The 55699-nt window shown below is 63.2% G+C and carries 54 protein-coding genes and 1 riboswitch (2 of these 55 running past the window's edge); of the genes, 21 read left to right on the forward strand and 33 right to left on the reverse strand.

All coding sequences use genetic code 11. The annotated features are described in order from the left end of the window. The 9 genes from wrbA to QMY55_RS17255 form a co-directional block, all read right to left on the reverse strand. Nucleotides 1–303 carry the 5' portion of an NAD(P)H:quinone oxidoreductase gene (gene wrbA, locus QMY55_RS17215; RefSeq protein ID WP_283485372.1) on the reverse strand. It extends 297 nt beyond the left edge of the window, so only the first 303 of its 600 coding nucleotides appear in the window; it begins with the start codon at nt 301–303; its stop codon lies off the left edge, out of view. Between the two features lie 68 nt (nt 304–371). Beyond that, on the reverse strand, nt 372–1076 hold the full coding sequence (locus tag QMY55_RS17220; protein WP_283485373.1) for a YoaK family protein: 705 nt from the start codon (nt 1074–1076) through the stop codon (nt 372–374). 22 nt (nt 1077–1098) lie between these two features. Further along, entirely contained in the window at nt 1099–1692 is a 594-nt protein-coding gene (locus QMY55_RS17225; RefSeq protein ID WP_283485374.1) for a TMEM175 family protein, read from the reverse strand. A gap of 14 nt (nt 1693–1706) precedes the next feature. Further along, a complete protein-coding gene (locus QMY55_RS17230) occupies nt 1707–2420 on the reverse strand; it encodes a YoaK family protein (RefSeq protein ID WP_283485375.1) in 714 nt (237 codons plus the stop codon). Continuing rightward, complete coding sequence (locus tag QMY55_RS17235; protein ID WP_407650533.1) at nt 2417–2866, reverse strand: DoxX family protein; 450 nt, start codon at nt 2864–2866, stop codon at nt 2417–2419. The genes QMY55_RS17230 and QMY55_RS17235 overlap by 4 nt, the downstream gene beginning before the upstream one ends. 152 nt (nt 2867–3018) lie before the next feature. Continuing rightward, nucleotides 3019–4917 (reverse strand): amidohydrolase, encoded by a 1899-nt coding sequence (locus tag QMY55_RS17240; protein WP_283488999.1) that lies wholly within the window; start codon nt 4915–4917, stop codon nt 3019–3021. Nucleotides 4918–5059: 142 nt separating this feature from the next. Continuing rightward, nucleotides 5060–5329 carry a XapX domain-containing protein gene (locus QMY55_RS17245; protein ID WP_283485376.1) on the reverse strand — a complete coding sequence of 90 codons (270 nt, stop codon included), beginning with the start codon at nt 5327–5329 and terminating at the stop codon, nt 5060–5062. A gap of 215 nt (nt 5330–5544) precedes the next feature. Beyond that, nucleotides 5545–6240 carry a hydrolase gene (locus QMY55_RS17250; protein WP_283485377.1) on the reverse strand — a complete coding sequence of 232 codons (696 nt, stop codon included), beginning with the start codon at nt 6238–6240 and terminating at the stop codon, nt 5545–5547. Between the two features lie 48 nt (nt 6241–6288). Further along, the gene (locus tag QMY55_RS17255; protein ID WP_283485378.1) at nt 6289–6999 is read right to left on the reverse strand and encodes a pirin family protein; all 711 of its coding nucleotides are present in this window, start codon (nt 6997–6999) and stop codon (nt 6289–6291) included. A gap of 168 nt (nt 7000–7167) precedes the next feature. Between QMY55_RS17255 and QMY55_RS17260 the strand changes: the two genes are divergently transcribed. Further along, nucleotides 7168–8103: a LysR family transcriptional regulator gene (locus QMY55_RS17260; RefSeq protein ID WP_283485379.1), complete on the forward strand. Its 936-nt coding sequence runs from the start codon at nt 7168–7170 to the stop codon at nt 8101–8103. A 1-nt stretch (nt 8104) separates the two neighbouring features. Here the strand turns inward: QMY55_RS17260 and QMY55_RS17265 are convergent, their stop codons facing one another. The 5 genes from QMY55_RS17265 to QMY55_RS17285 all read right to left on the reverse strand — a co-directional run bounded on the left by QMY55_RS17265 (nt 8105) and on the right by QMY55_RS17285 (nt 13400). Then, on the reverse strand, nt 8105–8746 hold the full coding sequence (locus tag QMY55_RS17265) for a Vgb family protein (protein WP_283485380.1): 642 nt from the start codon (nt 8744–8746) through the stop codon (nt 8105–8107). Nucleotides 8747–8778: 32 nt separating this feature from the next. Next, a complete protein-coding gene (locus QMY55_RS17270) occupies nt 8779–9999 on the reverse strand; it encodes a helix-turn-helix domain-containing protein (RefSeq protein WP_283485381.1) in 1221 nt (406 codons plus the stop codon). 61 nt (nt 10000–10060) lie between these two features. Then, entirely contained in the window at nt 10061–11077 is a 1017-nt protein-coding gene (locus QMY55_RS17275) for an SDR family oxidoreductase (RefSeq protein ID WP_283485382.1), read from the reverse strand. Next, nucleotides 11074–12003 (reverse strand): bile acid:sodium symporter family protein, encoded by a 930-nt coding sequence (locus QMY55_RS17280; protein WP_283485383.1) that lies wholly within the window; start codon nt 12001–12003, stop codon nt 11074–11076. Before QMY55_RS17280 ends, QMY55_RS17275 begins: the two co-directional genes overlap by 4 nt. Before the next feature lie 11 nt (nt 12004–12014). Continuing rightward, nucleotides 12015–13400, reverse strand: coding sequence for a flavin-containing monooxygenase (locus tag QMY55_RS17285; protein ID WP_283485384.1), 1386 nt, complete (start codon nt 13398–13400; stop codon nt 12015–12017). A gap of 138 nt (nt 13401–13538) precedes the next feature. On the opposite strand from QMY55_RS17285, the gene QMY55_RS17290 reads away from it, so the two are divergent. The 3 genes from QMY55_RS17290 (at nt 13539) to QMY55_RS17300 (ending at nt 15288) form a co-directional block, all read left to right on the forward strand. Beyond that, a complete protein-coding gene (locus QMY55_RS17290; protein ID WP_283485385.1) occupies nt 13539–14297 on the forward strand; it encodes an IclR family transcriptional regulator in 759 nt (252 codons plus the stop codon). Between the two features lie 59 nt (nt 14298–14356). Beyond that, complete coding sequence (locus QMY55_RS17295) at nt 14357–14881, forward strand: GNAT family N-acetyltransferase (RefSeq protein ID WP_283485386.1); 525 nt, start codon at nt 14357–14359, stop codon at nt 14879–14881. A 155-nt stretch (nt 14882–15036) separates the two neighbouring features. After that, the gene (locus QMY55_RS17300; RefSeq protein ID WP_283489000.1) at nt 15037–15288 is read left to right on the forward strand and encodes a VF530 family protein; all 252 of its coding nucleotides are present in this window, start codon (nt 15037–15039) and stop codon (nt 15286–15288) included. 14 nt (nt 15289–15302) lie between these two features. On the opposite strand, the gene QMY55_RS17305 is transcribed toward QMY55_RS17300, so the two are convergent. Together QMY55_RS17305 and QMY55_RS17310 are read right to left on the reverse strand one after the other, a co-directional pair. Then, a complete protein-coding gene (locus QMY55_RS17305) occupies nt 15303–16190 on the reverse strand; it encodes an EamA family transporter (protein ID WP_413966083.1) in 888 nt (295 codons plus the stop codon). 84 nt (nt 16191–16274) lie between these two features. Further along, nucleotides 16275–16832 (reverse strand): hypothetical protein, encoded by a 558-nt coding sequence (locus tag QMY55_RS17310; RefSeq protein WP_283485388.1) that lies wholly within the window; start codon nt 16830–16832, stop codon nt 16275–16277. A gap of 85 nt (nt 16833–16917) precedes the next feature. On the opposite strand from QMY55_RS17310, the gene QMY55_RS17315 reads away from it, so the two are divergent. Then, nucleotides 16918–17271: a helix-turn-helix domain-containing protein gene (locus QMY55_RS17315; RefSeq protein WP_283485389.1), complete on the forward strand. Its 354-nt coding sequence runs from the start codon at nt 16918–16920 to the stop codon at nt 17269–17271. Nucleotides 17272–17331: 60 nt separating this feature from the next. Here QMY55_RS17315 and pmbA read toward each other — a convergent pair whose 3' ends face one another. Beyond that, nucleotides 17332–18753, reverse strand: coding sequence for a metalloprotease PmbA (pmbA, locus tag QMY55_RS17320; RefSeq protein WP_283485390.1), 1422 nt, complete (start codon nt 18751–18753; stop codon nt 17332–17334). Between the two features lie 65 nt (nt 18754–18818). On the opposite strand from pmbA, the gene yjgA reads away from it, so the two are divergent. The 3 genes from yjgA (at nt 18819) to QMY55_RS17335 (ending at nt 21686) form a co-directional block, all read left to right on the forward strand. Next, nucleotides 18819–19511 (forward strand): ribosome biogenesis factor YjgA, encoded by a 693-nt coding sequence (gene yjgA / locus QMY55_RS17325; protein ID WP_283485391.1) that lies wholly within the window; start codon nt 18819–18821, stop codon nt 19509–19511. After that, nucleotides 19504–20115, forward strand: coding sequence for a molybdopterin adenylyltransferase (gene mog, locus QMY55_RS17330; protein WP_283485392.1), 612 nt, complete (start codon nt 19504–19506; stop codon nt 20113–20115). The genes yjgA and mog overlap by 8 nt, the downstream gene beginning before the upstream one ends. Nucleotides 20116–20477: 362 nt before the next feature. Next, nucleotides 20478–21686, forward strand: a complete 1209-nt coding sequence (locus tag QMY55_RS17335) for an ABC transporter substrate-binding protein (protein WP_283485393.1) — start codon at nt 20478–20480, stop codon at nt 21684–21686. Nucleotides 21687–22677: 991 nt separating this feature from the next. Here the strand turns inward: QMY55_RS17335 and QMY55_RS17340 are convergent. From QMY55_RS17340 to QMY55_RS17360, 5 genes are all read right to left on the reverse strand, one after another. Then, nucleotides 22678–23640 carry an IS481 family transposase gene (locus QMY55_RS17340; protein ID WP_283485394.1) on the reverse strand — a complete coding sequence of 321 codons (963 nt, stop codon included), beginning with the start codon at nt 23638–23640 and terminating at the stop codon, nt 22678–22680. A gap of 479 nt (nt 23641–24119) precedes the next feature. Next, the gene (gene thiC, locus QMY55_RS17345) at nt 24120–26063 is read right to left on the reverse strand and encodes a phosphomethylpyrimidine synthase ThiC (protein ID WP_283485395.1); all 1944 of its coding nucleotides are present in this window, start codon (nt 26061–26063) and stop codon (nt 24120–24122) included. Nucleotides 26064–26325: 262 nt separating this feature from the next. Continuing rightward, nucleotides 26326–26447, reverse strand: a riboswitch (TPP riboswitch). Between the two features lie 81 nt (nt 26448–26528). Then, nucleotides 26529–27188 carry a nitroreductase gene (locus QMY55_RS17350; RefSeq protein WP_283485396.1) on the reverse strand — a complete coding sequence of 220 codons (660 nt, stop codon included), beginning with the start codon at nt 27186–27188 and terminating at the stop codon, nt 26529–26531. Between the two features lie 264 nt (nt 27189–27452). Beyond that, complete coding sequence (gene cysE, locus QMY55_RS17355) at nt 27453–28289, reverse strand: serine O-acetyltransferase (RefSeq protein ID WP_283485397.1); 837 nt, start codon at nt 28287–28289, stop codon at nt 27453–27455. Between the two features lie 37 nt (nt 28290–28326). Beyond that, entirely contained in the window at nt 28327–29127 is an 801-nt protein-coding gene (locus QMY55_RS17360) for an RNA methyltransferase (RefSeq protein WP_283485398.1), read from the reverse strand. A gap of 250 nt (nt 29128–29377) precedes the next feature. On the opposite strand from QMY55_RS17360, the gene QMY55_RS17365 reads away from it, so the two are divergent. Both QMY55_RS17365 and QMY55_RS17370 read left to right on the forward strand, forming a co-directional pair. Further along, nucleotides 29378–30298 (forward strand): inositol monophosphatase family protein, encoded by a 921-nt coding sequence (locus QMY55_RS17365; RefSeq protein ID WP_283485399.1) that lies wholly within the window; start codon nt 29378–29380, stop codon nt 30296–30298. 274 nt (nt 30299–30572) lie between these two features. Beyond that, nucleotides 30573–31643, forward strand: coding sequence for a sterol desaturase family protein (locus QMY55_RS17370; protein ID WP_328517832.1), 1071 nt, complete (start codon nt 30573–30575; stop codon nt 31641–31643). A gap of 27 nt (nt 31644–31670) precedes the next feature. Here QMY55_RS17370 and QMY55_RS17375 read toward each other — a convergent pair whose 3' ends face one another. The 4 genes from QMY55_RS17375 to QMY55_RS17390 all read right to left on the reverse strand — a co-directional run bounded on the left by QMY55_RS17375 (nt 31671) and on the right by QMY55_RS17390 (nt 36290). Beyond that, nucleotides 31671–32582 (reverse strand): LysR family transcriptional regulator, encoded by a 912-nt coding sequence (locus tag QMY55_RS17375; protein ID WP_283485401.1) that lies wholly within the window; start codon nt 32580–32582, stop codon nt 31671–31673. Nucleotides 32583–32620: 38 nt separating this feature from the next. Then, complete coding sequence (locus QMY55_RS17380) at nt 32621–33394, reverse strand: SDR family oxidoreductase (protein ID WP_283485402.1); 774 nt, start codon at nt 33392–33394, stop codon at nt 32621–32623. 120 nt (nt 33395–33514) lie between these two features. Then, nucleotides 33515–34741, reverse strand: coding sequence for an SAM-dependent methyltransferase (locus QMY55_RS17385; protein WP_283485403.1), 1227 nt, complete (start codon nt 34739–34741; stop codon nt 33515–33517). 28 nt (nt 34742–34769) lie between these two features. Further along, nucleotides 34770–36290, reverse strand: coding sequence for a nitronate monooxygenase (locus tag QMY55_RS17390; RefSeq protein WP_283485404.1), 1521 nt, complete (start codon nt 36288–36290; stop codon nt 34770–34772). Between the two features lie 107 nt (nt 36291–36397). Between QMY55_RS17390 and QMY55_RS17395 the strand changes: the two genes are divergently transcribed. Then, complete coding sequence (locus tag QMY55_RS17395; RefSeq protein ID WP_283485405.1) at nt 36398–36556, forward strand: LysR family transcriptional regulator; 159 nt, start codon at nt 36398–36400, stop codon at nt 36554–36556. Between the two features lie 86 nt (nt 36557–36642). Here QMY55_RS17395 and QMY55_RS17400 read toward each other — a convergent pair whose 3' ends face one another. Then, nucleotides 36643–38088, reverse strand: coding sequence for an IS1182 family transposase (locus QMY55_RS17400; protein WP_283485406.1), 1446 nt, complete (start codon nt 38086–38088; stop codon nt 36643–36645). Between the two features lie 41 nt (nt 38089–38129). Between QMY55_RS17400 and QMY55_RS17405 the strand changes: the two genes are divergently transcribed. Both QMY55_RS17405 and mutS read left to right on the forward strand, forming a co-directional pair. Beyond that, nucleotides 38130–39038: a LysR substrate-binding domain-containing protein gene (locus tag QMY55_RS17405; RefSeq protein WP_283485407.1), complete on the forward strand. Its 909-nt coding sequence runs from the start codon at nt 38130–38132 to the stop codon at nt 39036–39038. A gap of 266 nt (nt 39039–39304) precedes the next feature. Then, nucleotides 39305–41899, forward strand: a complete 2595-nt coding sequence (gene mutS / locus QMY55_RS17410; protein ID WP_283485408.1) for a DNA mismatch repair protein MutS — start codon at nt 39305–39307, stop codon at nt 41897–41899. A gap of 51 nt (nt 41900–41950) precedes the next feature. On the opposite strand, the gene QMY55_RS17415 is transcribed toward mutS, so the two are convergent. Then, nucleotides 41951–43876, reverse strand: a complete 1926-nt coding sequence (locus tag QMY55_RS17415) for a methyl-accepting chemotaxis protein (RefSeq protein ID WP_283485409.1) — start codon at nt 43874–43876, stop codon at nt 41951–41953. 56 nt (nt 43877–43932) lie between these two features. Beyond that, the gene (locus QMY55_RS17420) at nt 43933–44109 is read right to left on the reverse strand and encodes a hypothetical protein (protein WP_283485410.1); all 177 of its coding nucleotides are present in this window, start codon (nt 44107–44109) and stop codon (nt 43933–43935) included. Between the two features lie 39 nt (nt 44110–44148). On the opposite strand from QMY55_RS17420, the gene QMY55_RS17425 reads away from it, so the two are divergent. Then, nucleotides 44149–45132: a proteasome-type protease gene (locus QMY55_RS17425; protein ID WP_283485411.1), complete on the forward strand. Its 984-nt coding sequence runs from the start codon at nt 44149–44151 to the stop codon at nt 45130–45132. A gap of 68 nt (nt 45133–45200) precedes the next feature. Then, a complete protein-coding gene (locus QMY55_RS17430; protein ID WP_283485412.1) occupies nt 45201–46076 on the forward strand; it encodes an alpha/beta fold hydrolase in 876 nt (291 codons plus the stop codon). Nucleotides 46077–46209: 133 nt separating this feature from the next. Here the strand turns inward: QMY55_RS17430 and QMY55_RS17435 are convergent, their stop codons facing one another. Further along, nucleotides 46210–47034 carry an undecaprenyl-diphosphate phosphatase gene (locus QMY55_RS17435; RefSeq protein WP_283485413.1) on the reverse strand — a complete coding sequence of 275 codons (825 nt, stop codon included), beginning with the start codon at nt 47032–47034 and terminating at the stop codon, nt 46210–46212. A 200-nt stretch (nt 47035–47234) separates the two neighbouring features. On the opposite strand from QMY55_RS17435, the gene QMY55_RS17440 reads away from it, so the two are divergent. The 5 genes from QMY55_RS17440 to QMY55_RS17460 all read left to right on the forward strand — a co-directional run bounded on the left by QMY55_RS17440 (nt 47235) and on the right by QMY55_RS17460 (nt 50375). After that, the gene (locus QMY55_RS17440) at nt 47235–47513 is read left to right on the forward strand and encodes a PsiF family protein (protein WP_283485414.1); all 279 of its coding nucleotides are present in this window, start codon (nt 47235–47237) and stop codon (nt 47511–47513) included. Nucleotides 47514–47696: 183 nt separating this feature from the next. Further along, entirely contained in the window at nt 47697–48107 is a 411-nt protein-coding gene (locus QMY55_RS17445; protein ID WP_283485415.1) for a DUF2306 domain-containing protein, read from the forward strand. A gap of 44 nt (nt 48108–48151) precedes the next feature. Next, on the forward strand, nt 48152–48454 hold the full coding sequence (locus QMY55_RS17450; RefSeq protein WP_283485416.1) for a 2TM domain-containing protein: 303 nt from the start codon (nt 48152–48154) through the stop codon (nt 48452–48454). Between the two features lie 41 nt (nt 48455–48495). Further along, entirely contained in the window at nt 48496–49569 is a 1074-nt protein-coding gene (locus tag QMY55_RS17455) for a sensor histidine kinase (RefSeq protein ID WP_407650708.1), read from the forward strand. Continuing rightward, on the forward strand, nt 49566–50375 hold the full coding sequence (locus tag QMY55_RS17460; protein ID WP_283485417.1) for a LytR/AlgR family response regulator transcription factor: 810 nt from the start codon (nt 49566–49568) through the stop codon (nt 50373–50375). Before QMY55_RS17455 ends, QMY55_RS17460 begins: the two co-directional genes overlap by 4 nt. Here the strand turns inward: QMY55_RS17460 and QMY55_RS17465 are convergent. Further along, nucleotides 50362–51033, reverse strand: a complete 672-nt coding sequence (locus QMY55_RS17465) for an ABC transporter ATP-binding protein (protein ID WP_283485418.1) — start codon at nt 51031–51033, stop codon at nt 50362–50364. The genes QMY55_RS17460 and QMY55_RS17465 overlap by 14 nt on opposite strands. A gap of 116 nt (nt 51034–51149) precedes the next feature. On the opposite strand from QMY55_RS17465, the gene QMY55_RS17470 reads away from it, so the two are divergent. After that, nucleotides 51150–51515: a hypothetical protein gene (locus tag QMY55_RS17470; RefSeq protein WP_283485419.1), complete on the forward strand. Its 366-nt coding sequence runs from the start codon at nt 51150–51152 to the stop codon at nt 51513–51515. On the opposite strand, the gene QMY55_RS17475 is transcribed toward QMY55_RS17470, so the two are convergent. Next, nucleotides 51512–53095 (reverse strand): efflux transporter outer membrane subunit, encoded by a 1584-nt coding sequence (locus QMY55_RS17475; RefSeq protein ID WP_283485420.1) that lies wholly within the window; start codon nt 53093–53095, stop codon nt 51512–51514. The two genes, QMY55_RS17470 and QMY55_RS17475, sit on opposite strands and share 4 nt — an antisense overlap. A 7-nt stretch (nt 53096–53102) precedes the next feature. Beyond that, nucleotides 53103–55699 carry the 3' portion of an efflux RND transporter permease subunit gene (locus QMY55_RS17480; RefSeq protein WP_283485421.1) on the reverse strand. It continues 592 nt past the right edge of the window, so the window shows 2597 of its 3189 coding nt (coding positions 593–3189); the start codon falls outside the window, past its right edge; the stop codon is at nt 53103–53105.

The raw sequence follows: 55699 nt of genomic DNA on the forward strand, positions 1-55699 counted from the left end.
ACCGCTGGCCCATAGGGCACCCGTCTGATCGATGAAGTTCTTCATCTGCGACGACATATTCCCGTAGCGCGTGCCGGTGCCGAAGATGATGGCATCGTATTCGGGCAGTTCCTGCACCGTCGCGATCGGCGCGGGCTGATCCAGCTTGTAGCCCGACTTCCTTGCAATTTCCTCCGGAACCAGCTCGGGAACCCGTTTGACGACAACATCCGCCCCGGCTTCACGAACACCTTCCGCCACGGCATACGCCATGGTTTCAATGTGCCCATACACCGAGTGATAAAGAACCAGTACCTTGGCCATGATGACTTCTCCTAGGGATTGACGCTCAAAACGCAGCGGCGTCACGCTGAAAAACGCATACCCAAAATTCATCTCGTCGTGCGGTCGTTGCGCTCCCTCCAGCTGACAAGCGCCGTCCACGCGGCCACCACGGGCGGCAGCACAAAACACCACATACCCAGGGCCACATAGGCCAGCGCCGCCAGCGCGCAGCCCGCGGCAAAGCTGGCAATGGCGGGCAGCATCTTGCGCAGCCGCCCCGTGGCCGCACCGCGTTCATCACCTTGCAGCCCCTTGAGCAGGTCGGCCAGATCGATCATGACCTGGGTGGTATTGCCCGTCATCAGGGTGGACGGCGGCAATTGCGGCAAGTGCATGCGCTGCATGCCGTTCTGCACGGCCATGGCACATACCATCAGCATGCCGGCCGCAAACGCGGGCAACCGGTCGCTGTCAGCGAACGGGCCAAAGCCCAGCATCAGCGCCGCCGCCAGCGCCAGCAGCAGTACCTGGGCCGCGATCAGGCTGCGCATGGGTGCCTGCTGCCGCGCTGCCAGTGCGTTGCTGGCCAAGCGTGTCAACACCACAGCCACGCAGAACACGGGCAGCGCCAGCAGCTTGGAGACAGCGCCCGCGCTGCCGTGGATCAGAGCCGCACCCAAGGTGACGAAGTTGCCTGTCACATGCGCGGCAAACAGGCCGTTGAGTGCCAGAAAGCCGGCCGTGTCCACATAACCGGCATTGAAGCCCAGAAGATGACTCAAGACAGCGGGAGTGGTACGGGTTTCGGGCATGGAGGCTCCAGGAATAAGGCGCTCAGGGCTGCTTGCCGTCCTGCTGCGCCATGTATTTTTCGATGCGCGAATCGGGCAGAAACCACAGCGCAGCCATGGCCGTGAAAATGGAAAATGCGGCCACGGTGCTGTAGAAGCTCACGACGATGGCCAGGGCATATACGGGCAGGGAAATCTTTCCCTTCAGGTCCTTGCCCAAAGTGCTGGCGAGCACCGAGTGCCCGCCCTCCGAGGCGATGATGACGCGCTCCAATATCCAGTAGGAGAGCGCGCACATGAACAGCACCCCGGCGTAAAGCGCAGTGGGCAGCGCCAACAGTCCCGACTTGCCGGCCCAGGTGGTGGTGATGGGAATCATGGTCAGCCAGAACAGCAGGTTCAGATTGGCCCACATGATGCGGCCGTTGATGCCCCGCACCATCTGGAACAGATGGTGATGGTTGTTCCAGTAGATGCCGACATAGATGAAGCTCAGCACATAGCCGAAGAAGTTGTGCGCCTCCTTCCACAGCCCGCTCCAGGTGAACTCGGCCGGCAGCTGGATCTGGTAGAGCATCAGCGTCAGGCTCACCGAAATGACGCCATCGCTGAAGGATTCGAGCCGGCTCTTGTTCATGGCCATGGCCTGCGTCAGATGAACTGCCGGCGAAAGGACAGGCTGGCCAGATACAGCACGGCCAGCATGAAGGGCAGCACGCTCCAGAAACCGAAGTGCATATAAAGCACCGCCCCCAGGAAAGCACCCAGCACAAAGCCGCCCACCACGCTGCCGCTCTTGAGCAGGGCCTGGCCCTGCTCGCGACCAGGCTGGCGCAAGTAGTTCGACAGATCGATGCCAAGCTGCGTGGTATTGCCCGTCATCATGGTGCTGGGGCTGATGTGCTTGATCAGCGTCTTGCTGGCCGTGTTGCGTATGGCCAGGGCCATCAGGCCCAGGCCGCCGGTCAGCGCCAGCGCGCCGGCATTGGGGTCGCGAAACGGCTGCAGTTGCAGGCCCGCGACCATGAAGCCGCTGAGAAACAAGGCCTCGGCCACGAACAGCCAACCCAGGGTCTTGGAAGATGGGCTGCAACGGTCTATCCACATCTTGGTCATCATGACCGTGGCAATGAACAGCGGGATCGCGCCCAGCTTGATCCACAGGCCGGCACCGCCCTTGACGAAAGCGGCGCCAGCCAGCACCAGGTTGCCGGTCACATGGGCCGTGAAAAAACCCAGCAAGGCGATAAAGCCAATCGTGTCTATGGCGCCACCCACGATGGTCAGCAGCACAGGCGCGCGGCACTGCGCCCAAAGGCCGGGCGTCTGCCCTGCCAGCGGCGCTGCATTGTTGGCAGCCGTCATAAAGCCTCCTTATCCCGCAGGTCCAGCCAGGCCACGAGCAGAAAGCCCCCGACCAGGCCCAGATGCTCAAAGAACGAATTGGCCGCCATAAAGCGCTGCTGCCCCGCAGGCAGCTCCCAAAAGCGCAATGCCAGCAACGTGGCCAGCAAGGTGAATCCCGCCAGTGCCAGCGCGCCCAGCCAGCGCATCCGCCCGCTGAGGATCAGCACCGAAGCGCCCAGCTCCAAGACTATCACCAGCACCGCAAACAAGGGAGCCGGCGCAAGTCCGAAGTGCTGCATCTCTGCGATGGAGCCAGGAAAGTCACCGAGCTTGACCAGCCCACCCTGCAAATAGGCCGCGCACAGGCCCAGGTAGGCGACAAAGCGCATGGCGGCGCTGCCGAAGATGGGGCGCGCCAGGGCGTCCAGGCGCGCCGAAAAACCGGAATTGGAAGCAGTCATCATCTCTCTCCCATAACACTTGCAATCCGAGCTCCTGAGCCTAAAAACTGGCGCAGACCAAGCCAGGGACACCGAGCAAGGGTCTAGGCGGCCCCGCTGCCCCGCAGCGAGGGTGTCGTCCCCCTCCCGCGCAGCAGCTCAGGGGAGCGTCAATGTCAAGCCATCCAGCAGGAGCAGCCCAGCGCGCCGAAGAAGCTCTTGGGGTCGGAGGCCGGCACGTTCGATGCCCAGGCATCGGCATGGCTGTGACCGTGCATGCCGCAGCTCGTGCCGCAGCCGCAAGCCGCTGCCATGCTGCGATAGCGGGTCGGGCTAAGCGAGTTCTTGCCTGCACCGTCCGGCTCGCCCCAGGCCGCATAGCCGCCGAACAATCGCGTGGGCGACCAATCAGGCATGGCGGGCGGCAGCGGGTTGTTGTCATGTTGGGCAAACTCGCCCTCGCCATAGACCACGCGGCCGCCGACCACCGTGAGGTGCGATGTGAGGAACGAAATCTCGTCCTCGGGCACCTTGAAGAAGTCCTTGCTCGGCACGATGAAGTCGGCGAGCTGGCCTACCGAAATCCGGCCCCTCTGACCTTCCTCGTTGCTGAACCAGGCCACGTTTTCCGTCCACATGCGCAGGGCCGTCTCGCGATCCAGCAGATTGCGCTGCGGGTACATCTGCGTGCCGCCCACGGTCTTGCCGGTGATCATCCACGACAGCGACACCCAGGGGTTGTAGGAGGCGACGCGCGTGGCGTCGGTGCCGGCCGAGACCTTGACGCCTTTTTCCAGAATGCGCTTGACGGGCGGCGTGGCCTCGGCCGCACGGGCGCCGTAGCGCTCGATGAAGTACTCGCCCTGGTAAGCCATGCGGTGCTGCACGGCAATGCCGCCGCCCAGCGCCGCGATGCGGTCTATGGACTTGTCGGAGATGGTCTCGGCATGGTCGAAGAACCAGTGGATTCCGCTCAAAGGCGTGTCGCGGTTGACCTTCTCGAACACATCGAGAGCACGCGATATGGTTTCGTCATAGGTCGCATGCAAGCGCCAGGGCCACTTGTTCTGCACCAGCACGCGCACCACTTCTTCAAGTTCACCCTCCATCTGCGGCGGCATGTCCGGGCGCTCCACGCGAAAGTCCTCGAAGTCGGCGGCCGAATACACCAGCATCTCACCCGCGCCGTTGTGGCGGAAGTAATCGTCGCCCTGCTTGTACTTGACCGATCGGGTCCAGTTCAGAAAGTCCTCCTTCTCCTGCTTGGGCTTTTGCGTGAACAGGTTGTAGGCCAGGCGCACGGTGATCTGGTTGGCGTCGGCCAGCTTCTGGATCACCTCGTAGTCTTCGGGATAGTTCTGGAAGCCGCCGCCCGCATCGATCACGCCGGTCACGCCCAGGCGGTTGAGCTCGCGCATGAAATGGCGCGTGGAGTTGATCTGGTAATCCAGCGGCAGCTTGGGGCCCTTGGCCAGGGTCGCATAGAGGATGGTGGCATTGGGCTTGGCCAGCAGCAAACCGGTAGGGTTGCCGCCTGCATCGCGCACGATCTCGCCGCCCGGGGGCGCTTGCGTGTCCTTGGTATAGCCCACGGCGCGCAGCGCGGCGGCGTTGAGCAGCGCGCGGTCGTACAGATGCAGCAGGAACACCGGCGTATCGGGCGCGATGGCGTTGATCTCTTCCAGCGTGGGCAGCCGCTTCTCGACGAACTGGTGCTCGGTAAAGCCCCCCACCACACGCACCCATTGCGGCGCCGGGGTAATGGCTACCTGGCGCTTGAGCATGTCCAGCGCATCGGCCAGCGAGCGCACCCCGTCCCAGCGCAACTCCATGTTGTAGTTCAGGCCGCCGCGCACCACATGGGTGTGGTTGTCGAACAGGCCGGGCAGCACGCTCTTGCGCTTGAGGTCGATGCGTCGGGTCCTGTCGCCCGCCAGCGCCAGGACTTCCTGGTCGTCACCGACGGCGACAAAGCGGCCGGCCTTGACGGCCACGGCACTGGCCACGGGTTTGCTGCGGTCCAGCGTGGTGATCTGGCCGTTGAAAAAAATGGCGTCGGGATGGGGATCGGTCATGGCAGATGTTCCTTGGTGATCGGCTGCGGAGGCGTTGCGCCCCAATAAGCTACCCAGTGCCAGCGTTGTCGCGGCGCCCAGGATGTCTCGGCGGGATGTCATGCGTTTTCTTTCATGGAATGCCGGTACCAGAGCGGCACGGTCATGCCTGCTCTTTTTCTGCCGGTTTGTCGGATTGCCGACCCGGCAACTGACCCAGCACAGAGGCTGTAGCCCGGGTCTCGCTGCAAGCGATGCTGAACGCGCTGCCGCCGAGCAACTGCTTGCCCACGGGAATGACCTGCTCGCCCACCAGAATGCCCAGCAGGCCTACCAGGGCCACCAGCGGCGGTGCCGGCGAGCGCACGCTCAGCAGGCTGTAGATGATGCCGACCAAAAGGCCGGCCCCCAGAGACAGTGCATAGAGCTTCATGGCGTCATCTCCTTGATGGTTTTCACGATCTCAGTTCTCAACGATGCTGCGCATCACCCGCGCCGCATAAAACCGGCGCGCCCCAAGCCAGAGCAGCCGAGCAAGGGCCGCCCCGCCGCGCCGGTGGCGTCCCCCTGCCCACTTTGCTCAGCAAAGTGAGAGCGGGGGGGAAGGCGCGGGGCCGCCTAGGCGCAGCGCCTCAGGGGGGTGTCGTTTTATTTAGCGGGATTGGGGCCGATGCGCTGGCCGTGCTGCACGCGCTCGGGAGCCTTGTGCACCATGGTGTAGGCATAGTCCACGCCCATGCCATAGGCGCCCGAGTGCTCGCGCACGATGTTCATCACCGCGTCGTAAGTGCTCTTGCGTGCCCAGTCGCGCTGCCATTCCAGCAGCACCTGTTGCCAGGTCACGGGCACCACGCCGGCCTGCACCATGCGGTCCATGGCGTAGTTGTGCGCGTCCAGCGAGGTGCCGCCCGAGGCATCGGCCACCATATAGATCTCGTAGTCGGTGTCATGCATGCACGACAGCGCAAAACCCAGATTGCAGACCTCGGTCCACAGGCCCGACACCACGATCTTCTTGCGGCCCTGGGCCGCATGGACGGCCAGCGCATCACGCACGTTCTGATCGTCCCAGGAGTTCATCGAGGAGCGCTCAAGCAGCTTGTTCTCGGGAAACACGCCCAGCAGTTCGGGATAGGTGTGGCCCGAGAAGCCCTCGGTTTCCACCGTGGTGATGGTGGTCGGGATGTCAAAGACCTTGGCCGCCTTGGCCAGGCCCACGACGTTGTTCTTCAACACCTGACGGTCGATGGACTGCACGCCGAAAGCCATCTGGGGCTGCTGGTCGATGAAGATGATCTGGCTGTTCTGGGGAGTCAGGACTTCGGTGTAGTTGCGATGGGACATGGTGAACTCCGTGGTTGGGGTGGGTGAAGGGAAACAGGGAGGGGAAACTCAATGCACCGCGCCGGCATCGACCAGCACGATCTCGGTGTCTTCGCTCGCGGTGATGCGCAAGCTTTTTTCGGCGTGTACGGCCGCGCCGTCGCGCGCATCCAGCGCCACGCCGTTGACTTCGGCACGGCCTGCGGCCAGCACCAGATAGCCATAACGATCGCCTTGGGCAAACTGGTACTCGGTGCTCTCTCCGGCCTTGAGCGTGGCGCCCAGCACGCGGGCATCGGCGCGGATCGGCAGGGCATCCTCGTCGCTGTCGTCGCCGCTGGCCAAGGTCACGAAATGACCTGCACGGTCATGTTTGGGAAAGGGTTTGGTGCCCCAGGCCGGCAACTCGCCATGGCGGCTGGGCAGGAGCCAGATCTGGAAGATGCGCGTGACGCCGGGCTCAAGATTGAATTCGGAGTGACGTATACCCGTGCCCGCGCTCATGACCTGCACGTCGCCGGCCACCGTACGGCCTTGGTTGCCCAGGTTGTCGCGGTGGGTGATGGCGCCTTCGCGCACATAGGTGATGATTTCCATATCCGCATGCTGGTGCGGCGGGAAGCCCGAACCTGGCTCGATGGTGTCGTCGTTCCACACCCGCAGCGCGCCCCAGTGCAGGCGCTCTGGGTCGTGGTATTCGGCAAAGGAGAAATGGTGCCTGGCGTCGAGCCAGCCGTGGTGGGCAGTGCCCAGGCTTTCCAGAGGACGGCGTTCGATCATGGTCTTCTCCTGCGGGCTCGTTGATGACGATGAAGCCAGTCTAGGAACAGCGAATCGCGCTGAGAAGACAAGAAATGGAATTCCATGCTTTCCGTTTTTGGCATGCGCAAGCCATGCATGCACTGGCATATTGCAGGGGTGTTTCAACATCCCTGAGTGGCCAATGCCATGAACAAATTGCCAGACCTGGAAGCGTGGGCGATCTTTGCCAAGGTCGCGGAAACCGGCTCCTTTGCGCGCACCGCGGCCGAGTTTTCTCTGTCCCAGGCCACGGTGTCCAAAGCCATTTCGCGGCTGGAAGCGCGCATGAAGACCACGCTGTTCCACCGCACCTCGCGCCGTCTATCACTGACGGGCAACGGCCATGCGGCACTGGAGCGCGCATCGCGCATCCTCGAGGAAGGCCAGGCCGTGGAAGCCGAGGTGGCCGAGCAATCCATCAGCCTGCGTGGCGTGATACGGCTGTCCGCCCCCATGTCCTTTGGCATTGCGCGGCTGGCGCCGGCGCTGCCCGGCTTTCTGCAGGCCCACCCCGACGTGGAGCTGGACGTGCACTTCAACGACCAGCAGGTGGACCTGGTGGGCGATCGTTTTGATATGGCCCTGCGCCTGGCCAACCTCGAAGACTCGAGCCTGCTGGCGCGCCAGCTATGCAAGGTGCAGATCGTGCTCGTGGGCTCGCCCGCGTATTTCGAGCGCCACGGCAGGCCTCGCCACCCCAGCGATCTGGCCCAGCACAAGGCCTTGCAGTACAGCTACCAGCGCAGCGGCACGCACTGGCGCTTCCGGCATGCTCGACATGGCGAGTTCACCCAGTCCATGGCCGTGCAGATGCAGGCCAACAATGCAGAGGCGCTGACCCCTGCACTGCTGGCCGGACTGGGCGTGGCACTGCAGCCGGCCTTTCTGGTCTGGCAGCAGCTGCAGACAGGCGCGCTGGAAGCGGTGATGGAGGACTGGCTGGTGGATCCCATCGCGCTGCACATACTGACTCCGCCGGGCCGCAACCGCCCCGCTCGCGTACAGGCCCTGATAGAGCACCTGGCCAGCTCCTTCGCCAGCGAGCCCTGGGCCGGTGTGGCGGAGCTGGTGCGGCCGCTCTGAATTACTTTGCCCGTGCCGGGCGGCGCACGGCCCTGAGCTTGCCGCTGGCCCCGCCGCCGCAGAAGAAGCGATCACCGCCATCGGACTCCAACCCAGAGACACCGGTACCTGCCGGCATCTCCAGCCGCTCCAGCACCGCGCCGCTATGCGGGTCTATGCGCCGCAGATCGCTCTGGTCTTCCTCCCAGGTACCGTGCCAGAGTTCTCCGTCCACCCAGGTGACGCCGGTGACGAAACGGTTCGAATCAATCGTGCGCAGCACCGCCCCGGTCTCGGGATCGATCTGGTGAATCTTGCGCTGTTGGTACTGGCCCACCCACAACGAACCCTCGGCCCAGGCCAGGCCCGAGTCGCTGCCGCCTCCGGGCGCCGGTATCGTGGCCAGCACGCGGCTGGTTGCCGGGTCTATCTTCTGGATACGGCTCTCGGCAATCTGGAACAGATGCCTGCCGTCAAAGGCTGTACCGGCATCGCCCTGTACATCGATGCTACGTACGATCTGGCCGCTTTCGGGGTCCAGGGCCTGTACCTGCTCTCCGGTGGCAAACCAGACCCGGCAGCCATCGTAGGACACGCCATGCACATGCGTGATACCGGGAAAGGGCCCGTACTCGCGGATGACTTCTGCGTTAGCTGCTTTCATGTTGAACTCCTGAGTGATGTGGTCAGCCCATGCTAGTCACCTGGCAGCGCAGCAGGGAGTAACAAAGTCGTCGCGAATCCCGTCAGGGGCCGGCTCATCCAGCGGCGCGCGCGCCCGCGCCCCACGGGTTGCGCCAGGCCTTCGGCTGCCAGCGCATCCAGCGCTCTTTGCACGCTGCGCTGACTGGCATCCAGCGCCAAAGCCAAAGCCGAACTGGCCCAAGACTCGCCATCGGACAGCAGAGCCAGCACCGCACCATGCGCGCTCCTCACGGGCCGCTCCAGCACGGCTACGGACCCACGGTGAGGCAGCAGTGCAAAGCCCTGCGAAGTGGCTCGCACCTCGGCCAGCGGACGCAGCAGCCGCCGCAGCCGCCCCAGCTCGACACGCAGACGTGCCCGGTAGGACTCGTCGGCCTGTCGGGCCCTAAACACCTTGGCCGCCAGGGCATCGCGCGACACATCACTCGGCCAGGCTTCGCCCAACACGCGCACCAGCGCAAACAGCACCGGACGGCCCGCCAGCGAGAGCACTACCTCTCCAGCTCTCACCGCGTGGCGACAGGCATCGACCACCAGCATGTCCGACGCAAACAAGGTTTCGACCTCGTCCAGCGCCAGCAAGCGTTCGGCCTGTTCTTTCTGCAGCAGTCGTGCCGCAGGCGCATTCAGGGCGTCCACCGCACGCTCCACCTCGGTCGCCAGTGCCGCGATGCCCGCGCTGTCTGCGGCCTGCGCCGCCAATTCCAGCGCTGCACGCGCGGCCCGGGTATCGAGTCGCCGCATAGCGATGCCGGCCATGGCCAGCTCGTGAATTGCTCTCAAAGCCGGCGGCAGCAGTCCTGGCTGCAGCCCATCGAGCAGGCGTGCGGCTTCGCCCAGGCGCCCCACCAGCAGGCAGTGGCGGATCTCGAGATAGCGTGCATGAGCGGCATTCACCTGATCGCCATGCACTTCGAGCGTGGCGCGCGCCGCGTCCAGCCTGCGGGCCGGCCAGGCCAGATCGCGCAGGGCCAGCGCAATCTCGGCCTCGGCCACCACGCAGCGGGCGCGAGACACGGCCTCCCGGGCACCGAAGGCTTGGGCTGCGCTGCGCACCAGGGCCCTGGCCCGCACCAGATCACCGAGTTGTGCCATGGCAATACCGCGCAGCGCCAATGCAGGAGCATCGCCACGCAAGGCAATCCGGTTCAGCGCGCCAAATGGGTCTCCGGCAGCCAGCGCGCGGGCCGCCGCCGTGATCAGAGAATCCATGCCAATTTCGCCATATCCGTCACTCCCAGCATGACAAGCAGGGAGTTCATCTTAGGCTCGCTCAGCCGGCCGCGCCCCGGGCCAGACCCCGGCCCTGGGCCTGGCGCGCTGCCACGAAGGCGTCGAAGGCCTCGGCGCTGGTCTTGCGCGGCACATAGCCCCAGCGCTTGAGCGCGGCGTTGAGCAGCACGGGCCGGTAGCGCAGAAAGTCCAGCTGCTCGGGCCCGTAGCGGCTCACGCCCAGGCGGGCGCCGATGAACAGCGCGCTGCGCAGCAGGCTGGCGGGCAGATCCAGCGTGGTCTTGCCCAGGCGCGCGGCGATCTCGTGGATGGTCAACGCACCGTCGCCCGCAAGGTTGTAGCAGCCGGGTGCGGCACCGCTGAGCGCGTGCAGCATGGCCCCGGTCACGTCCTGGTCCCAGATGAAGACAAACGGGCTGTCGCTGCCGCGAATGGCCAGCAGGCGTGGCTTTTCGAACAAGGCCGTGATCTGGTTGTCCACGCGCTCGCCCAGGATGGTGCCTATGCGCAGCACGGTCTGCGCCAGCCGCGGATGGGTGCCGCGCCACTCTTCCAGCATTTCCTCCACCAGCCGCTTGTGGTCGGAATAGGCGAAGGCCGGGTTGCCGCGCAGCGCGTGGTGCTCCTCGATCCAGGCGGGGTTGTCGGCGTGGTAGCCATAGGCCGCGCCGCTGGAGGACACGACCACATGGCGCACGCCCTGCGCCACGCAGGCGTTCAGCACGTTGCGCGTGCCGTTGACGTCCACGTCGTACTCCAGTGCCCGGTTGCTGTGCTTGCCGGGCGTGACGATGGAGGCCAGGTGCACCACGGTGTCAATGCGGTGCTCCTGCAGCATCCGGCCCAGGGCCGGGTCGCGCACGTCCATGGATGCATAGTGAACACCCGCCACCCGCCGCTCCTGCGGCACGGTGCGCACGTCCAGCGCCACGGTGGTGGTGGCAACGCGCTGGCCCAGGGCCTGGACCACGCTGCGGCCCAGGAATCCGTCCGCGCCCGTCACCAGCACGCGCCGCGCAGGTTCCAGGAACGAGGTGATGGAAACGATCTGGCTCATGCCGCCTGCCCCTTCAGCGCTGGTGCCCCCTGGGGCGCCCTCCGGCCCCAGGCACTGGCCAGCACCAGGCCCGCGATGATGTCCCAGAAGCCCCAGACCCCGGCCACCACGGCCATGCCGCCCAGGCCGCCAAAAAAGCTGAAGGTCAGCACCAGGCCCAGCCCCGCGTTGCGAATGCCCACCTCCATGGTCACGGCACGGCGCTCGTAGTCCTGCAGGCCGGTGGCGCGGGCACACAGATAGCCGGTCGCGAAGGCCATCGCATCGTGCAGCGCCACGGCCAGCAGCACCAGGCCCACGTAGTCGAGGAAAAAGCGCCAGTTGCCGGCAATGGCGCCGACGATGAAGCCAATGAGCGCCAGAAAGCTCACGATGCGCACGGGTTTGGTCACCTTGCGCGTGGCACTCGGAAATTGGTGCGCGCACCACAGGCCCAGCACGAAGGGCAGGCCGATGATGATGAGGATATGGCCCAGCATCTCCAGCGGATCGAGCGCAATCGTCTTGAGCAGGGCCGACGCCGTGGGGTGCAGCCCGCCCCAGAAGGCGAAGTTCAGCGGCATAAGCACGATGGAGAGCGCGTTGGAAATCGCCGTCATCGACACCGACAGCGCCACATTGCCCTTGGCCCGGTGGGTGAGGATGTTGGAGATATTGCCCGGCGGGCAGCAGGCCACGAGGATCATGCCCAGGGCGATGCTGGGCCCCACGCCCAGCAGCAGCGTGAGCGCGAAGGTCACGGCGGGCAGCACCGCGAACTGCGCGGCTACGCCCACGGCCATGGCCCAGGGCATGCGCGCCACGCGACGAAAGTCCTCCATCCTGGTATCGAGCGCGATGCCGAACATCAGAAAGGCCAGCACTGCGTTGAGCAGCATCAGCGATGCGGGGTTGAAGTTCAGCCGTATTTCGTCCACAGGCAGCATGGCAACTCCCTTCAAGCCAGAGTGGCGGCGGCCTGCCGCACGGCGTTGCGGTAGGTGTCCTTGTGCACGTAGTAAGCCATGCGTTCCAGCTGCAGGTAGCGGTAGCCGCCCGTCAGGTCGGGGGCCGGGCCTGCCATGGCGGCCTGCAGGCGTTGAGCGGCGGGCGTGTTGCCGTCCAGCCCCTTGAAGTAGCGCGCCACCAGCTCGGCCTGCTCGTAGCGGCCCTGCCAGCCGATGCCGCTGGCCTCGATCATGCCCAGCACGGCCAGGCGCTTGTAACGCGGCGCAAAGATGTTCAGATACAGCTGCGGCGCCATGCCCTGCCAGTTCAGGTGGTCGCGGTCTATGAAGGGATAGTGCAGCGTGTAGCCGGTGGCGGCCAGCACCAGGTCGTAGTCCTGCTGGCTACCGTCCTTGAAGTGCACGGCATGGCCGTCGAAGCGCACGATGTCGGCCTTCACATGGATGTCGCCATGGCCCAGGTGGTGCAGGATCAGCGAGTTCACGATGGGGTGGGACTCGTACATCTTGTAGTTCGGCCTGGGAAAGCCGAAGCGCGTGGGGTCGCCCGTGAACCACTGGAGCACGGTGGCGTCCAGCCTCTGCTTGAGCCAGCGCGGCAGCGGCTTCTTGCCGCCCAGCGTATCCGCAGGCCTGCCGAAGACATACTTGGGCACGAAGTAGTAGCCGCGACGCACGGAAATGTCCACGCTTTGCGCGTAGTGCACGGCATCGACCGCGATATCGCAGCCCGAGTTGCCTGCGCCGATGATGAGCACGCGCTTGCCCTTGAACTGCTCGGCGCTCTTGTACTGGCTGGTGTGCAGCAGCTCACCCGCGAACTGCCCCTCGAAGCGCGGCATATTGGGCTCGGCCAGCGTGCCGTTGGCAATCACCACGCCCTTGTAGACGGCGCTCTCCAGCTTGCCCGCCGCATTGCGGATGCCCACGCGCCAGGGCGTGAGCGGATCGCCGGGCTGCACGGGCTCCACACTTTCCACGCGCACGCCGAAGCGGAAATGGCGGCGCAGATCGAAGCGCTCGGCAAAGGCCGCGAAATAGCGGCACAGCTCGCGGTGGCTGGGGTAGTCGGCCACATCGTCGGCCATGGGGAATTCGGTGAACTCGGTTGTGCGCTTGCTCGATATCAGATGGGCCGATTCGTAGACCGTGGAACGCGGATTGGCGATGTTCCAAAGCCCGCCCACATCGGTATAGGCCTCGAAGCCCTGGAAGGCAATGCCCAGTTTCTGCAGATTGCGCGCCCCGGCCAGACCGGACGGCCCGGCACCGATCAGCGCAATCATCTGCTCGGTGGGCAGTTGGGCCAGTTCAGCGGCTCCCCTGGCCTGGGCCGCCGCCGTGGGAGCCGGTGCCGTATGGCTGCTGCTTCTCATGGTGTCTGTCTCCATCATGGTTTTTGTCTTATGTATTCGTCGGCACGCGCAGGAAAACAGGCTTTGCGCATCTTCACTCTATGAGAACCCGGAAAAATCTCGGAAAATTTTCTTGATTCGTCTCGGGTTCTGAGATTTATGCAAGAAGCTCCGCTTTCCCCCGGCCTGCGCCTGTTCGGCCTGCTGGAAATCCTGGCCCGCGAGGCACGGCCGCTGACGCTGGCCGAGGCCGTTGCCGCCAGCGGCTGGCACAAGCCCAGTGTGCACCGGCTGCTGCTGCAGCTCGAAAGCGGCGGCCTGCTGACCCGCGAGCCCGACGGCCGCCGCTACGCGCTGGCCCCGCGCCTGCTGCGCCTGGCCGAAGCCACGCTGGCCGGTAGCGCCCAGCACGGCGTGCGTCATGCCGTGTTGCGCCAGTTGGTGGCCGACATCGGCGAGAGCTGCAATCTCACCATGCTCTCGGGCGTGGAGGTGGTGTATCTGAACCGCATCGAATCCGCTTTTCCGCTGCAGCTCAATCTGCGCCCCGGCACGCGCGTGCCCGTGCATTGCTCGGCCAGCGGCAAGCTCATCCTGGCCCATATGACGCAGCGCCAGCGTGCCGAACTGCTGGGCAGCCTGCCGCTGGCGCGCTACACCGCCACCACGCTGACCAGCAACTCCGCGCTGGAGGACGAGTTCGTGCGCATACGCAAGGTGGGCTATGCCGTAGATGCAGAGGAGTTTGTGGACGGTCTGGTCTGCGCCGCCGTGCCCGTGTTCGGCGGCGATGGGCGCCATGTGCGCTGCGCCGTGGCGCTGCAGGCGCCCGTGGCTCGCATGACGCTGGCCCAGGCCATAGAGAAGGTACCGCGCCTGCACGAAGCCGCCAGGGCCTTGACCAGAACCCTGAGCTGATCGGCCATTGCAACCACGGCATTCAGCTTCAAGACCGGATTTACCGGCATCATCCGCATATGAATATCGGCCCCGAAACCGCGCAGGACACACAGGCCATAGCAGCGCTGATACTCGCCGCCTTTCACAACCATCCCCACCAGGACCCGGCCAAGGGCACGACCGAGCACCGGATCGTGCAAGGCCTGCGCGATGCTGGCGCCCTCAGTCTCTCGCTGGTGGCCCAGGATGGAGAAGATATCGTCGGTCATATCGCGTTCTCTCCTGTCGACCTCGAAACAGCATCCGTCAGCCCCGGGACCTGGCTGGTGATGGCGCCGGTCTCCGTCGCTCCGGCGCGCCAGGGCCAGGGCATTGGCAGCCGGCTGATTCGGCAAGGGCTGGAGCAGCTCAAGGCACTGGACGTGGAAGGCGTGGTGGTGCTCGGCGAGCCCGACTACTACACGCGTTTTGGCTTTCACCACCAGCACCAGTTGAGCGTGCCAGGCCTACCAGCCGGGTACTTCATGGCCCAGCGACTCGATGGCGAAGCGCCCATATACCTGCAGGCTACGGTGAACTTTCATCCGGCCTTTGATGTCTAGGAAAATCGCGCACAGGCCCATTGCAGCAGCTCTTTTTTCAATAGCTGACAGCGCTTGACTGCATTGGCTTAACCGCATATTCAAGCGTGTTTCTCATGAACCCCGACAAAACCCCGCAAGCCGCCTTCGCACGGGCATGGAACGACAATCGGGGCATGAATACCTTGGAGCAACCGCGCAATCCTCTGCACGGCATCACGCTGGAGCGCATCGTCACCGAACTCGTGGACTACTACGGCTGGGATGGTCTGAGCGAGTGCATTCCCCTGCGCTGCTTCAGCGTCAACCCCAGCATCGGCTCCAGCCTCAAGTTCCTGCGCAAGACGCCCTGGGCACGCGAGAAGACCGAGAGTCTGTATCTCTACACCTTGCGCAAGCAGCAGCGCCAGGACCAGCGCGGGCGCTGAAAGCCCCTCCGTCTTCAGCGCCGCATCCAGCGGCCGCCGAACTGGTTGACCACCATGCCCAGCAGCACGCCCAGCGTGCCCAGCCATTGCAGCCCCGAGGGGAATTCGCCCAGCAGCAGCATGGCCGACAGCAGGCCTATCACCGGCACCAGTAGGGACAGCGGCGCCACGGTGCTGGCCGCATAGCGCTGCAGCAAACGCGTCCACAGGCCATAGCCCAGCAGAGTGGACAGCAGGGCCAGATAGGCAATCACGCCCAGCTCGCGCCAGCCTATAAGGCTGAGCTGGGAAACCATGGCTGCGCCACCCTCCAGCCACCAGGACAGCAGCAGCAGCGGAATAATGGGAAACACGCTGGTCCAGACGATAAAGGACGCGGGCTCATAAGAGCCCTGCCGCGCGGCCAGGCGCGTCAGCAGATTGGAGCCGGCCCACATGGCGGCAGCTCCCACGGTCAGCACAAAACCGATCAGGGTCATGCCCGCAGCCCCGTTGCCATGGGCCGCGCCGATCAGCACCAGGCCCGCAATGGCGATCAGCAAGCCTATCCACTGCCAGCGCTGCGGCTTCTCGTGCAGAAACACGGCTGCCAGCAACATGGTGATGAAGGCCTGGGTCTGCAGCACCACGGAAGCCATGCCCGCCGGCATGCCCAGTTTCATGCCTGTGAACAGCAGCCCGAACTGCCCCACGCCCTGCACCAGCCCATAGGCCGCCAGCAGGCCCCAGGACAGATTGCGCGGCGGACGCACGAACAGCAGCAAAGGCAGCGATGCCGCAGCAAAGCGCAGTGCGCACAGCAGCAGAGGCGACAGCGTGGCCAGACCCCACTTCATGACCACGAAATTGAGTCCCCAGACCACGATGACGATGATGGCGCTGAACCAGTCCGCCCGGCTCATGCCGGAAGCAGGCGAGGATGCTGAAGTCATGGCTCCGACCGTTGTTGCAAGTGAGAAATCAAGTCCTGGCCCCGGCAGCCGGACCTATTTGAGCCCATGACGATCACCGGGCCCGGGCAGCAGCATCAGCACCGCCTTGAACGCATAGAGCACGATCAGGGTTCCGCTGAAGTCCCCCCATATGGTCACGAGAAAACGCTCCAGGTCCATGCCCTGCCCCCTGAAGACCATCCAGGCCTGGTATACGGAGCCATTGGCCAGCGCATAGATCAGACCCAGCCAGAGCAAGCGCTTGGGCGTGAGGCTGGCCAGGGAGCGGCTCAGGCCCATATATCGGCGAGCCACGCAATACATGCCATAGGGCGCGAGCGTGGCCACGATGGCACCCGAAAACGAACGCCACCCGTCACCTGGAAAAAAATAGAAAAAGCCGGTCAGCCAGGCGCCTATGAATAGCCCCGCAGCGCCGGCCTCGGCAAACAGCAAGGTGCACAGCAGACGCACGCCCGCGGGCAGATAAATCCAGTTGGCACCCTGGGTGAATATCAGAGAGGCGAACATCCACTCGTTCACAACCAGCATCAATACAAATAGCAAGGCCGTAACCACGGCCATTGCAAATGGCGTGAAAATATTTTTCATTGGTATCGATCGTCGCACGCGCAGTATTATCGGCGCCGGTTATCTCTCTCGCCCGGGAAACGGCGCATCTCCTCTCTTTGCCACAATGAAAAAGTCTTTGTCTGCCGATATCTATCTACGCTTTCTGCAGCTGGCCGAGACTATCCGCGGCCTGCCCACATTGCCCGCCCTGGACCCTCTGGAAGAGCGCCTGCTGGAGCAGATTGCCAATGCCGGAACGCGCCAGGAACGTCTTTGCGTGCGCGACCTCATGGCTCAGCGCGAGCTGAGCTCGCCGGCCACGATTCACACCCGTCTCAAATCCATGCGCCAGAAAGGCTGGATTCTGCTGGCCGATACCGAAGATGCGCGGCGCAAGCAGATCGAGCTCAGCGAGGCGGCGCACGCACATTTTGAAAAGCTCTCGGCCTGCATTGTTCAGGCCGCCGAAGAGCACTGAGGCTTTGTCCAGGTAACAAAAAAGCAGCCCGAGGGCTGCTTTTTCATGGAAGCGCAGGCTTTAGCTGCCCGCCACCTTCATGCGATTGATGAGGATGGAGCCCACGGTCTTGGCACCGTAGTTATAGGCATCGGCCCCGATGGCCTCTATGCCCTTGAACATGTCCTTCATATTGCCGGCGATGGTGATTTCATCGACGGGGAAGGCGATTTCGCCGTTCTCCACCCAGAAGCCGCTGGCGCCGCGCGAATAGTCGCCGGTCACATAGTTCACGCCCTGGCCCATCAGCTCGACCACAAACAGGCCCGTGCCCAGCTTCTTGAGCATGGCATCCAGATCGTCGCCCGTCTTGGTGCGGCGCGAAGTCATGACCAGATTGTGCGAGCCGCCGGCATTGCCCGTGGTCTTCATGCCCAGCTTGCGCGCCGAGTAGCTGGAGAGGAAATAGCCTTCCACGCGACCAGCATCGACCACCTTGCGGGCCTGCACGCGCACGCCCTCTTCGTCAAAGGGCGAGCTGCCCTTGCCGCCCAGGACGAAGGGGTCTTCCTCGACATCGATGTGCTTGGGGAAGATGGGCTTGCCCATGGAGTCGAGCAAAAAGGTGCTCTTGCGATACAGCGCGCTGCCGCTGACGGCCTGCACAAAGCTGCCCAGCAGGCCGGCGGCCAGCGGAGACTCGAACAGCACCGGGCATTCGGTGGTCGGAATCTTGCGGCTGCCCAGACGGCTCAGCGTGCGCTCTGCCGCGTAGCGGCCCACGGCCTCTGGCGAGGCCAGATCGGCCGCGTTGCGCATGGAGCTGTACCAGTAATCGCGCTGCATCTCGCCATTCTTGCCGGGCAGCTTGGCGATGGGCGCCACCGACATGCTGTGGCGCGAGCTCGCATAACCGCCGCGAAAGCCGTTGGTATGGGCCGTGAAGAAATGGCTTTGCTGGGCCGACACGCCCGCACCTTCGCTGTTGCTCACGCGGCGGTGGGTCTTGAAGGCGGCCTCCTCGCAGCGCAGCGCCATCTCTGCAGCGGCTTCGCTGGTGATATCCCAGGGATGGAACAGATCCAGATCACGGTGCGTGCCGGGCAGCGCGATATCGGCGCTGTCGGGCAGGCGGGCAAACGGGTCTTCGGCCGTGAAGCGGGCGATGTCGTAGGCCGCCTGCACGGTCTGCTTGATGGCGGCCTCGGAGAAGTCCGAGGTGCTGGCATTGCCCCGGCGCTGGCCCAGATAGACGGTCACACCCAGCGACTTGTCGCGGTTGCGTTCCACGGTCTCCAGCTGGCCCTTGCGCACGCTGACCGACAGGCCGCAGCCCTCGGAAGCCTCGGCGCCTGCGTCCGTCGCCCCCAGCTTCTTGGCATGCTGCAGAGCCTGGTCCACCAGCCCCTCAAAAAAGGCTTGGCTGAAGCTGAAACCGGCCTGCGGCGCGGATTGGGCCTGTGCACTGGAAGTGCTTGTATTGCTGGAGCGAGGTTTTTTCATAGCGGCGGATATGATAGCCGCCACTGCAGTGCGCTCTGCGCTGCCACCGATATTGCCCCCTTACCATGTCACGCAAACCTACAAAAGGCTATTTTGTTCGCGGTAAGTTCGTTGCCGAAGGCAGCGAGCTGGACCTTGAGCTGAAGGCCGAACTCAAAGGCACTTACGACTCCACCAAGACCGACCTCAAGCGCGAAAGCGATGCGCTGCAGGATCTGGGCAAGGAGCTGATGACGCTGCGCAGCGACCTCTTCAAGCGCCTGCAGCTGTCCGACCAACTGATCGACGCGCTGGCCGAGGCCAAGCGCATCACCAACTTCGAAGGCAAGCGCCGCCAGATGCAATATGTCGGCAAGCTCATGCGCAAGCTGACGCCTGAGCAGGTCGCAGCCGTGAAGCAGGCGCTGGACGAGCAGCGCAATGGCTCGGCCGGCGAAAAAATGTCGCTGCAGGTAGCCGAGCAATGGCGCGACCGCCTGATCGTCGAGGAAGCGGCCCTGTCCATCTGGCTCGAGCATTTCCCCGGCACCGATGTGCAGCAGCTGCGCTCGCTGATCCGCCAGTCGCGCAAGGACATCGAGAAAGCCAAGGAACAAGCCGCCGCAGCGGCGGCTGCCGCCGGCCCCGATACCGAGCCCAAGGAAGTCAGCAAGGGCCGCGCCTACCGCGACCTGTTCCAGCTGGTGCGTGAGCAACTGGCGAGCACCGATAAGGCCGGCAAGGCCGATGCGGCCGCCGAGGATGACGGCGATGAGTGATGCGCCCGTATATCTTCACGATGCCGTGAAGATCGGCATTGTCTCCATCAGCGACCGCGCCAGCAGCGGCGTCTATGAAGACAAGGGCCTGCCCGCGCTGCAGGACTGGCTGAGCCGCGCGCTCAAAAACCCCATCCAGTTCGAGCCACGCCTGATTCCCGACGAGCAGGCCGGCATCAGCGCGGCACTGATCGAGCTGGTCGATGCGGGCTGCAGTCTGGTGCTGACCACCGGCGGCACCGGCCCCGCGCTGCGCGATGTGACGCCCGAGGCCACCCTGGCCGTGGCCCACAAGGAAATGCCGGGCTTTGGCGAGCAGATGCGCCAGATCAGCCTGGCCTTTGTGCCCACGGCCATCCTCTCGCGCCAGGTGGCGGTGATACGCGGCAGCAGCCTGATCATCAATCTGCCGGGCCAGCCCAAGGCGATTGCCGAGACGCTGGAAGGCCTCAAGGACGTGGACGGCCAATCCAAGGTCAACGGCATTTTTGCCGCCGTGCCCTATTGCATCGACCTGATCGGCGGCCCCTATCTCGAGACCCATGACGAGATCTGCAAGGCCTTCCGCCCCAAGACCGCGATTCGCGCGCCCCGCACGGCATAGCCTGAAACGCCAGGTGCAATCCCTGCCAAAACATCTACTAAAGCAGCCTACCGGCTGCTTTTTTTATGGCGCTGGCGCGGCATGGCTGCTGCGGGTATCTCGCTGCAACCGCTATCAGAATAAAAGCACCTTGCGCCTTTCGTTCATTGATTTCAGCAATCAATCCATTCGAAATCAATTAACAGCAAGCGATAGAAGCTATTAAATCAGGCATGTCCCTTGGGATTTCCCGCAAGTGCTTGCCCCGATGCCAGACGCATGGGCCGCCCCTAGCATGTTTGCTGCGATGCAGCGACGGCGGCCACCCGCCGACCGGACACTGCACGCTCTCTCCACATTTCTCATAATTTTCAGGAGACTCCATGCATCGCTTGTCCCAGTCTGCGCCCACTGCTTGCCTGCTGGCTCTCGCCCTGACGGCGGCCTTCGCGGCTCCCGCCATGGCACAGGAAAAAGTCAAGATCGGCTTCATCACCGACATGTCCAGCCTTTATGCCGACGTGGAAGGCAAGAACGGTGCCGTTGCCATACAGATGGCGATTGACGACTTTGGCGGCAAGGTACTGGGCAAGCCCATCGAGCTGCTGACGGCCGACCACCAGAACAAGGCCGATATCGCGGCCAGCAAGGCCCGCGAATGGATAGACACGCAAGGCATCAGCCTGGTGTTCGGCGGCACCAACTCCGCCACGGCCCTGGCCATGGCCAAGGTCGCGCAGGAGAAAAAACGCGTCTTTATCGACAACGGTGCGGGCAGCTCGGCGCTGACCAACGAGCAATGCAGCCCCTATACCGTGCACTACGCCTTCGATACCGTGGCCCTGGCCAAGGGCACGGGCGGTGCCGTGGTGGACACGGGCGGCAAGAGCTGGTTCTTTGTGACGGCCGACTATGCCTTCGGCCACGCCCTGGAAGCCGACACCAGCAAGATCATCGAAGCGCGCGGCGGCAAGGTGCTGGGCTCGGTCAAGACGCCACTCAACGCCAGCGACTTCTCTAGCTTCATGCTGCAGGCCCAGAACAGCAAGGCGCAGATTCTGGGCCTGGCCAATGCCGGCGGAGACACCATCAACTCCATCAAGGCAGCCAAGGAGTTCGGCGTCACCAAGAACATGAAGCTGGCCGGCCTGCTGGTCTTCTTCAGCGACATCCACAGCCTGGGCCTGAAGAACACCGAAGGCATGCAGTTCACCGCCCCCTGGTACTGGGACATGAACGATGGCTCGCGCAAGTTTGCCGACGCCTTCATGGCCAAGACCCAGCGCCGCCCCAGCGAGATCCAGGCCGCCGACTACTCGGCCACCATGAACTACCTCAAGGCCGTGGAAAAAGCCGGCACACTCGATGCCGACAAGGTCATGGTCACCTTGAAGAGCACCAAGATCGACGACTTCTTCGGCCAGGGCTATATCCGCGAAGACGGCCGCTATGTGCACGATATGTACCTGATGCAGGTCAAGTCGCCGGCAGAGTCCAAAGGCACCTGGGACTACTACAAGATCATCAAGAAGCTGCCTGCCGAGCAGATCTGGACGACCAAGGCAGAAAGCAAATGCCAGTACTGGCGTTGAGTCGGATAGCGCCTCTATGAAGTGAAAAGGCTTTGCGTTTTGCAAAGCCTTTTCTTATGGCGGCGGTCGGCCAGAAGCAACCACCCCCGACCATTGCCATGCCCCGATTTATATTGAACCAAGTGAATAATACTATTGGGTTGTTTACTCGTTTTATTTAAACGCCATAAGGGAGAACCGATGCGCTCGTATGTAAAGGCAAAGGATGTGCACCGCCATATGAGAAAGCTCCTTGGCCCATGGTTTACTCAACATGGTTGGCGCAAACGCGCTGGCTACAGTTGCGCGTTCACCCGAGATGATCTCGTCCTTTGGGTTCAACCCAGTCAATGGGGGGACAGTTGGTCAGGTAGCTCACTGACCCTAAATTTGGCGAGAAGCCCTTCGGCTGAACTTGTGTCAGGAGACAGAATTCTTTGGTACCTTAACGATTCCAGTCGCGTAGAGGGATTGGCCCTAGAAACACGTATTGTTTCCCGAATCCCCCCCCCCTCCTAGTGGCCACTACATCTACGAATTCATGGCACTTCCAGGTCATGAAGGACAGATTCACCGAGACTCGTTTGAACGAGCATTCAAGCCCAGCAAAATTTGGTGGCAACCCAACCAGGACACTTGGTTGCGATACTTCTCGGAAGAAGATTTGGCAGAGTGGACTTCGTATCTGTTGCCTCGTCTGGAGTTTCTAATTTCTCAGGCTCGCCTCCCAATTGGTAACGCCTGACGGTTCATTCAATTTCCCACGGCCAGGGCTGATTCAGGGGCTAGCTCACGCTCTGCGTCGGGTCGAACAGCGACCGCCACAACCGCCCCATTAGAACCAGTGGCTCTTGTCAAATGTCGTGGCGGCATTGAAGCTCAAGGCACATTGACTTGTGGAGTGACACCGCTTCAATCGGATATCCAAAAATATGCGCCCGAAACGGCACATGCCAAAGCCATCACTAAGAAGACCCAGTGCAATTTTGGAATGCCTTCAGCCCCGGTGTACTTAGATGTTCAGTCCCACAGTGAGATGGTGCGGATGAAGTCTAAAGCGACTTGGATCTTTTTCCCACGCCTCGCACATCGCACGGAATGGTGTCTTCCACCTGAGCGCTTTCAAGTGCTTGCCGAAGTTGTAGCTTTGAACAAATGCCTGGACATGCTTGCGTAGCTGCTCCAGGCCCTCGTACTCATACGCATTGATCGTGGATTCCTTGATGGTCCGGTTCATGCGCTCGACCATGCCGTTAGTCCAAGGGTGGTACGGCTTGGTATGTCGTTTTTCAATTCCATTGAACTTGCAGATACGCTCGAAGATGTGACCGATGCATGTGTCGGTGACGCCGCCTCTGAAGCGTTCTTGCCCTGTGAAGGCCATGCCGTTGTCCGTCAGAACGGTATGTATGCGGTACGGGAAGGCCACGAGCACCTGCCGAAGGAACTGCGCTGCGTTGGCTTTCGTGGCCCTGTCAAAGAACGCAACATGCGTGAACTTTGTGACGCGATCTATGGCAACAAACATGTGCTGTCTGCCGCTGGAGATCTTCATTTCGGCACTGTCGATGTGCACGAAGCCCAGCGTCGTTTCTTCAAACTTTCCGTGCCTTCTCGGCACCCGCGTTGCGGGCTGTCGGCTGATGCCGTGACGCTGCAGGCAACGATGCAAGGCGCTGCGGCTGAGCTTGGGTGCTGTCTCCAGGAGCTGCCCCATGAGATCGTCCAGCGACAGATGCCCTTGCTGGCGTAATGCAATTGCCAGGTGTTCTTGCTCTTGAGAAAGATGCTGGCTTGCTCTGTCCCGGGGACCCATGGGCTCATCGAGCACAGAGGTGCGCGCACGCCACTTGGCCACGGTCTTGGGGTTAAGGCCATAGAGCTTGGCCAAAGACCGATGGGATCCGGTGGCTAGCTGGAGTTCTGCGCGGATACGCGGCGTCGTGCGGGCGCTGCCATGCAGGCGGATTGCCATAGTGCTCTCTCCTGTTCTGAGCTGAAGAATGCACCATGACTTCCCGGGACCGTACATCTTATGGGAACGTGAGGTCCCTTGTTCTCGCACTGACAAGGGGTCAGCTCCCACAGCTCTGCCTGTCCCAGGAGGAACAGCCCAGACTCGATGATTCACCGAGTGACGAAACTGAAGTGCGTCGTAGGCCAAATATCCAAAAAAATTGCGAGTGCAAAGAGCCAGAGTGGTGACATCCAAGGCCTCGATGGTTATGGAGGTGATCTGATCATTATTGGCTCAAACCCCACTAAATTTGGCAGATGTCTGAGAAAGTAGCGCTCCCCCCTAACTGACCAATGTCTCTTTTGGTGAGATAGCAACCCAGAGGCATTCAACCCCAGCATGCCCCCAAATAAAAAGCGCAGATTCGATCTGCGCTTTTTATTTTGATAGCTGAAAGCACTTGATTCACAAGCACTACAGCCATTTTTCATTCGCGGTCAACGTGCCGTGGTGTCGGTCGAGGCATTGACGATGGGAATGTAGAAATCGCCACCGGCCTGATTGAACTCGGCCGCCTTGGCCTGCATGCCCACGGCAATGCTGTGCTCGGCGCTCACGCCCTGCTGCTTGGCAAAGTCGCGCACTTCCTGGGTGATCTTCATGGAGCAGAACTTGGGTCCGCACATGGAGCAGAAATGGGCCACCTTGGCGCTGTCCTTGGGCAGGGTCTCGTCGTGGTAGGCCTGGGCGGTATCGGGGTCCAGGCCCAGGTTGAACTGGTCCTGCCAGCGGAAGTCGAAGCGCGCCTGGGACAGCGCATCGTCGCGCGAGCGCGCGCCCGGATGGCCCTTGGCAACGTCGGCCGCATGGGCCGCGATCTTGTAGGCGATGATGCCCTGCTTGACGTCGTCGCGGTCGGGCAGGCCCAGATGCTCCTTGGGCGTGACATAGCAGAGCATAGCTGTGCCAAACCAGCCGATCATGGCCGCGCCGATGGCGCTGGCGATGTGGTCGTAGCCGGGGGCGATGTCGATGGTCAGCGGGCCCAGGGTGTAGAACGGGGCCTCGTGGCAGTGCTTGAGCTGCTCGGTCATGTTCTGCTGGATCATGTGCATGGGCACATGGCCAGGGCCTTCGATCATGGTCTGCACATCGTGCTTCCAGGCGATCTGCGTCAGCTCGCCCAGCGTGGCCAGCTCGGCAAACTGGGCGTCGTCATTGGCATCGCTGGCGCAGCCGGGACGCAGGCCGTCGCCCAGCGAGAAGCTGACGTCGTACTGCTTCATGATGTCGCAGATGTCCTCGAAATGCTCGTAGAGGAAGCTCTCGCGGTGGTGAGCCATGCACCACTTGGCCATGATGGAGCCCCCGCGCGAGACGATGCCGGTACGGCGCTGGGCTGTAAGGTGGATATAGGCTAGGCGCACGCCGGCGTGGATAGTGAAGTAGTCCACGCCCTGCTCGGCCTGCTCGACCAGCGTGTCGCGGAAGATCTCCCAGGTCAGATCCTCGGCAATGCCGCCGACCTTTTCCAGCGCTTGATAGATGGGCACTGTGCCGATGGGCACGGGCGAGTTGCGCACGATCCAGTCGCGCGTGGTGTGAATGTTCTTGCCAGTGGACAGGTCCATGACGTTGTCCGCACCCCAGCGGATGGCCCAGACCAGCTTTTCCACCTCTTCCTCGATGCTGGAGGTCACGGCCGAGTTGCCGATATTGGCGTTGATCTTGACCTTGAAGTTCCGCCCGATGGCCATGGGCTCGATCTCGGGGTGGTTGATATTGGCAGGGATGATGGCGCGGCCGCGCGCCACTTCGTCGCGCACGAATTCGGGCGTGATGATCTTGGGAATGCTGGCGCCCATGCTGTTGCCGGCCAGTCGCAGCTCGCGCGATGCATCCTGCTGGTACTGCGCCATCCATTCGCGGCGGCCGTTTTCACGCAGGGCCACGTACTCCATCTCGGGCGTGATGATGCCGCGCCTGGCGTAGTGCATCTGGGTCACGTTGCCGCCGCTCTTGGCGCGGCGCGGCTGGCGCTGCAGCGCTGCGGCTTCGGCACGCAGCTGCTCTACACGGACATCTTCCTCACCGCGCTTGCCACCGTCGTCCAGCGCCACGCGCTGGCGGCCCACATAGTATTCGCTGTCGCCACGCGCTTCGATCCAGCTGCCGCGAATGCTGGGCAGGCCGCTGCGCACATCGATAGTCACCGCAGGGTCGGTATAAGGGCCGGATGTGTCGTAGACGCTGACCTGCTCGCCATTGGTCAGAGCGATGTCGCGCACCGGCACACGCAGCTCGGGATGGATGGCCCCGTTCAAATAGCTCTTGGTCGAAGCCGGAAAGGGCTGACGCGACTGAGCCAGCAATTCGGCAAAACGGGCGGCATCAGGGGCGTTGCCAGCGGCAGGCGTGAAGATCAGATCGGGGGCATTCATCGCAGTCTCCAAAAAGCGGTTGAAGTTCATCAAACGCTCCGTGGAGTGCAAGGCCCTGCTCCGACTTTCCCCTTTGGCTTGTGACCGCGCACCTTGCCGGTGCTGGGTCTGCGCCGCTGAAATCCGTGGATTTCAGCCGGCCCCTCGCACGCTGCAGCTGTCCAGAAAAGACAAAACCCCAGTGCGCGAGGCGCCTGGGGTTGCTGTGCCGTGTAAGTGGGAGGCTGTCTTGAGATGACTTGCCTGCTTGCCTACCGGCCCTGCGTCAGGGTCCCGCTCTTCTTCCGCCGGTATGAACCGGATCAAGTTCGTCGGGTTCGCTATTCAGCGGTTTTGCAACCACCTTTCGCATCTCAGCGCTTTCGCACACCCCGGAGCTGCATGCAGTATAGGCTGGTTTTGCCGGAATTTGCGCAGCATTGAGGCGGTTTAACTATCCTGACCCTCAAGCGCCTAATCCGCCGCTCAATCCAGTCCCTGCAACGACAGCCACTCGCTGCTGCTGGCACGACTCGAGCGCCATTGGTTGATCGGAGCGCTGACATCTTCGTAGCCCAGGGCAATACCGAAGGCGATCTGGTAGCCATCCGGCAATGCCAGCTGCTCGATCAGCATGTCGTTATACATACGCCAAAAACCCTGGGCGCAGGTAGCCAAGCCTTTTTCCACGGCCAGCAGCATGAAGGATTGCAGATAGATGCCCAGATCCACCCATTGCGCATAACCCATGCGTTCTTCCACGGCCACAAAAATGCCTACGGGTGCACCGAACATCTGGCTGTTCTTCGCCAGTTGGGCAAGGCGGGCGGTCTTGTCCTCGCGGCCTATGCCGATGGCGCGGTACAGGTCTTCGCCGTTTTCAAAACGGCGGCTGCGATAGGGCTCCCACAGTCCGGGCGGGTAGGACAGGCCGGGGCGCTGCACGGCCTCGGTCGCCTTGGCCTTGGCGCTCAGCTCCTTGAGCGCCTGGCCGCCCACTGCCGTCACACGCCAGGGCTGCATATTGCCGCCGGATGCTGCCTGCGAGGCCTTTTCCAACAGCTCCCTGACCGTGGCGCCGTCCACGGTCTGCGGCAAAAAAGCACGTACCGAGCGACGCTGCTGCAAGGCTTGAAGAATGTCCATTTTTCTGCTTTCCAAAAATGCTGCGCTGCAGTGTAGAAGCTCAGGGGCATGGCCTCAGGTCGCGTGGGATACACGCCCAGCCTTCGTCGCCTACCGATGTTCTGGACTGCAGTTTCCAGCCCATGGGTCCTACCTCATTCGCTGGGCCGATGACGAACAAGCCCTTATAAAAAAGCCAGCGTTCAGCTGGCTTCTTGGAAACATGCTGCGCAATCCACTCCTGAAACAGAAGCTATCAGCGCTTGATACATATAGGTTTGAGGCCTATTTCCCCATGATCTGATCGATCTTGTCCTTCTGGAAGGCCTCGGGGCGCTCGGATTCGCAGGGCACGCAGTCCTTGACATGGCCCTGAATCGACAGCTTCTCGATGGCAGCCCACAGCAGCGCGATCTGCTTTTCATGGCCTGCAGCGCCTTCGGACAAGGAGCGCATGGCCTGGGCCACGGGGTCGACTTCGGCCGTCACGCCATAGGCGGTAAAGCCGCTCTTGCCGCAATCATCATCTACGGCACCCGCCGCTTGCGCCCTGGCCTCGACCTTGGGAGTGGTCTCATGCTCGGTCACATCGGCGCTCTGTCCGGTCTTACTGGGGATGATGCGCGCAGGAATACCCACGGCCGTGGCACCTGCGGGCACGGGCTTGATGACCACGGCATTGCTGCCGATCTTGGCGCCATCACCCACCTCGAAACCGCCCAGCACCTTGGCGCCGGCACTGACCACCACGTTCTTGCCCAGCGTGGGGTGGCGCTTGGCGCCCTTGTACAGCGAGGTGCCGCCTAGCGTCACACCGTGATAGATGGTGCAGCCATCGCCCACCACAGCGGTTTCGCCAATCACCACGCCCATGCCGTGGTCGATGAAAACCTCGCGACCGATGACAGCGCCGGGATGGATTTCAATACCGGTGAACCAGCGCCCCATGTGGGAGATGAAGCGGCCCAGCCATTTGAAGCCATGCGTCCAGCACCAGTGCGCCGGGCGCTGCAGCCAGATGGCGTGCAGGCCGGGGTAACAGGTGATGACCTCCCAGGTGCTGCGAGCCGCAGGGTCGCGGTCGAGAATGCACTGGATGTCGGAGCGCAGGCGATCAAGCATCAAATAACAACATGAGGAAATGTTTAGCTTGTGAAGTCTAGCGGGTTGGTGGCTGGCTCTGCAGCATGGCTTTGGCAACACCGCGAAGAATATGGATTTCTTCCTGGGTCAGCTGCGCGCGGTTGAAAAGCTGGTTAAGCCGGGGCATGAGCTTCTTGGGCGCGGCCGGGTCCAGAAAGCCGATATGGGCCAGGGCCTGTTCCCAATGGCCCAGCATGCCCTGCACCTGGGCCATGTCGGCGCGGTGCACCTCTGGCGTGTGCTCCACCACGGGAAAACCGCCCAGCGCCTCGCGCCAGTCGTAGGCCACGACCTGGATGGCCGAGGCCAGGTTCAGCGAGCCGAACTGCGGATTGGACGGAATCGACAGCGCCACATCGCAGCGGTAGACATCGTCGTTGCTCATGCCAAAGCGCTCGCAGCCGAACAGAAAGGCCACGCCCTTCTGATTGCAGACCGCATCCGGTGTCGGCTGGTTATCAGTCAAATCTCCGCTAACCTCAGTCACAGAGCGCGTATCCAGCTCACCTTTCAAGAGCAGCTCGAAATGCTGGCGCGGCGTGCGCGTGGGCGGACCAAAGTCGCGCGGTGTCATGGCCGTGGCGCACATATGGCTGATGCCGTCCAGCGCTTCCTCCAGCGTGTCGACAATGCGGGCCTTGTCCAGCACATCGAGTGCGCCACTGGCGCGCTGTATGGTTTCTTCCTTGCGCAGCACGTTTTTGTAACGTGGACGCACCAACACCAGGTCATCGAAGCCCATGGTCTTGAGTGCACGGGCGGCCGCGCCCACATTGCCGGCATGGCTGGTTTCAATCAGTACGAATCGGGTTTTCATCAACACAAAAGGCCTCACTGTGGCCTTGATAAAACAGAACACATGCGCTGCCTGTTCTCTCTCGCGCAAACCGCAAGACCCCGGACAAACCCCTCAGGTCGCCGGGACGAACAAGCAAAAAAAACGCAGGCTGGGTAGAATTGCGCCTATTGTCGCCGCCCCGCATCGCCGGTCGCGGCTTTTTACGTTCTTACCCGCGTAGTTCAGCCCACCATTGCTGCGGGCTGCAGCGCCAACGCACTCACAATTTATGTCGAACTCCCTGCACCCCATGCTCAACGTGGCCATCAAGGCTGCTCGCGCCGCTGGCGCCCTCATCAACCGTGCCGCACTGGATGTGGAATCGGTGCGCGTTGCGCAAAAGCAGGTGAACGACTTTGTGACCGAGGTAGACCAGGCGGCCGAGCGCATCATCATCGAGACACTGCTCAACGCCTACCCCCAGCATTCCATCCTGGCCGAAGAATCGGGCAGCGAGCACGGTGCCAAGAACTCCGACCATGTCTGGATCATCGATCCCCTGGACGGCACCACCAACTTCATCCACGGCTTCCCCGTGTACTGCGTGAGCATCGCCCTTGCCTACAAGGGCAAGATCGAGCACGCCGTGATCTATGACCCCAGCCGCAACGACCTGTTCACCGCCACCAAGGGCCGTGGTGCTTACCTGAACGAGCGCCGCATCCGCGTCTCCAAGCGCACCCAGCTGCGCGACTGCCTGATCTCCACGGGCTTCCCCTTCCGCCGTGGCGACAACTTCAAGCAATACATGCTGATGCTGGGCGAAGTCATGCAGCGCACCGCCGGCGTGCGTCGCCCCGGCTCCGCAGCCCTGGACCTGGCCTATGTGGCAGCCGGCTTTGCCGACGGCTTCTTTGAATCGGGCCTGTCCATCTGGGACGTGGCTGCCGGCTCCCTGCTGGTCAGCGAAGCCGGTGGTCTGGTCGGCAACTTCACGGGCGAAGCCGACTTCCTGGAGCAGCGCGAAATCCTGGCTGCCAACCCACGCATCTATGGCTCGCTGATCCCCGTGCTGGGCAAGTACAGCAAGTTCGCTACCGCTGGCGAAAAGGCCGCTGTGCGTCAAGCCGTCAAGACCGGCGAATTCGAGACCTCCTCCGAAGAAGACGCCGAAGCTGCTGTGGAAGAAGGCCAGAAAGCCGCTGAATAAAAACGGCAGTCACCCCACGATTGCGCAAAAGGCCTGGTCCGGTGGACCAGGCCTTTTTTATTGCCGCCGGGCCGCCCCAAGGCAATAAACCCCCTTGGGGGGCAGCGGCCACACGTCAGTGGGCAAGTGTGGGGGGCTGTTTTATTGCCGCCGAGCCCAGCCTCTTGGGAGCAACGGCTACAACCCAGTGGGCAGGCATGGGACTTTCTCTTCTCCACAAAATCCACAAACTCCTTATCCAGAATCTGCCCCCAACGACAATCGGGCTGAAACTATGATGGATTTCTTCAGCCAGCACTGGACGCTGGCTATCGACTGGGTCTCTGCGCACGCGGTGACACCAGTGGTCAATACGCTGAGCATTGCCGAGGCCGCAGGCGATCCGCGCGAGATCGCGGCCGGCATTCTGATCGCGCTGCTGCAGCTGTTTCTGATTGCCTGTGTGATGCGTCCGCTGGAAAGCCTGCTCCCCGCCGAGCGCTGGGCCGACCGCCGCCACACCACGGTGGACCGTCACTACACCCTGCTCATGCTGCTGGGGCTGTTTCCGCTGTTCAGCTTTCTGGTGCTCATGCCCTTCGCCCACATGCTGGGTGGCGGCCCGTCCACCGAGGAAGCCAGCGGCCTCAAGGCCTGGTTCCCCTGGTTCGAGCAGCATCCCTATGTGCTGTTTGCCGTGTACTACGTGGTCTACGATCTCACTTATTACTGGATGCACCGCGCCCAGCATGTGATTCCCTGGTGGTGGGCCATGCACAGCATGCATCACAGCCAACGCCAGATGAGCTGCTGGAGCAACGACCGCAGCAACTACCTGGACGGCATGCTGCAAAGCTTTGTGCTGGCCAGCGTGGGCCTGGTGATGGGTGTGGAGCCTTCGGAGTTCGCCATGCTGGGCCTGCTCAGCGAGCTGGTGCAGAACTTTTCGCACGCCAACGTGGCGCTGCGTCTGGGCTGGCTGGGCCAGCTGGGCGAGCGTCTGTTCGTCGGCCCACGCTTTCACCGCAACCACCACATGCTGCGCGATGCAGACCGGCCCGAGCGCCACAACTGCAACTTCGGTCAGGTCCTGCCCTGGTGGGATCAGCTGTTCGACACTGCTCTCTATCACGACGAGGAGTTGCGCCCCACGGGCGTGAGCGACCCCGAGGTCGATGCCGACAACGAACGCGGCTTGATCGCAATGCAGTGGTACACCTTGAAGCGCTTCTGGGGCGCCTTCAGCTGCCGTGCCGGCTGGCGCCTGGGCGATGTGTCCTTCGGGCCCGGCTACCGCCCCATCCATGACGATGACCCGGTCGAGCACGCGCCGGTGGCCCAGGGATCGCGTCCCGAAGTGCAGTAAGCCCAGCACAAGCCGGAGTTCAGATCCTCATGACTCCAGGTAAGGCTGCATCAGCGCCTCGAACCATTCGATGAACACCGCCAGCCGCCGCGAGCGCTGGCGGCGGTGCGAATACAGCAGGCCCACCGGCATGGAGGCCGAGCGGTGGGAGGGCATGACTTCGACGAGGCTGCCAGCAGCCAGCAGATGCTGCACGTCGTAGCGTGGAATCTGGATCAAGCCCAGCCCGGCTTCGCAGCAGGCAATATAGCTTTCGGCGTTGTTGACTACCACACGGCTGGGCAGGGCCAGTGTCTGCTCCTCCTCGCCCCCGCCCTCCACATAGGACCAGGGCAGTTCCCGCCCGGTATGTGGCGACGCATAGCCCACGGCCCAATGGCCCTGCACCAGATCGGCGGGAACCTCGGGGTGACCGTGCTCGCGCAGATAGGCAGGGCTGGCGCAGTTGATCAGGGCAATGCGACCCAACGGCCGCACGACCAGGCTGCTTTCCTGCAGCGCACCGATGCGCACCACACAATCCACGCCTTCCTGCACCAGATCCACCGTCCGGTCGCTGGAGCCCAACACCAGCCGCAACGCCGGATGACTGCGCAGCAGGCCGGGCAATGCCGGCGCCAGCAGACGGCGCGCAATGCGGCTGGGCACATCAATGCGCAACTGGCCCACGGCCTGGCGCACACGCGCCTGGAACATCTGCTCCATGTCCTCGGCCTCGGCCAGCAGCGCGCGGGCGCGCGCCAGCAACTGCGCGCCGTCGGCCGTCAGGTTGACATAGCGCGTGGTTCTGTGCAGCAGCCGCGCGCCGACCTGGGCCTCCAGTTGCTGCACGGCCGCCGACACCGTGGCGCGAGGCAGCTCCAGCGCATGGGCGGCCTTGATGAAGCTGCCCATCTCTGCCACCTGCACGAAGATGCGATACCGGTCGATTCTGTCCATGGAAAGACAGCATAACCGGCACCAGACTGCTGCGACGCCTACTTGGTGGTGTAGCCGCCGTTGATCAGAATCGTCTGTCCGGTAATCCACCAGCCGTCGCTGACCAGATGACGGATGAAGGGAACCACGTCCTCGATGTGTGTCAGGCCCGAGGGCGAGAACGGCGACAGCGCTGCCGCAGTCTTGTGATAGGCCACGGCATCGACCCCCTCCTGGCCATAGAAGAAAGGCGTATCCATGGGGCCTGGGCCCACGGCCGTGACCGAGATGCCGCGTGCGCCGAACTCCTTGGCCGCCGCGCGCGTGAAATGCTCGACCGGCGCCTTGGTGCCCGCGTAGGAGGAATAGAACGGCGTGAACGCACCCAGCAGCGAGGTCACCAGCGTCACGATCTTGCCGTTGTCGTTGACATGCCTGCCCGCTTCCTTGAGAAAGAAAAAAGCCGCCTTGCTGTTGACGGCGCTCATCTCGTCGTACTCGGCCTCGGAAATTTCCAGCAACGGCTTCTTGAGCACCTTGCCCACGGTGTTGATGGCGATATCGGGCCGGCCCACGGCCGCCACGGCGTCGGCAAACAGCCTCTCGACCGCGGTGGCGCTTGTCAGGTCGGCCTGCAGCGCCACGGCCCAGGCTCCAGCGGCCTGCACGGCGGCCACCTTGGCTTCGGCATCGGCCCTGGAGGATGCACTGTTGTAGTGAATGACGACCGCCTTGGCGCCCTTGGCTGCCAGATCGCGGGCAATCAGCCCGCCCAGGTTCTTGGCGCCGCCGGCAATCAGAACGACCTTGTTGCGGATGGAATGGTCTGCCATGAAATCTCCTAACCTATTGTTGGGTCTCGTTTGAAGAGGTCCCAGCTTAGGCAGACCGGCGCTGGCGATAAACCGTCCGCGCCGGGATGGATCATCCAGAAAGCGCGAACAATCCGGGCCTCAAATTTCACCCAAGGGTTTACCGCTCTCGTACATATAGCGCCGCGACCAGGGAATTTGCTGCGCACTGCGCCCCGCCTTGCGGCAGAGCACCTGGAAAATGGACACATCGTCGTTCTCGAACGCATAGGCGCAGCCGGCCAGGTACACGCGCCAGATACGGAACTTCTCTTCGTCCACCAACGCATGGATCTGCGCTGCGCGCGACTCGAAGTTCTCGGTCCAGATCGACAGCGTGCGCGCATAGTGCCGGCGCAGGCTTTCCACATCCAAGACTTCCAGGCCGCCGCGCTGCATGGCCTCCAGTGCCAGGCTGATATGCGGCAGTTCGCCATCGGGGAACACATAGCGGTCGATGAAATCGCCACCCTGCGAGACCTCGCCGCTGTCCGCGTCGGTCGAGGTAATGCCATGGTTCAAAGCCATGCCGTCTTCGGCCAGCAGGTCGTGCATACGCGAGAAATACAGCGGCAGATGCTTGCGCCCCACATGCTCGAACATGCCGACGCTGGTGATGCGGTCGAACTGCCCCCTCACATCGCGGTAATCCTGCAGGCGGATCTCGACGCGGTCCTGCAGGCCCGCGGCCCGCACGCGCTCGGTCGCCAGCTCGAACTGGTTGCGCGACAGCGTCACGCCCACGCACTGCGCGCCGAATTGACTGGCCGCGCGCAGCACCAGGGCACCCCAGCCGCAGCCTATGTCCAGCAGGCGCTGGCCGGGCTGCAGCCGGATCTTGGTGAGGATGTGATCGATCTTCTTGCGCTGGGCCGTGGCCAGATCCTCATCCCCATTCTCGAAATAGGCACAGGAGTAAACCATGCTCTCGTCGAGCCAGAGCCGGTAGAAATCGTTGGAAACGTCGTAGTGGTACTGAATGGCCCTGCGGTCGCTGGCCTTGCTGTGGCTAAAGTGCCGCGCCACGCGTGCCAGCCTCCCCGAGCCCACAGCCGTGCTGCGGGCCAGTGCATGGCTCACGTTGATAATGTCGGCCAAGCGCCCGTCGATGTCCAGCAGGCCCTTGACATAGGCCTCGCCCAGATGGTCAAGGCTGGGGTCCAGCAGCATGGGCAGCGCGGTCGCGCTCTGGACCTTGATGGTGACCTGCGGCGCAGCGAACTCGCCGAAATCGAGCTGCTGCCCGTTCCACAGCACCAGCCGGGCCGGCAGGTTGGCCTGAGCCTTCACTTCCTGCGCCCATTGTGAAAGCTTTTTCTCCCAGAACATTCACAACCTCCTTGACTCCCTCCCCGACTCATTCAAGTCTTGCACCCGCCTGTGACGGCACCGCGTCAGCCCGCGGGCGCGCCAAGCCCAGGCGGCTGTTGACCTTGTCCAGATTGACTTCGTGGGCCTGCAGCATCTCGGTCAGTCCCTGACGTATGGATGCATCGTCCACCATGGGCAGCAGTTCGCGCAGCTTCTTGACCACCCAGCCCTGGCCTCGGTTCAGGAAGGCCAGGCGCTCGTCCAGCTTCTCGAAGGCCATGGCCTTGGCATAGAAGGCACCGGTACGTGAACTCGGCGTACCCTGCAGACTGCGGATGGCGCGCATCAGCATGGCGCACCACTTGACCTCGTCGCGGTGCACGGCCTCGATCAGCGCACGCATATCTCCGTCCTGCGCGTGGGCGGCGCTGCGCAGCGTCACGCGCGCACCGGCGCGCTCGGCCTCCAGCAGCTCGTCCAGCCGCGCGATGACGGGCGCATGCCGCTCGCGCTCCACATCGGCCGCGTAGCAGACCGGCGAAGCCACGTCCACAGTCTCGCCCTCCAGCAGCCGCCAGTGCTGCGCCGCCTCGGCCACGATGCGCTGCACGCGCTCGCCCGCAGGCTCGATCGAGGTGATACGGTCCACGCCCTTGCCGGCATACAGGGCCATGGCCTCGTAATTGCCGGTCATGGAACGCAAGGGTGAGTCGGTGCTGAACAGATAGATGGGGCGCCCCTCCTCCTCACCGATCACGGTGCGTTCGGCCATGGACGGGTCGCCACGCTCACAACAAGTCACGCTATTGGCCAGCACCCGCACGGCCGCATGCAGCGGCCAGTTGATATGGAAGTCTTCGGTCAGCACCGTATCCCCAGCATGGGCCTGTACCAGACGCTGCTTGTGATAGTCGTGCGCAAAGGAATCAATCGTCGCCATCAAGGCCGTGCCCAGTACGGCGGCCTGTGCACCCTGCGCCAGCACGCGCGCCACATCGCGCCCGTCGGCCAAACCACCGGCCGCCGCTACTGGCACGCTGGCCACCGACAGCACCTGCGTCAGCAACTCCATCAGCGGCAGGCGGCCGCGCACATGGCCGCCTGCCTCCACTCCCTGGGCGATCAGTGCCTGGGCTCCGGCCTCCTGCGCCAGCAGCGCCTCGGTTGCCGAGCCGACCTGGTGCACAACCACAATCCCCGCCTCGCGCAGCCTGGCGATCACCGCGTGATGAACATCCCAGAACAGACTCACCACCGGCACGCGCAGCGCAATGCACAGCTCCACCTGCTCGCGCAGCAGTTGCGGATCGGTGGTCGCGGGAATCAGGTTCACGCCGAAGGGCCGGTCCGTGCGCTGGCGCACGCGCTCCACTTCGGTACGAATCAGCGCCAGCGGCTCGCGCACCATGCCAAGAAAACCGAAGCCGCCGGCCTCGGTCACCGCAGCCACCAGCTCGGAGCGCGAAACGCCCCCCATGCCGGCCAGCAGCAGCGGATGGCGACAACCCAACAGATCACACAGAGCCGTGCGCGGCAACGAGGAAGCTTCTGAATAAGAGCTGTGCATGGGTAAGCTCCCGCAGGAATCACAGACAGCTCCATGATGGACTTATCATTCAATGCATACAAACAAATTATTATTTGATTTCAAATCAATCTTTTTGCATTGATTTCATGGACATCGATCTGGCCCGCACCTTCCTCGAAATCGCCGACAGCGGCAGCTTTGCGGCGGCGGCCGAACGTCTGCATCTGACCGAGGCTGTGTGGAAACGCAAAAAACTATTAATGGCTGAACAATCCAACTGGCAGATTTCAGGCAAGCACGACTGAGGCGCCTTCGACGCCAAGAGCGCCCTCAGCCTTCTCATTGCATTCCAGAGCCCTTGAGGTCGCTAATTTCCCGGTTTTAAAAGGGCTCACCCGCCCACCAGATGCATCGCCGCCATCGTTTTGTCGAACCCGAGGATTCCAAGCACTCGCTTGAGGTTGTAAGCCAGCACATTCAAGCTCATCTCCGTGCTGACGTTGCGCAGTCGCCTGGTCAGGAAGTGCGTGTACCCCATCCAATGCTTGAGGGTGCCAAACACGTGCTCGACTGTCCTTCTTCTCACCATCATGGCGTCGGGCATCTGGTCCAAGCGCTGTTGTGCTCGCTCCAGCACGTCTTCGTGCTCCCATCGGCTGATGCGGCGGTAGTCGCTCGGTGTGCATTGGGCTTTTATCGTGCATTGCGTACACGCACTGCTCCAGTAACGACGCATCTGTAAGCCGTTCTCTTCCCGCGTAAAACGATAGATCGCGCGCTGTTCCGCAGGGCATTGGAATTCATCGTCGCTTTGGATATAGATGAAGTCTGAGCGGTCAAAGCGCCCGTGAGCTCGGGCACCCGATGTGTTGGGCTTGGGAAGAATGGCTGCAATGCTTGTATCTTCACACGCTTTGATTTGCTCACCGCTGTAATAGCCACGATCTGCAATAGCTTGCAGTTTGCGTTTTCCCATTGCCTTGCGAGCTGCTTGAGCCATGGATGCCAGAGCAGCTCTGTCATGCCCTTGGTTGGTGACCTCATGAGTGACGATCAGGTGATGTTTGGCATCGACCGCCACCTGCACGTTATAGGCCACCATGCCCGAGCCTCGACCACTGGTTGCCATGGACCGTGCATCAGGATCTGTCATCGAGAGTTGCTTCTCGGGCTGCTCTTTGAGTTGCTCCTTCACTGCATCGAGCACCCGCATTTGCTTGCGCAACATGGCGATCTTGTCTTGGAGCCTTGTGGTCTTGGCTTCGAGCTCCACAGGCTGCGTGCGGTCCGCTGTATCCAAAGCCGTCAGATAACGTTGGATGCTTTCTTCGATCTGCTGCTGCCGCTTGTCGATCTTGCCCAAGGTGAAGTTCTTGTCACGCGTGTTGACGGCTTTGAATTTGCTGCCATCAATGGCCACCAGCGCCTGGCTGAACAGTTTCAGATCACGGCAGAGAAGTACGAATCGGCGGCACACATTGCGAATGCCTGAGCCGTTGTCACGGCGGAAGTCTGCAATCGTTTTGAAGTCAGGAGCCAAGCGCCCAGTCAGCCACATCAGTTCAACGTTACGCTGGCATTCACGTTCAAGCCGTCTGCTCGATTGCAGCCGATTGAGATAGCCGTAGATGTAGATCTTGAGCAGCACGGCTGGGTGGTAAGAAGGTCTGCCCGTACAGGCAGGCTCTGCACCGTCAAAACCCAAAGCCTGCAGATTGAGTTCGCTGACAAAGGCATCGACAACACGTACCGGGTTGTCTTTAGCAATAAAGTCCTCCAGACATTCCGGCATCAGCGTCACTTGCTGCCGCGCTTGACCTTCAATGAATCGAGGCATGCCATCTCCCGAAACCGAGATGAATTGACTTTATTCAGGTCATGGGTTGGCTACGAGAGGGTTTTCACACAGCCTCGACCCAGACCGCCATCAGCGCCCGTGTACGCACGCTGGAACAGCAACTGGGGCGACCGCTGTTCGTGCGCAACAAAGCCGGTGCCCGGTTGACGCCGGCCGGCGAGCGCTTTGTGCGCCACGCCGCCAGCCTGGTACAGGGCTGGGAGCGCGCGCGCCAGCATGTGGCGCTACCGCCGGGGCGCGAGCACGGCATCAGCGTGGGTGGCGAACCCAGCATCTGGCACCCGCTGCTGGCCGACTGGCTGGTCTGGATGCACCATGTCTGCCCCGAAGTCGCGCTGCGCGCCGATGTAGATGCGCCGGCCCGGCTGCTGGACCGCGTGGAGGACGGCTCTCTCGACATGGCCGTGCTCTACAGCCCGCCGCAGCGGCCGCGCCTGGTCTGCGAGCTGCTGCTGGAGGAAAAGCTGATCATGGTCACCAGCAGCGCCGACGGCCGGCTCGACCCCGAACGCTATATCCATGTGGACTGGGGGCCGGGCTTTGCGGCCGGCCACCGCGCCGCCTTTCCCGAGTTGCCCAATGCGCCGGTCACCATCTCCCTGGGCCCTCTGGCCCTGACCTATCTGCTGACCGTGGGCGGCGCCGGCTACTTCCGTGCAGGCACGGTGGCCCCCTTCATCAAGAGCGGCCAGTTGTTCCCCGTGAGCCATGCACCGCAGTTCTCCCATTCGGTCTGCGCCGTCTATGCGGCCGAGCATGACGAGGAAGCGCTGTCGCGTGCCCGCCAGGGGCTGCGCATGATGGCGCGCCAGGAGGCCCTGGAGTCGCCAGGGCCAACCCAGCCGATCGCGGCGAGACCTGTCACCGCCTACCGAGGCCTGTCGCGGCGAATCCTCGGCCCACATGTCGGCTCAAAACCAGCTCTGTAGCAACAAGCCGCCCACAACATCCCCGCAGGCTGGCCGTTGCTCGTGCATGGACAATAATGTTCACCCCTTTGCCAGCCGCCCTGCTTTGTTCATCGAATTCCCGCGAGGCTTGCGCAAGACTGCGCCCACAGCCAATGACACGGCAGACTCAAGCCATGGGCTGGCAAACCACCATTCCAACTAAGTGATTGATTTGAATTTTTGTTATGAGTGAACCCTGGATAAATCAAACACTTAGCGCCGCCCCACTGGAGTCGCACACTCCAATGATGCAGCAGTATCTGCAGCTCAAAGCCGACCACCCCGACACGCTGGTGTTCTACCGCATGGGCGATTTCTACGAGCTGTTCTTTGGCGATGCGGAGAAGGTCACCCGCCTGCTCGACATCACACTGACCACGCGCGGCCAGACGGCCGGCATGCCAATTCCCATGGCGGGTGTGCCCTTTCATGCGCTGGAGAATTACCTGGGCCGCCTGATCAAGATGGGCGAATCGGTGGCGATCTGCGAGCAGGTCGGCGAGATCGGCGTGGGCAAGGGTCCGGTGGAGCGCAAGGTGGTGCGCGTGGTCACGCCCGGCACGCTGACGGACAGCGAGCTGCTGTCGGACAAGAGTGAAGCCATCTTGCTGGCCCTGCACACGGCGGGTCGTCAGCGCGTGGGCCTGGCCTGGATGGCCGTGACGCAAGGCCGCATTCATATGGCCGAATGCGCGGCCGACGAACTGGGTGCCTGGCTGTCGCGCATCGCACCCAGCGAGGTGATCTACAGCGCCGGCGTGACCGAGCGTTTCGAGCAGAGCCTTTTTGCCATCAAGCACGCAGGCTCCATTGCCTGCCCGCTGTCGCCACGCCCGGACTGGCAGTTCGATGCGGGCCTGGGCGAGCGCAAGCTGCTGGAGCTGCTGGGCGCCGCCAGCCTCAAGGCCTGGGAGGCCGAGGGCCTGGCACTGGCCCACGCCGCCAGCGCCGCCCTGCTCTCGTATGCCGAGCATACGCAAGGGCGCAATCTCACGCACATCCACGCCATCCAGGTGCAGCGCGACGATGAGCTGATCGCCTTGCCGCTGGCCACGCGCCGCAACCTGGAGCTGGTCAAGACGCTGCGCGGCGAAGATTCGCCCACGCTGTTCTCGCTGCTGGACACCTGCATGACGGGCATGGGCAGCCGTTTGCTCAAGACCTGGATGCAGGAGCCCGAGCGCAGCCGCAAGAGCGCCATGCAGCGCCTGGAAGCCATTCGCGTGCTGCGCGGCGCGGGCAATGCCGTGGCGGCGCCCTGGCAGGCGCTGCGCGCCGAGCTCAAAGGCGTGAGCGATGTGGAGCGCATCACTGCCCGCACGGCGCTGCGCCAGGTGCGCCCGCGCGAACTGGTGGGCCTGGGCAAGACGCTACAGAAAGCGAAGCTATTGGCGCAATCCGGACAAGCGCCTGCAGCCTATTTGACGCAAATCTTCACCGATCTGGTGCCGCCCGAAGGCTGCGCCGAGCTGCTGGCCCAGGCCATCATGGAAGAGCCCGCAGCCCTGGTGCGCGACGGCGGCGTGATCGCCCAGAACTTCGACGCCGAGCTCGACGAGCTGCGCGCCATCCAGAACAACTGCGACGAGTTTCTGCTGGAGCTGGAAGCCAAGGAAAAGCTGCTCACCGGCATTCCGAATCTGCGCGTGCAGTTCAACAAGGTGCACGGTTTCTATATCGAGATCACCAACAGCTACAAGGATGCGGTGCCCGAGCGCTACCGCCGCCGCCAGACGCTGAAGAACGCCGAGCGCTACATCACACCCGAGCTCAAGGCCTTCGAGGACAAGGCCCTGTCGGCCCAGGAGCGCGCACTGCAGCGCGAGAAATGGCTGTACGAGCAGGTGCTGGACCGGCTCCAGCCCCATGTGCCCGCGCTCTCGCGCGTGGCCCAGGCCATTGCCGCGCTCGACGTGCTGTGCACGCTGGCCGAGCGCTCGCTGACGCTGAACTGGGCCGAGCCCGAGTTCGTGAGCCAGCCCTGCATAGAGATCGAAGCCGGCCGCCACCCCGTGGTGGAGGCGCGCATGGCCGAGACCTCCAGCGGCAGCTTCATTGCCAACCACACGCGCATGAACCTCAACACGCGCATGCAGATCATTACCGGCCCGAACATGGGCGGTAAGTCGACCTATATGCGCCAGGTGGCCTTGATAGCTTTGCTGGCCAGCATGGGCAGCTATGTGCCGGCGGCCAGTTGCCGCCTGGGGCCCATAGACGCCATCCACACCCGTATCGGCGCGGCCGACGACCTGGCCAACGCCCAGTCCACCTTCATGATGGAGATGACCGAGGCCGCGCAGATCCTGCACGCGGCCACGCCCCACTCCCTGGTGCTGATGGACGAGATCGGCCGCGGCACCAGCACCTTCGACGGCCTGGCCCTGGCCAGCGGCATTGCCACCCAGCTGCACGACAAGACCAAGGCTTTCACGCTGTTTGCCACCCACTATTTCGAGCTGACCGAGCTGCCCGCCAAGGCCAAAGCCGCCGTCAACGTGCATGTGGGCGCGGCCGAGGCCGGGCACGACATCGTGTTCCTGCACGAGATCCAGGCCGGCCCTGCCAGCCGCAGCTACGGTATCCAGGTGGCCAAGCTGGCCGGTATGCCTGCTGCCGTGCTGCACCATGCGCGCCACGCGCTCGAAGCGCTGGAAGCCAAGGCAGGCGAGGATGATCTGCAGGTCAATCTGTTCGACGCGCCGGAGATGCCCCAGGCCGAGGCCCAACACGACCCTGTGGCCCAGGCCCTGGCCGATATCAACCCTGATGCGCTGAGCCCGCGCGAAGCGCTGGAAGCGCTGTACCAGCTCAAGAAGCTGAGCACCAGCGCTGCCTGATCCCTCCGGACTTGAACACGGGGCTGAGGATCCTCAGCCCCGGGTTTCGGCTCAGGCTTCCAGCAGATGTTGCTGCCGCTGCTGCGAAGACTGGCTCCGCTGGGGCTTTTCACCCAGCTTGAAGGCCGAGACCTCGCCCATCAGGCGTGCGGCTTGCTCGCGCAAGCTGGTCGCCGCGGCGGCCGACTGTTCGACCAGCGCGGAGTTCTGCTGCGTGGCGTCGTCCAGCCCGGCCACGGACTGGTTGATCTCGGCAATGCCGCGCCCCTGAGTCTGCGAAGCGTCGCTGATCTCCTCGATGATCTGCGTCACCTTGGCCACGGCGTCCAGCAGTTCTTGCATGGTCGCGCCCGCATGCTCCACCTGCTGCGAGCCGCTGCCCACCTGGGTCACGGAATCGGTGATGAGCTGGCGTACTTCCTTGGCCGCCTCGGCCGAGCGCTGGGCCAGGCTGCGCACCTCGGCCGCCACCACGGCAAAGCCCCGGCCCTGCTCGCCGGCACGCGCGGCCTCCACGGCCGCGTTCAATGCCAGGATATTGGTCTGGAAGGCAATACCGTCGATCACGCCGATGATGTCGGCAATCTTGCGCGAGGAGCGGTTGATGCCCTCCATGGTCACCACCACTTGCTGGAAGGCCGTGCCACCGCGCTCGGCCACGCCGCGCGCCGACTGCGCCAGATCGCCCGCGCTGCGCGTGGCCTCGGTATTGGCCTGCACGCTGTCCGTCAGCACCGACAGCGATGCCGCCGTCTGCTGCAGGGCGCTGGCCGCCTGCTCGGTGCGCTGGCTCAGGTCCTGGTTGCCCTGGGCCACTTCGGAGCTGGCCACGGAAATAGAATCGGCCGCCTGGCGCACCGCACCTACCATGCGCTCCAGCGAGGAGACAAAGCGGTTGAAGGCAGAAGCCAGCGCCCCCACCTCGTCATTGCTCTCCACGGGCATGCGCCGGCTCAGGTCGCCATGGCCGTCGGCAATCTCTTCGAGCATGCGCGCCGCACGGCCCACGGGGGCCGCAATGGCCCGGCTCACCAGCCAGATCACCAACAGACCAATGCCACCGCCCACGAGACCAGCCACAGCCGAGGTCAGCGCAATAGTGCGCCGCACGCCGCCCAGTACCTGGGCCTCGGGCAGTTCGGCGATCACGTACAGGTCCAGCTCGGGCACATAGGAAGAGGCAATCAGCTGCCGGCCCGACGGCGCCTCGTACATGGCATGGGCAAAGCGCTCGCGATTCAGCAGTGCGGCGCTGAGATCGGTGCTGAAGCCGGGCCTGTCCTTGAGCCAGTGCTTGCCGTCCACCAGGGCCGGATCGCGGTGCACGAGGATGCTGCCGTTACCGCGCACCAGGGAGACCGAGCCGGATTCGCCCACCTTGTAGCCGCGCACGGCCTGGGCCAGCTCATCCACCGACAGGCCCAGGCCCGCAATGCCCTGCTTGCCCTGGCCCGCGTCGAACTTGACGTTGATGAACAGCATGTAGACGTGGGAACTCACGTCCTTGTCGATCTCCAGTACCTGCGACTTGTCGCTGGCCAGCAGGTCGTAAAACCATTTGTCGCCCTCGCCCTTGGGCGCCAGCTTGCGCAACGGGCCCTGATCGCCAAAGTACTGGCCCGTGCTGCCCGACACCCAGAACACCGAGGAGGCCCTGGCCTGCTGCTTGACCGCCTGGGCGTATTTGGCCCAGGCCGCGTTGCCGCCCTCGGGTTCGCCTGCGGCTTCCCAGTCCAGCACAAAGCTGTTGCCTGCCACCGACTGGGCCACTGCCAGCGGCGTGCCGATCTGGCGCAGGATATCGTTGCGGATCTCGCCCACCACGGCCGGCAGCTCCTGACCCACCACACGCTCGCGCAAGCTGGCCCCCGTCAGCACAAAACCCAGCACCGTGGAGACGGCCACGAACAGCAGCAGGCAAGCCAGCATGCTGGACATGAGCTTGGTCCGTATCGACAGATTGCGAAACACGTGCATTGGGGCCCTCCTCTGGCCGGCTGTAAGTAATTGTTCCTACAAGGAGCGGCATCTTCTCACGCGTCAACTCCATGCGTCTCAGGGACTTCCTCATCCGCAGCCTGCGCCTGGGTATGGGCGCCGCCGCAGCCGCTGTTCCTGTGCCGCCACCGGCAATATTCAAACCCTTCTAGAATCGCCTTGCAGCGCGTGTTTATCGCTACTTTTTTTGAAGCATCAAACGATTGCTGCATATTGCATTCATACGGTTTTCATTATTATATTTATCACCCATGACATACTGCGTCGCCCTCAAGCTCAACGCCGGTCTCGTGTTCCTGTCCGACTCGCGCACCAACGCCGGGCTGGACCAGATCAGCACCTTCCGCAAGGTCATGCTGTATGAACAGCCCGGCGAACGCTTCATGGTGCTGCAGTCGGCCGGAAACCTGGCCATCTCCCAATCCATACGCGAGCTGCTGGAGAGCTTTCAGCTGCACGACGCGGCCACGGACGAGATGCTGACCATCTGGAATGTGCGCAGCATGTTCGATGCCGCGCGCGTGCTCGGTGCTGCCGTGCGCCATGTCTATGACCGCGAAGCCGCCGCCCTGCAGCGCGCGGGCGTGGATTTCAATGTCTCCATGATCTTCGGCGGCCAGATCCAGGGCGAGCGCATGCGACTGTTCCAGGTCTACTCGGCCGGCAACTTCATCGAGGCCACGAGCGAGACGCCCTACTTCCAGATCGGCGAGTCCAAATACGGCAAGCCCGTGCTGGACCGCGTGATCACCTCCGAGACCCCGCTGGACGAAGCGGCCAAATGCGCGCTGGTATCCATGGACAGCACGCTCAAGTCCAATCTTTCGGTAGGCCTGCCGCTGGATCTGATCGTCTACGAGAACAACCGCTTTGCCACGGACAAGATCGTCTGCCTGGACGCCGACAACCCCTATCTGCGCATGCTGCACGACAGCTGGGGCGAGCGTTTGCGCAATGTGTTCGACAGCATCGAGGACCCGGCCTGGGATGGTGGCCAGACCGCTACGCCGATTCGCCTGCACAGCCCGCGCGCGCATCCACTGGTCAAGGTGGGAGCTCCCGCGCCTGCACAATTCCAGAGCACGGCGGGCGCCGGCAACGAGCCGCCTGCTGCGCTGCGCCAGCCCGTGGTACCAGCCCAGGCAGGCCTGAGCATGGCCAGCGAATATCAGCGCTGGCAATCGGCCGAGGAGCAGGCCCGTCTGCAAAAGCAGGCCACGCTGCCCAAGCGCTAAACTGGCGAACGCCCAAATCACGCTCCAAGGGATATTGCCATCCCCTCCGCTTTCAACGCGCGTCCTCCATGCCCCAGACCTCCGCCAGCGCCAGCCCCGCGAACACCTTGCCCATCGTGTTCGCGCATGCCAACAGCTTTCCCCTGGACACCTATCGCCTGCTGTTTTCCTTGTTGCGCCAGCGCGGCATTGCCGCCAGCGGTGTGCAGCGCTTCGGCCATGATCCGGCTCGCCCGGTCACCAATCACTGGCCACATCTGGTCGATGAGCTGATCGAGTATGTAGAGCAGCAGGTGGAGCAGCATGGCCAGCCCTTGTATCTGGTCGGTCACTCGCTGGGCGGCATTCTGAGCTTTCAGGCCGCCACCAAACGCCCCGATCTGGCGCGCGGTGTGCTGCTGATAGATTCGCCGCTGCTGGGCGGCTGGAAGGCGAACGCCGTGGGCCTGGCCAAGCAGACACAGATCGTGGGCTCGGTATCGCCGGGCAAGATCAGCCAGCGCCGCCGCAATACCTGGGCCAGCAACGCGGAGGCACTGGAATACTTTCGCAGCAAGAAAGCCTTTGCCCACTGGCACCCGCAGGTGCTGCAGGACTATGTGGAGCATGGGCTGGTGGACCACCAGGACAAGCGCACCCTGCTGTTTCAGCGTGAGGTGGAGACCGCCATCTACAACACCCTGCCCAGCAATCTGAACAACCAGCTCAGGCTCAGCCCGCTGCGCTGCCCCGTGGCCTTTATCGGCGGACGTTCCTCGGTGGAGATGCGCCAGGTGGGCATGGAGATGACGCAGCGCATCACCAAGGGGCGCATCATGATGCTGGATGGCAGCCACCTGTTTCCCATGGAGCGGCCCGAAGCCACGGCGGCGGCCATCGAGGCCTCGCTGCTCAATATGGAGCAGAGCATCTTGCAGACAGCTTCGGCGAACGCTCTCAAATAAATAGCTTTCACCGCCTGACAAGCACGGGATTCAGCCAAGAAATTCAATGAAATCAGCCAGCAGAAAGCGCTGACTGCTATGAAAAAAGCCACTTGCAATCACGCAAGTGGCTTTTTTATGGTTTGCAAAGCGCTTAGTGCTGCCAGTCCACCACACCGCTATAGGCGGTCGCCAGCACAATGATGCCGAAGACGATGCGATACCAGGCAAACGGCACAAAGCTGTTGGTAGAGATGAAACGCAGCAGCCAGCGCACGCACAGCCAGGCACTGATGAAGGAGAAGATCAGGCCCACGGCAAACAGCGGCACATCGGCCATGGACAGCAGCGCGCGCTCCTTGTAGAGGCTGTAGACACCGGCGCCGATCAGCGTGGGCATGGCCAGGAAGAAGGAGAAATCCGTTGCTGCCTTGCGCGACAAGCCCATCAGCATGCCGCCGATGATGGTGGAGCCGCTGCGGCTGGTGCCGGGCACCAGGGCAAAGCACTGCACCAGGCCGACCTTGAGTGCATCCATGGTCGTCATATCGTCAATCGACTGCACGCGTGTGGCCGATGCGGGGCGCTTTTCGGCCCACAGGATCACAAAGCCGCCCAGGATGAAAGTGGTGGCCACGATCACCGGGGTGAACAGATGCTCCTGCACATACTTGCCAAACAGCAGGGCCAGCACCACGGCGGGCAGAAAGCCGATGAAGACATTGAGTGCGAACTTCTGGGCCTGACGGCTGCTGGGCAGCGCCACCAGCGTGGCGCGAATCTTCTGCCAGTACACCAGCATCACGGCAAAGATGGCGCCGGTCTGGATGGCGATTTCAAACACCTTGGCCTTGCCGCCGACAAAGCCCATCAGCGAGCCCGCCAGAATCAGGTGGCCGGTGGAGGAAATCGGCAAGAACTCGGTCAGCCCTTCCACAATGCCCATGATGGCGGCCTTGAGCAGCAATAAAGTATCCACGCGAATCGTCCTTCGGATGCAGGGTTGCAAAAGCTGCACATTATCCTCTGCGCAGTTTCAAGCCATGTGGGCCAACAGGCCTGCTCTGCAAGCAATCGCAAATTTTTACAACGGCCGGCCTCTCGGCATAGGCAAAACCATCAAGCTGTGCTGCAATGGCCGGGCGCCGGCTGTCGGCGTTTTCAAAGACATCACACATCATGAAAAAACTCGTTGTCCTGGCAGTAGTCTCCCTGGCTTGCAGCATGAGCATGGCCGCTGGCGACAAGCCCAAAACTGCCCAGCAGCAACTCATGGGCACCTGCAACACCGAAGCCACCGGCAAGAAAGGCGATGAGCGCAAGGAGTTCATGAAGTCCTGCCTGTCCGACGGCCGCAAGCGCCAGCAGGAACGCATGAAGTCCTGCAACGTGGACGCCGCCGGCAAGAAGGGCGACGAGCGCAAGGCTTTCATGAGCGAGTGCCTGAAGAAGGACTGAGCTCCTTTTCTGCGCCTTCCGCAAACGCCGCACACCGTCAACGGGTGCGGCGTTTTTCATGATCACCGCTCACGCCGGCAGGCTGCATTTCACGCCGCGCCTGCTGCAACCGGTCGCAAGGCGCTGGTTTCCCGCACCGCCCCGCAGCACATTGGAGTCCCGCCACTGACCAGGAGCTGCGCCATGCAACTGACCCCGCTGATTGCCCTGCATATGGGCTGCGCCCTGGGGGCCACCGTCATAGGCCCCGTCGCGCTCTGGGCGCGCCGCACGGGCAAAGCACGCCCGGCGCTGCACCGCTTTGCCGGCTATGTGTTTGTGCTGCTGATGCTGGCTGCGGCCATATCCGCCCTCTTCATCCGCGACTTTCGCCTGCCCAATCTCGGCGGCTTCACCCCGGTTCACCTGCTGGTGCCGCTGACCCTGGGTGGCCTGCTGCTTTCCTTCTGGCACCTGAACCACAAGCGCATAGACCATCACCGCAGCATCATGCGCAAGCTCTATTTCGGCGCCTGCGTCACGGCCGGCCTGTTCACTCTGCTGCCGGGACGGCTGCTGGGCGATCTGCTCTGGCAGCAGGTGCTGGCAATCTGAACCGTCACCGGATTTCCCAAACAAAACCCCTGAAAGAGTCCCATATGTCAACCTTCAACCACACTCTGGCAGATTCGCCCGACGAGCAACTCAAAATGGCCCGGCGTCGTGCACGTATGAAACTCGGCTGGTACCTGCATGCCACGGTCTATATTCTGGTGAACCTGGGCCTGACCACGCTGGCGGCGCTTCAGGGCCGGCACTGGGCCGTCTACCCCGCCATCTTCTGGGGCTTGGGCCTGGCCATGCATGGCGCTGCCGTCTGGATCAGCAGCCCCCGCTCTGCCCTGTGGACGCGTATGGTGGACAAGGAGTTGCGCGCCATGCAAAGCCTGAATAAAAAGTAGCCTTCAGTCCATACCCCGCCATGTCCACCACCTATCGCACCATGCCGCCTATTGCCTCTGCGGCGGCGTCCCTACCTGCCATGCTGCTGCACCATGGCGCCGTCACTACGCTGGTGTGCCTGCTGATCACCTTGGCTCTGACGCTGATGGGGCAAGGAAGCTGGGACGTAAACTTGGTCTATTCGCTGGCCATTGGCCTACCTAGCTGGCTGACCATAGAGCTGGGTCGCATGCTGCTGAGCCGCGGCAACGATATTCCCTGGCCCCCGGGCTGGCGCGGCGTGGCGCTGGTCGTCGCCGGAGTGCTTATCGGCTTCGGCCTGGGCAACCTCATCGGCCAGCGGTATCAGGCATATATGTACCCCGGGCAGCTTGGCACCAAGGCTCCGGCGCTGCTGTTTCCCATGCTGATCACGATAGTGAGCAGCGCGCTCATGTCCACGATGTTCTATCTGGTGGGCAAGGCCCGCCATCTGCAGATGCAGGCCGAGCAATCCCAGCGCCAGGCTGCCGAGGCCCATCTCAAGCTGCTGCAGGCACAGCTTGAGCCGCATATGCTGTTCAACACTCTGGCCAATCTGCGCGTGCTGATCTCCATCGATGCACCGCGCGCCGAACAGATGCTGGACCATCTGATCGACTATCTGCGCGCCACGCTCAGCGGCTCGCGCAGCGGCACCCACAGTCTTGAGGCGGAATTCGCGCTGCTGACCGACTATCTGGCGCTGATGCAGATCCGCATGGGCGAGCGCCTGCGCTACGTGCTGAACCTGCCCGCCGAGCTGGCCCATGTGCCCGTGCCGCCGCTGCTGCTGCAGCCACTGGTGGAGAACTGCATACGCCATGGGCTAGAGCCGCAGCTCGAAGGCGGCTGCATCGAGGTCTGCGCCTCCTTGCTGAACGACGACCAGGTCTTGCTGACCGTATCGGACAATGGCCGGGGTCTGCCTCCCGATCTCCAGGCCAGCACCCGCAGCGGCGGCGGTTTTGGCCTGCAGCAGGTGCGCGAGCGCCTGAGCAGCCGCTATGGAATCGCCGCCACCTTCAGCTTGATGGCCGATGATGCTGGCGGTACAAAGGCCTCCATCGTATTTCCCTTGAAATCTGCGCCATGACTGCCAACCAACCTCGCGCACTGATTGCCGAAGACGAACCCCTGCTGGCCCAGGCCCTGCGGCACATGCTGGGCCAGCTTTGGCCGCAGTTGCAAATCCAGAGCATGGCCGCCGACGGCATCAGCGCGGCCCGGCAGGCGCTGGAGCTGCAGCCCGATGTGCTGTTTCTCGATATCCGCATGCCAGGCCAGAGCGGGCTGGAGGCCGCCGCCGAGATTGTCGACGGCTGGCCGCAGCAGCTGCCGCTGCCCGCCATCGTCTTTGTCACCGCCTACGACCAATATGCTCTGGCGGCGTTTGAAGCCAGCGCCATGGACTATGTGCTCAAGCCGGTGCAAGGCGCGCGCCTGCAGCAAACCGTGCAGCGCCTGCAGAACTGGTGGCAGCGGCAGACCCAGGCCACAGCCGGCGACGATGCGCAGCAAACCCAGCTGGCTCAGCTGCTGCAACTGCAGCTATCGCTGAATGCGGCGCAACCCGCGCCGCTGCAGATCATCCAGGCCAGCGTGGGCAGCCAGATTCACATGGTGAGGGTGCAGGACATCGTCTATCTGGAAGCTGCGGACAAATACCTGCGCGTGCTGACCGCCAGCCAGGAATACCTGATCCGCACCCCGCTCAAGGATCTGCTGCCCCAGCTTGATGGCCAGCAGTTCTGGCAGATTCATCGCGGCACCGTGGTCAGAGCCGATGCCATCGACCGCGTGCAGCGCGACGAGGCTGGGCGCCTGTGGCTGCAGCTGCGCAACCGCCCCGAAAAGCTTGCGGTCAGCCGCCTCTATGCCACACGCTTCAAGGCGATGTAGATAGCTCCATCACATCATCCCAGGGCACGCCCTGCATGGCATCCCAGTGCGCCACGATCACGCAGCGCGGCCGATCTGGCTTCTTCAGGCCTGCAGCCATGGCCGCCAAGGCCTGCTGCACATAGCGCTCGGAAGGCTTGTCGAGTGCGGCCAACGGCTCGTCGATCAGCACCAGCGACGCGGCGCTGGCCCAGCCCGCCGCCATCCACAGCTTGCGCTGCGAGCCCGACGACAGGGCCAGCAGCGGCTTGTGCAGATGCGGCTGCAGCGCAAACCCCTGAACATGCTGCTCGAATTCGCTTTGCGACCAGTGTGGGTAGATCGTGCGCTGCTGTGCCACCCAGTCCATCACAGGCATGCGGCTGAGCGCATCGCCTAGGGGCTGGCGCGGGTCCTGCCAGAAGAAGGCCTGGGCACTCGGGCCGGCGCCGTCGGCAAAGCCGTAGCTCAGCCTTCCTGCGCTCAGGGGCAGTTGCCCGGCCAGCAGCTTGAGCCAGCTGCTTTTGCCCGTGCCCTCATCGCCTTGCAGCAGGCACAGGCCCGCCGGCCAGCAGTGCGAGACTTCATCGGCTACCCGCCGCCCCGGGTAGCCGAAGCCGACCCGCATGGCCTGCACCATGCAGCGCGCGCTAGCACCATTGTCAACATCAGAATTCATAGCTGCATACGCTTTATGGAAAAGGGCCAGATCCCGATTTTCATCAATTCCTCACACCAGAATGCGTGCTGCTGCGCAGGCACAATGGCGTCCCTGTGAACTGCGGGCAATATGCCATGACTCTGGACTATCTCGAATTTGATTACAGCGAAGATGAAGAAGGCACGGGCACCTGGGATGCCATGGCCAGCGTCAGGGCTGAACGCGTGCCTGCGCTGGCGGCCGAGATTGCCGAGCTGCTGCGATGGGCGCTGCGCCAGTTTGCCGGCCGCCAGGGCGCTGTCGAGGAAGGCATGGACTGGGACTACGACCTGCAGTCCCAGGACGATGAAGGCCGGCCCCTGCCCGCCCGGTTCGATGCCGTCAGCGGCCAGCTGACATTGCAGGCCAGCGCCACGGGCTACGCCACGGTCAGCCTGTCGCTGTCGGGCTCGGCCCGGTTTGGCGATGCGCTGCGCGAGGCATTCGGGCTGGACGATTAATCCTGGGCCGCCACCGGTCTGGTTCCAGCCGCCACGTCCTCCTTCACCGAGGTCTGCCAGCGACCTGCCACGTTCTTGAGCAAGGTGTTCACCGCCGTCAGGCGGCGGCTTTGCACATTGATCAGACTGTTCTGCGCACTGATCACCGTGGTCTGGGCAGACAGCACATTGAGATAGGCGACGATGCCCGCCTTGTACTGGTTGTTGGCTACCGTGAGCGATTTTTGCGCGGCGGCCAGGGCCTCGGTCTGTACCTGCTGCTCCAGGGCCAGATTGCTGGCGGCCACCAGGTTGTCCTCCACCTCCTGCAGTGCCGTGATCACGGTCTGCTTGTAGGTGGCACCGGCCAGGTCCAGCGAAGCGCGGGCCGATTCCACGGCGGCGCTGCGTGCACCGCCATCAAACAGCGTCATGGCCAATGCCGGGCCCAGCGACCAGAACAGATTGGGCGCACTGAGCAGATCCGAGAGCACGGAATTGCGATAGCCCGCGCTGGCCGACAGCGTGAGCGAGGGGAAATAAGCCGCGCGTGCCACACCAATCTGCGCATTGGCGGCATAGACGCGGCGCTCTGCGGCGGCGATGTCGGGGCGCTGCTCCAGCAGGGTGGAGGCCATCATCTCGGGCACTGCGGGCGGCTTGGGCAAAACGCCGGTCACAGGCAGGCTGAAGGCTGCCGGTGCCTTGCCCAGCAGTGCGGCCAGTGCATGTTCGAACTGGGCGCGCGAGGTCTGAGCATCGATCAGGCTGGCCTGCGTGCTTTTGTACTGGGACTGGGCCTGCGCCACATCGGCCGATGAGGCCACGCCGGCGCTATAGCGGTTCTGGGTAAGCTTGAGGCTTTGTTCGTAATTGCTCAGGGTTTCCTGCAGAAACTGCATCTGCGCCTCGGCAGCGCGCAGCGAGAAATAAGTCTGCGCCACCGATGCCTGAGTGGACAAGCGCGCAGCCGCCAGATCATCGCTGGTAGCCTGGGCTGTGGCCTGGTTGGCGTCGACGGCCCCCGAGAGTTTGCCCCAGAGATCCAGCTCCCAGCTGGCGTTCAGACCCAGCGAGAAGTTGTTGTTGATGCTGCCGCTGCGCGCCACATTCTCGCCATTGGTATTGCTGTAGGTGCCGCCGCCCGTCAGCGCCCGCGAGCCGCTGCCGGTCGTACCCAGTGTGGGCAGCTGTGCCGCACGGCTGCTGGCGACCGCAGCCTGGGCCGATCGCAGTCGCGCCACGGCCTGGGCCAGGCTGGGATTGCCCGCAGCAGCCTCGTCCTGCAGCTGGTTCAGCGTGGCATCACCATAGACCGTCCACCATTGCTCGGGCACAGCGCCTGCGCCGCCTACACCACTTTGTGCGGGCTGCCAGACGCCAAATGCGGCCGCCTGCGGCGTGGCTTCCTTGAACTGGGCCGGAACCTCCATGGCCGGCACCTTGTAGACGGGCTGCATGGAGCAGGCCGACAGCAGCACCGCAGCCACCACAGGCAGCAGGTGTGGCAGCACCGCCACCGATTGCTTCTCAAAAGTGAGCTGCTGGCGCTTTACCAGCTTGGGCTGGATGCCTTTTTGATTCAAAAACAATGCTTGCATATTCTTCTCACTTTGCGGCGGGCACGGGGTCTGTCACCGAGGCAGAGGCAGCACGCCAGCGCAGCCATGCCGGGCGCCCGGCCCAGCTACGCAGCACGCGGCGACGGGCACGGTCCAGCAGCACATAGACCACGGGTGTGGTGTAGAGGGTCAGCAGCTGGCTCAGCAGCAGGCCGCCCACAATCGCGATACCCAGGGGCTGACGCAGCTCAGCGCCATCGCCCCGGCCCAGGGCCAGCGGCAGTGCACCGAACAGGGCCGCCATGGTGGTCATCAGGATGGGGCGCAGGCGCAGATTGCAGGCACGGTAAATGGCTTGCGCCGCCGTGACATGGCCGTCTTTTTCACGCGCCAGTGCGAAGTCGATCATCATGATGGCGTTCTTCTTGACCAGGCCTATCAGCAGGATCACGCCGATGAAGGCAATCAACGAGAACTCGGTCTTGAACAGCATCAGCGCCAGCAGCGCGCCCACACCGGCAGAAGGCAGGGTGGACAGAATCGTCAGCGGGTGCACCAGGTTTTCATAGAGTATGCCCAGCACCAGATAGATGGTGATGATGGCCGCCAGAATCAGCAGCGGCTGGCCCGCCAGCGCCTGCTGGAAGGCGCCCGCCGAGCCGCTGAAGCTGCCGCGAATCGAGACGGGCACGCCCAGCTCGGTCATGGCATTGCGGATGGCGTCATTGGCCTGCGACAGCGAAACACCGGACGCCAGGTTGTAGCTCACGGTGCTGGCCGGTGTGCCGCTTTGATGCTGCACTGACAGCGGCGTGGTCGATGTCGTGACCTTGGCAAAAGCCGTCAGCGGTATCTGCTGCCCGGCGTTGTTGACAAAGAAGAAGCCGCGCAGTGTCTCCGGGCTTTGCAGATACTGGGGCGAGGCCTCCATGACCACACGGTACTGGTTGAGCGGGTTGTAGATCACGCCGACCTGGCGCTGGCCAAATGCATCGTTCAAGGTGTTGTCGATCTGCGAGACCGTCAAACCCAGACGCGTGGCCTGGTCGCGGTCTATGACCAGCTTGGTCTGCATGCCGTTGTCCTGGACATCGCTGTTGACGTCGGTCAGCTCGGGCAAGGTGGACAGCACCTGGCGAATGCGCGGCTCCCACAGGCGCAGCTCGGCCGTATCGTCGGCCTGCAACGTGTACTGGTAGGAAGCCATGCTCTGGCGCCCGCCGATGCGCACATCGGTCTGGGTCATCATGAACAGGCGCGCGCCCGGTTCGTCCTTGAGCTTGTCGCGCAGGCGGTTGATGACTTCGTCGCTGGAGACCTTGCGCTCGGCCATGGGCTTGAGCGACATGAACATATTGGCCGAGTTGGCCTGGCCGCCACCGGTGAAGCCCGTCACATACTCCACCGCAGGGTCTTGCTGCACCACGGCCAGAAAGCGCTTGATGCGCCGCTCCATGGCCTGGAACGAAGTGGACTGGTCGGCCCGGATGAAGCCCATGACGCGGCCCGTGTCCTCGCTGGGCATAAAGCCTTTGTCGATGGTGGCATAGAGGTGGACATTGAGAGCTATGACCGCCGCCAGACTCAGCAGCACCACAGGCTGATGGCGCAAACCCCAGGCCAGCGTACGCCGATACAGCGCCGTGACACGCACCTCAAAGCAATCCATGGCATCCGAGATGCGCTGCCAGAAGCCGTCCCAGCGGCGCTTGAACGGGCTTTGGGCGCGCTGCTCACGGCGGCGCTGCTCCTGCTCCGGTGTGCGCAGCAGGGCCGCGCACATCATGGGCGTGGTGGTCAGAGAGATCAGCATGGACACCAGAATCGCCGCCGACATGACCACGGCGAACTCGCGAAAGAACCGTCCCACGATGCCCGCCATGAACAGAATGGGCACGAACACCGCGATCAGCGACAGGCTCATGGACACGACGGTAAAGCCGATCTCGCGCGCACCTTCGATGGCGGCCTGCATGGCGGATTTGCCGCGCTCCATGTGGCGCATCACGTTTTCCAGCACCACGATGGCGTCGTCCACGACAAAGCCTGCGGCCACCGTCAGCGCCATCAGCGAGAGGTTGTCCAGCGTGTAGCCGCACAGATACATGACGCCGAACGTGCCCATCAGGGACGCGGGCACGGCCACGGCCGGAATCAGCGTGGCGCGGGCGCGGCGCAGGAACACGAAGACCACCATGATGACCAGGGCCACCGAGATGATCAGCGAGTTCTGCACCTCCTTGACCGAGGCGCGCAGCGTGGGCGTGCGGTCGGAAATCACGGTCACGTCGATGGCCGGCGAAATCGAGGCCCTGAGCTGCGGCAACAGCGCGCGCACCTTGTCCACGGCCTGCAGGATATTGGCATCGGGCTGCTTGAAAACCTGCAGCAGCACGGCAGGCTTGCCGTTCATCACGCCATAGTTGCGCACGTCCTGCACGGAATCGGTGACATCGGCCACATCGGACAGGCGCACGGCGTTGCCGTTGTTCCAGCGCAGTACCAGCGGCGCATATTCGGCAGCGGTGCGTGCCTGGTCGTTGGTCGCCACCTGCCAGTAATGGTCTTCACGCTCCACGGCGCCCAGCGGCCGGTTGGCATTGGTGGCGCTGATGGCCGTGCGCACGGAGTCCAGCGACACAC

Origin of the sequence: Comamonas resistens (assembly GCF_030064165.1) — a bacterium.
GTDB classification, from domain to species: domain Bacteria; phylum Pseudomonadota; class Gammaproteobacteria; order Burkholderiales; family Burkholderiaceae_C; genus Comamonas; species Comamonas resistens.

Excerpts from the sequence above, each read along its gene's own strand:
- QMY55_RS17375 (WP_283485401.1), bottom strand. The coding sequence starts at position 32,582 with ATGGACAGAATCGACCGGTATCGCATCTTCGTGCAGGTGGCAGAGATG.
- QMY55_RS17450 (WP_283485416.1), top strand. The coding sequence starts at position 48,152 with ATGTCAACCTTCAACCACACTCTGGCAGATTCGCCCGACGAGCAACTC.
- QMY55_RS17475 (WP_283485420.1), bottom strand. The coding sequence starts at position 53,095 with ATGCAAGCATTGTTTTTGAATCAAAAAGGCATCCAGCCCAAGCTGGTA.
- QMY55_RS17300 (WP_283489000.1), top strand. The coding sequence starts at position 15,037 with ATGAATACCTTGGAGCAACCGCGCAATCCTCTGCACGGCATCACGCTG.
- QMY55_RS17310 (WP_283485388.1), bottom strand. The coding sequence starts at position 16,832 with ATGAAAAATATTTTCACGCCATTTGCAATGGCCGTGGTTACGGCCTTG.
- QMY55_RS17380 (WP_283485402.1), bottom strand. The coding sequence starts at position 33,394 with ATGGCAGACCATTCCATCCGCAACAAGGTCGTTCTGATTGCCGGCGGC.
- QMY55_RS17465 (WP_283485418.1), bottom strand. The coding sequence starts at position 51,033 with ATGAATTCTGATGTTGACAATGGTGCTAGCGCGCGCTGCATGGTGCAG.
- QMY55_RS17425 (WP_283485411.1), top strand. The coding sequence starts at position 44,149 with ATGACATACTGCGTCGCCCTCAAGCTCAACGCCGGTCTCGTGTTCCTG.
- QMY55_RS17235 (WP_407650533.1), bottom strand. The coding sequence starts at position 2,866 with ATGATGACTGCTTCCAATTCCGGTTTTTCGGCGCGCCTGGACGCCCTG.
- QMY55_RS17305 (WP_413966083.1), bottom strand. The coding sequence starts at position 16,190 with ATGAGCCGGGCGGACTGGTTCAGCGCCATCATCGTCATCGTGGTCTGG.
- QMY55_RS17415 (WP_283485409.1), bottom strand. The coding sequence starts at position 43,876 with ATGCACGTGTTTCGCAATCTGTCGATACGGACCAAGCTCATGTCCAGC.
- yjgA (WP_283485391.1), top strand. The coding sequence starts at position 18,819 with ATGTCACGCAAACCTACAAAAGGCTATTTTGTTCGCGGTAAGTTCGTT.
- QMY55_RS17420 (WP_283485410.1), bottom strand. The coding sequence starts at position 44,109 with ATGCAGCAATCGTTTGATGCTTCAAAAAAAGTAGCGATAAACACGCGC.
- QMY55_RS17365 (WP_283485399.1), top strand. The coding sequence starts at position 29,378 with ATGTCGAACTCCCTGCACCCCATGCTCAACGTGGCCATCAAGGCTGCT.
- QMY55_RS17230 (WP_283485375.1), bottom strand. The coding sequence starts at position 2,420 with ATGACGGCTGCCAACAATGCAGCGCCGCTGGCAGGGCAGACGCCCGGC.
- QMY55_RS17440 (WP_283485414.1), top strand. The coding sequence starts at position 47,235 with ATGAAAAAACTCGTTGTCCTGGCAGTAGTCTCCCTGGCTTGCAGCATG.
- QMY55_RS17255 (WP_283485378.1), bottom strand. The coding sequence starts at position 6,999 with ATGATCGAACGCCGTCCTCTGGAAAGCCTGGGCACTGCCCACCACGGC.
- QMY55_RS17220 (WP_283485373.1), bottom strand. The coding sequence starts at position 1,076 with ATGCCCGAAACCCGTACCACTCCCGCTGTCTTGAGTCATCTTCTGGGC.
- QMY55_RS17370 (WP_328517832.1), top strand. The coding sequence starts at position 30,573 with ATGATGGATTTCTTCAGCCAGCACTGGACGCTGGCTATCGACTGGGTC.
- QMY55_RS17265 (WP_283485380.1), bottom strand. The coding sequence starts at position 8,746 with ATGAAAGCAGCTAACGCAGAAGTCATCCGCGAGTACGGGCCCTTTCCC.
- QMY55_RS17400 (WP_283485406.1), bottom strand. The coding sequence starts at position 38,088 with ATGCCTCGATTCATTGAAGGTCAAGCGCGGCAGCAAGTGACGCTGATG.
- QMY55_RS17455 (WP_407650708.1), top strand. The coding sequence starts at position 48,496 with ATGCCGCCTATTGCCTCTGCGGCGGCGTCCCTACCTGCCATGCTGCTG.
- QMY55_RS17350 (WP_283485396.1), bottom strand. The coding sequence starts at position 27,188 with ATGGACATTCTTCAAGCCTTGCAGCAGCGTCGCTCGGTACGTGCTTTT.
- QMY55_RS17250 (WP_283485377.1), bottom strand. The coding sequence starts at position 6,240 with ATGTCCCATCGCAACTACACCGAAGTCCTGACTCCCCAGAACAGCCAG.
- QMY55_RS17260 (WP_283485379.1), top strand. The coding sequence starts at position 7,168 with ATGAACAAATTGCCAGACCTGGAAGCGTGGGCGATCTTTGCCAAGGTC.
- mutS (WP_283485408.1), top strand. The coding sequence starts at position 39,305 with ATGATGCAGCAGTATCTGCAGCTCAAAGCCGACCACCCCGACACGCTG.
- QMY55_RS17270 (WP_283485381.1), bottom strand. The coding sequence starts at position 9,999 with ATGGATTCTCTGATCACGGCGGCGGCCCGCGCGCTGGCTGCCGGAGAC.
- QMY55_RS17245 (WP_283485376.1), bottom strand. The coding sequence starts at position 5,329 with ATGAAGCTCTATGCACTGTCTCTGGGGGCCGGCCTTTTGGTCGGCATC.
- QMY55_RS17445 (WP_283485415.1), top strand. The coding sequence starts at position 47,697 with ATGCAACTGACCCCGCTGATTGCCCTGCATATGGGCTGCGCCCTGGGG.
- QMY55_RS17460 (WP_283485417.1), top strand. The coding sequence starts at position 49,566 with ATGACTGCCAACCAACCTCGCGCACTGATTGCCGAAGACGAACCCCTG.
- QMY55_RS17385 (WP_283485403.1), bottom strand. The coding sequence starts at position 34,741 with ATGTTCTGGGAGAAAAAGCTTTCACAATGGGCGCAGGAAGTGAAGGCT.
- QMY55_RS17390 (WP_283485404.1), bottom strand. The coding sequence starts at position 36,290 with ATGCACAGCTCTTATTCAGAAGCTTCCTCGTTGCCGCGCACGGCTCTG.
- QMY55_RS17470 (WP_283485419.1), top strand. The coding sequence starts at position 51,150 with ATGACTCTGGACTATCTCGAATTTGATTACAGCGAAGATGAAGAAGGC.
- QMY55_RS17335 (WP_283485393.1), top strand. The coding sequence starts at position 20,478 with ATGCATCGCTTGTCCCAGTCTGCGCCCACTGCTTGCCTGCTGGCTCTC.
- QMY55_RS17285 (WP_283485384.1), bottom strand. The coding sequence starts at position 13,400 with ATGAGAAGCAGCAGCCATACGGCACCGGCTCCCACGGCGGCGGCCCAG.
- QMY55_RS17430 (WP_283485412.1), top strand. The coding sequence starts at position 45,201 with ATGCCCCAGACCTCCGCCAGCGCCAGCCCCGCGAACACCTTGCCCATC.
- mog (WP_283485392.1), top strand. The coding sequence starts at position 19,504 with ATGAGTGATGCGCCCGTATATCTTCACGATGCCGTGAAGATCGGCATT.
- QMY55_RS17290 (WP_283485385.1), top strand. The coding sequence starts at position 13,539 with ATGCAAGAAGCTCCGCTTTCCCCCGGCCTGCGCCTGTTCGGCCTGCTG.
- QMY55_RS17395 (WP_283485405.1), top strand. The coding sequence starts at position 36,398 with ATGGACATCGATCTGGCCCGCACCTTCCTCGAAATCGCCGACAGCGGC.
- QMY55_RS17340 (WP_283485394.1), bottom strand. The coding sequence starts at position 23,640 with ATGGCAATCCGCCTGCATGGCAGCGCCCGCACGACGCCGCGTATCCGC.
- QMY55_RS17240 (WP_283488999.1), bottom strand. The coding sequence starts at position 4,917 with ATGACCGATCCCCATCCCGACGCCATTTTTTTCAACGGCCAGATCACC.
- QMY55_RS17405 (WP_283485407.1), top strand. The coding sequence starts at position 38,130 with ATGGGTTGGCTACGAGAGGGTTTTCACACAGCCTCGACCCAGACCGCC.
- pmbA (WP_283485390.1), bottom strand. The coding sequence starts at position 18,753 with ATGAAAAAACCTCGCTCCAGCAATACAAGCACTTCCAGTGCACAGGCC.
- thiC (WP_283485395.1), bottom strand. The coding sequence starts at position 26,063 with ATGAATGCCCCCGATCTGATCTTCACGCCTGCCGCTGGCAACGCCCCT.
- QMY55_RS17315 (WP_283485389.1), top strand. The coding sequence starts at position 16,918 with ATGAAAAAGTCTTTGTCTGCCGATATCTATCTACGCTTTCTGCAGCTG.
- cysE (WP_283485397.1), bottom strand. The coding sequence starts at position 28,289 with ATGCTTGATCGCCTGCGCTCCGACATCCAGTGCATTCTCGACCGCGAC.
- QMY55_RS17275 (WP_283485382.1), bottom strand. The coding sequence starts at position 11,077 with ATGAGCCAGATCGTTTCCATCACCTCGTTCCTGGAACCTGCGCGGCGC.
- QMY55_RS17360 (WP_283485398.1), bottom strand. The coding sequence starts at position 29,127 with ATGAAAACCCGATTCGTACTGATTGAAACCAGCCATGCCGGCAATGTG.
- QMY55_RS17225 (WP_283485374.1), bottom strand. The coding sequence starts at position 1,692 with ATGAACAAGAGCCGGCTCGAATCCTTCAGCGATGGCGTCATTTCGGTG.
- QMY55_RS17295 (WP_283485386.1), top strand. The coding sequence starts at position 14,357 with ATGAATATCGGCCCCGAAACCGCGCAGGACACACAGGCCATAGCAGCG.
- QMY55_RS17280 (WP_283485383.1), bottom strand. The coding sequence starts at position 12,003 with ATGCTGCCTGTGGACGAAATACGGCTGAACTTCAACCCCGCATCGCTG.